The organism is Ferrovibrio terrae (genome assembly GCF_943371255.1).
Taxonomy (GTDB): domain Bacteria; phylum Pseudomonadota; class Alphaproteobacteria; order Ferrovibrionales; family Ferrovibrionaceae; genus Ferrovibrio; species Ferrovibrio terrae_B.
This window is the reverse complement of sequence record NZ_CALRUC010000002.1, coordinates 1-53084: the sequence shown is the minus strand read 5'-3', so window position 1 is coordinate 53084 and position 53084 is coordinate 1. Positions and strand designations below refer to the sequence as shown.

Sequence of the window (53084 nt, the reverse complement as noted above, 5' to 3'; positions counted from 1 at the left end):
TGCGCCGCGTGCGGCTGGGCGATCCGATGAAGGCCAAGCACCTGCAGCGCGCGCTGGAGGATCTGGCCGAAGAGGGCGTCACCCAGGTGTTCCGTCCGCGGATCGGCGCCGACTGGATCGTCGGCCTGGTCGGGCCGCTGCAGCTTGATGTGCTCGCCGCCCGACTGGGCGAGGAATACAACCTTGAGGTCGGGTTCGAGCAGGCGCCCTACGAGACCGCCCGCTGGGTCGATGCCGAGGACAAGCGCGATCTCGACCTGTTCGTGGAGCAGAACCGGGGCACCATCGCCGACGACCGCGAGGGCAATCCGGTCTTCATGGCCCGCAACACATGGGAACTCTCCTATATCGAGAAAAAATGGGATAAGATCCGTTTCCATGCCACGCGGGAACGCCATTAACCCTCTCGACCGACCCTCGCTGCCGAGGCGCCGCCTGCTCGGCCTGCTGGCCGCCGGCAGCCTGTTGCTGCCTGTGGCCGCGTATGCGCAGGAAAAAGAGAAGAAGAAGAAAAGCGATACCCCGGTCGAGAAGCCGCCGATCAACAACCCGATCCTGGTGGTCGATGCGGTGACGGCGCCGATTGCCGGCCCGCCGGGTTCCAAGGTCATCATGACGCTCAATGTCGACTGCGGCTCGGTGGAGAATGCGCGCAAGGTCGATGACCTGATGCCGCGCGTCTACAACGCCATCATCATCGAGCTGAACCGCGAACCGCTGGGAAAAGACGGCCGGCTGTTTGACCAGGATATCGAGCAGCTGAAGCGCCGCCTGGTCTACCAGATCAATCGCCAGCTGCAGGGGCCGCAGGTGGTGGGCGTTTATGTGCGCTCGCTGCAGGAAGTGCCACTGCGGCCGCCGCCCCGTTCATAGGCACGGCGTTCCTGAGCAGGCGCGGCGCGATCTTAATCGTCGCGGCCGAATAGGATCGACTTGGCGCGGATATCGTCGATGCTGCCCATCAGGTCTTCGATCTTGGCTTCGAGCAGATCGGCCGCCTGGCGTGCCAGGCTCAGTTCCTCTTCCACCGCCTGCAGCATGGCCTGACGCGCGGCGCCGATGATAGCGCCATTGGGATGGGCCGGGAAGCTGACGCATTTCGACACGAAACGCCGCACCGCCGAGGCTGATGGCAGTGTGCCGAGCACAAGCCTGGCCGGCAGCGCGATCACCAGCCAGCCGGTCTGCAGGGCGATGGCGGCGAAATCGCCATGCCGGAACCCCGCCCGCGGCGGCGCACCGGGTTCGGCACCGGGCAACTCGATCTGCGCGGCCTCCCAGCCAAAGGCCAGGAACTCCCCTTCGGCGGCGGCGGCCATATCCTGCTGTGACGGCTGGTCTGTATCGCTCACGCTAGGCTCCCCACGGCTGCAGCATTGGCGCGCAAATTCGCCGGCGACAGCGTGCCCACCACGATACTGCAAACACCAGGCAAAGTCGCGGCTGCCTTCAGCGCGGCGGCCGGGTCGGCGGCATGGCCGCTGGCCAGTGCCTTTTTCACCAGCACGCCTTTGCCCTGCCCGGCAGCGGCGGCGATCAGCGGCACTTCGGCGGTATAGCCCGGGTTATAGGTTGCCATCAGGATATCGATGTGAGGCAGCATCCTGTTGCCGCCGGCCACGGTCTTGCCGGAAAAGCCGCCAGCCCGGATCAGGCCCCTGGCCTTCAGCCCAGCCAGCATCTCGGCCGCCGGCAGGAAGCGCTCGCCGGCCTCGTCGATGCCATCGGAATGCAGCAGCACGGCATCGAGGTAATCGGTGCGCAGGAGCCGCAGGCTGTTTTCCACCGAAGCGCGGATGGCCGAGGCTGAGAAATCAAACCGCGAGGCGCCCTGTTCGAAATATTCGCCGGCCTTGCTGACGATCACCCAGTCGCTGCGCGGGCCGGGCAGCAACTGGCCGAGCCGCTGTTCGCTCAGGCCATAGGCTGGCGCGGTGTCGACCAGATTGATGCCAAGCTCGCGCGCGGTTTCGAGCAGGGCCGTCACCGCCGCATCATCGGGCAGGTCGAAGCCCTGCGGATATTTCACGCCTTCATTGCGGCCGAGCTTCACCGTGCCAAGCCCGAGCAGGCTGACCTGGATGCCGGTCGCGCCAAGCGATCTCATCTCCATGTCGCAACCTCCCAGGGCGCCGGCGCAATCTGCGGCGCGGCCCAGTCACCGAAGGCCGGCTGCACCCGGCCCGACGCCGGCGGCAAGGCGGCCAGCACCAGATCGGCCAGTTGCGGCGCCAGCGCCAGCTTGGTCGGCCAGGACAGCATGATGTTGCCGACGCGCTTGAGCACCGGACCTTCCGGCTTGCGGCCGTCATCGGTGGCGCCCTCGGCGCGATCGACGCGGAAACCTGCGAAGCGGCTGCGCGAAAAATCGAGCTTCGGCAGCAGGGTGGCGAATTCCTGTCGGGCGGCGGCGATCAGGTCTGCCTCGCTCTGGGCCACGCCGTTTTCCGCCAGCAGCCCGCCGACATACCAGACCAGCGCGCCATCATTCTTCCTATGCGTGGTGATGGTGACGCGCGGCTTGTCGCTGGTGTCGAAGCAATGGGCCCAGAGCAGACCGGGTGCGTTATCGACCAGCAGCATCTGCAGGGGCCGGCGCTGCGCCGACTGCGGCGGCAGGCCGAGCTGTGGCAGCAGCGCCTCGTTGCCGGCGCCGGCGGTGGAGACCAGTGTGCCGGCGGTGATGCGGCGGCCAGCGACCTGCAGCGCCACATGATTGTCCTGCGGCGCAATCGTTGCCTGCCCGGCCTTGATGCAGCCCTCGCCCAGTGCCGCCAGCGCGGCCAGCAGCGCGGGCACATCGAGCACGCATTCATCCAGCGCGTAGACTGCACCGACATGATCGGCATCCTGCAGCACTGCTGGCCACTGGTTTTGCGCCAGCGCATCGACCCGGCCACGCACCAGCTTGCTGCCGAAGAATCCGGCGATGCGGCTGGTCAGCGTGCGGCGCGCCCAGAACAGATGCCGCTCGGCGGCCAGTTTGGCCGCGCGCAGGTCGATCTCGCCACTGCCATCCAGACAGGCGCGCCAGCGTGCCGGCATGTCGGCCAGTGCGGCACTGTCGGCATTCAGCTTGAGGTCGATGGCGTATTTCAGGCCGCCATGGATGATGCCCTGCGAGGCAAGCGTCTGGCCGGCGCCGAGTGCATGATTTTCCAGCAGCAGGGCGCTGTAACCGGCGCGCCTGAGACGCGCCAGCAGCCAGAGGCCGGCAATGCCGCCGCCGAGGATCGCGACGTCGACATCAGGCTGGCTGGTCATGGCTTCAGCTTTGCAGCTTCTTGATGGTTGCCGTGGTGCTCTGGCCGGCGACATGGCGTGAGACCTTTACCTCGCCGCCATAGGCACGCACCACATCGGCACCCACCACCTGATCCACCGAATAGTCGCCGCCCTTGACCAGAAGGTCGGGCTTCAGCAGGCCCAGCAGCGGGATCGGCGTATCATCGGCAAACACGATTACCATATCCACCAGGCTCAGCGCCGCCAGAACCTGGGCGCGATGGCGTTCATCCTGCACCGGACGGGCGTCACCCTTCAGTTTCTTCACCGAGGCATCGGAATTGATCGCAACGATCAGCCGGTCGCATTGCGCGCGCACTTCCGACAGCAGCGCCAGATGGCCCGGATGCAGCAGGTCGAACACGCCATTGGTGAAACCGACGCGTTCGCCGCGGCTGCGCCACAGGGCCACGCGTTCGACTGCCTGCTGCGGCGCAGCGATCTTGATCTCGATGCCATGCGGATCAGGCATATGCAGGGCAAGGCGCAGCTCAGCGGGATGCACCACGGCGGTGCCGATCTTGGCGACGACAATGCCGGCGGCGGCATTGGCGAGCCGCGCCGCCTGCGGCAGCGAACGGCCGACGGCCAGGGCGGCGGCAATCGTTGCCACCACGGTATCGCCCGCGCCGGATACATCAAAGACTTCGCGCGCCTCGGCCTGTAAATGCAGCGGCGGCTCCTGCCCCTGCACCAGCGTCATGCCGGCCGCGCCACGCGTGACCAGCACATTGGCGATGCCGGCCTCGGTCACCAGCTTGCGGGCGGCGGCAACGGCGCTGGCATCATCGGCGCAGCTTTCTCCGGTTGCCAACGCGGCTTCGGCGCGATTGGGCGTCACCAGCGTGGCGCCCTTATAGCGGCGATAATCGCTGCCCTTGGGGTCCACCAGCACAGGCTTGCCGGCCTTGGTGGCGGCCTTGATCAGCTTGGCGATCACGCGGTCGCTGACGGCGCCCTTGGCGTAATCCGACAGCACCAGAACGGCATTGTCGGCCAGCGCCTCAAGCGCAGCCTTGATCAGGGCATCGACGGCATCGTCGGAAGGCTTGCCGCGGCTTTCGCGATCGACGCGCAGCAGTTGCTGCCGGCTGCCGATGAAACGGGTCTTCTCGATGGTGTGCCAGGTCTCGTCGACCACCAGCTGCGCCTCGATGCCGGGCTCCAGCGCCAGCACCTCGTTCAGCTGGTCGGCCGCCACGTCATCGCCGACCAGGCCGAACAGGGCGACCCGGGCGCCCAGCGCCGCCAGGTTGCGCGCCACGTTGCCGGCGCCGCCGGGCATGGCGATCTCGCGCTCGATCTGCATCACCGGAATCGGTGCTTCCGGCGAGATGCGCTCGACGCCGCCATAGACGAAGCGGTCGAGCATCACATCGCCCACCACCAGCACGCGGGCAGCAGCGAAATCGGCAGGATCGGCGGCGAAATCGGACATGGCTTTCGATACACCGGCGAGGGCCCAAATGCCAGCCCCGCCCTGTTTATCCCCCGGCGTTTCAGGTGTGCAGCAGGCGCCGTCCGGCCCCGTCCAGCACCAGGGCGGTCAGCCGGCCGGTGGTATAGGCCCCGGTATCGACACCGATGCGATTGGGTCGCCACTCCACCTCATGAACGATGGTATGGCCATGCACCACGATCATGCCGTGGTCGATTTCCGAATCGAGGAAGACACCGCGAATCCAGATCATATTTTCGCGACTCTGGCGATCCAGCGGCAGGCCCGGCTTGATGCCGGCATGTACGAACAGATAGTCGCCATACTGCACCTGGACCGGCAGACCGAGCAGGAACTGCTTGTGGTGGCGCGGCAGCACGCCCAGCAGGGCGCGCTGGGTCAGCAGAAATTCATCGAAGGAGCCGGGAATCTTGACCTTGTAGCTGCGCAAGGTGGCATCGCCGCCATTGGCCAGCCACAGCGCGGCACCATAGGGCGCCTCAAGGAATTCCAGCAGCATCGCTTCATGATTGCCGAGCAGCGTGACGATCTCGACGCCGGGAAAGCGCGGGCGGGTCAGTCGCTCGATCACCGCATGGGAATCCGGCCCGCGGTCGATATAGTCGCCCAGATAGACAATGACGGTTTTTTCAGGGGCGCCATATTCCGAAGAAGGCGCGAGATCGGTTTCGATCTTGGCATGCAGCTGGTCGAGCAGGTCGACCCGGCCATGAATATCGCCAATGGCGTAAACGCGGAGCCCCGGCGGCAGCCTCGCCTCTTCGATCAGCATGGCCCGATCAGCATGACGCCTACTGCGGCGAACGCTTGGCGAGGATGCGCTGCAGAGTGCGGCGATGCATCTTCAGCCGGCGCGCCGTCTCCGACACATTGCGGTCGCAAAGTTCGAAGACGCGCTGGATATGTTCCCAGCGCACGCGCTCGGCCGACATCGGCTCGTCCGGCGGTGCCGGATGTGCCGCATTGCCGACGCGCAGCGCGCGATCGACATCATCGGCATCGGCCGGTTTGGGCAGATAGTCGGCCGCCCCCGCCTTCACGGCAGCAACCGCGGTGGCGATATTGCCATAGCCGGTGAGCATCACCACGCGCGCATCCTGGCGCACCTGGCGGATCGCGGTGACAACATCCAGGCCATTGCCATCGCCCAATTTGAGGTCGACGACCGCATAGGCCGGTGGCTTGGCCCGCGCCATCTGGATGCCAATTGCGACAGACTCAGCGGTCTGCACCACATAACCACGCTTTTCCATCGCACGCGCCAGACGCATGCGCAGCGGTTCATCGTCATCGACGATCAGCAGGGACATATCGGTCATGGCGGCAGAATGTACCGCAGCGGGGGCACTGCGCAACCCCCGCACGGTTTCCGGTCTATTTTGCCGTCAGGTCGCGTGGCCAGCTGACCGCCACCTGGGTGCCGCTGCCACCCGGCCGGTTGGCAAAGGCGACCGATGCTCCGCTGCGGCGCAGCAGGTTCATGGCGATGAAGACGCCCAGGCCCATGCCGCCGCTGTCAGGCCGGCTGGTCACATAGGGCTCGCCCAAGGCCGAGAGGATATCCACGTTCAGGCCGGGGCCATCGTCAAGAATACGCAGACGGATGGTTTTGTCGTCCCAGTCCACCTCGATATCGACACTGGCGCGGGCGAACTCCATGGCGTTTTGCAGCAGGTTGCCCAGTCCATGCAGGATTTCGGGCCGGCGCGGCAAAACCGGCGGCGTGCCAGTGCCGATCAGCTGCACGGCAAAGGCAATGCCCTCGCGGCGCCAGGGCATTGCCACCACCTCCATCATGTTGGCAATACCGAGATCAGAGAAGGCTTCCGGGTCGGAGGTGGCCGAGGGACGGCGCGACAGACGCGCCAGAATGTCGCGGCAGCGTTCGACCTGGCTCTGCAGCAGCGCGATATCTTCCGCCAGCGGATTGTCAGCCGCCAGTTCACGTCCGATTTCCTTCACCACAACGGCAATGGTGCCCAGCGGCGAACCCAGTTCATGGGCCGCCGCGGCGGCCAGACCGCCCAGCGCCGAGACCTGCTGCTCGCGCGCCAGTGCCATCTGCGTGGCTGCCAGCGCATCCGACATGCGCCGGGCTTCCTCCGCCACCTGCCAGGCATAAGCGGCGATGAACAGCGTGCCCAGCACCAGGGCGATGAGATTGCCCCATTGCAGCAGCGGCGGCTGCAGCACTTCGGCATGGTCGCCCCAGGGCAGCGGCAGGTGGTAGATCGTCATCAGCGTGGTGAGCACGAAGGCCAGCAGCCCCAGCACCACCGTGGAACGCAGGGTGAGAATGGTGGCCGAGACCGTGACCGGCACCAGGATCAGCACGGTGAAGGGATTGTCGATGCCGCCGGTGAGGAACAGCAGGATGCAGAGCTGGATCTGGTCGAAGGCAAGATAACCCGCTGCCCCCTTCTCGCTCAGTCGCTTGGCGGTCGGGTAGATGATGAAGAGGACGATGTTGAGCAGTGCGGAAATGCCGACCACCGCCAGCGCCGGCAGCAGCGGCAGTTTGAAGTTCAGCCCGAAATGCACAAACAGGATGGCCAGCAGCTGGCCGATGATGGCGATCCAGCGCAACAGCACCAGGGTCTGCAGGCGCACGCGGCCGGCCGGATCATCGGCCGCGCTCAGATGCGGGCCGAGGCGGTCGCGCAGGCGGTCCAGCAGAGCGGCCATCAGCGCATGTCTTCGTGCCAGGTGCGGCCGTCGCGTTCGATCAGGCCAATCGCCGCCGATGGCCCCCAGCTGCCGGCCGTATAGGGCTTGGGCCGATCGCTTTGCGACTGCCAGCCGGCCAGGATCGGTTCGATCCAGCGCCAGGCCGCATCGACCTCGTCGCTGCGCATGAACAGCATCGGGTTGCCGCGCACCACATCCATCAACAGGCGTTCATAGGCATCGGGCTGCCGGCCCTGGAAGGTTTCGGCGAAGCTGAGATTGAGCGGCGCGGTGCGCAGCCGCATGCCGCCCGGCCCCGGCACCTTGCTCATCATATGCAGCGAGATGCCCTCGTCGGGCTGCAGGCGGATGACGAGACGATTGGGTACCACGTCGCGCGCCGCCGCAGGGAAGATCAGATGCGGCACCGGGCGGAACTGCACGACGATCTCCGAGCGCCGCACCGGCAGCCGCTTGCCGGTGCGCAGATAGAATGGCACGCCGGCCCAGCGCCAGGTCTCGACCTCGGCCTTGACCACGACAAAGGTTTCCGTGGTGCTGTCGTCGCGCCCGATTTCCTCGCCATAGCCGGGCACGGCGCCGCCATCGACAGCACCGGCCGCATACTGGCCGCGCACGGTCTTTTCACCGATGGTGCCATCGGTGAGCGGGCGCAGCGCTTCCAGCACCTTCAGTTTTTCATCACGCACCGCATCGGCGGCAAAGGCATTCGGCGGCTCCATCGCCACCAGGCAGAGCAACTGCAGCAGATGATTCTGCACCATGTCGCGCAGCGCGCCGGCATGGTCGTAATAGCCGGCGCGGCCCTCGACGCCGATCTTCTCGGCCACCGTCACCTGCACATGGTCGATCACGCCGCGATGCCAGACCGGCTCGAACAGCGCATTGGCAAAGCGCAGCGCCATCAGGTTCTGCACGGTTTCCTTGCCCAGATAGTGATCGATGCGGAAGACGCGGTCCTCGGAGAAGGCCGCCGCCACCGCGCCGTTGACCGCGCGCGCCGAGGCCAGATCATGGCCGATCGGCTTTTCCAGCACGACGCGGGCCTGCGGCCGGTTCAGGCCGGCTGCCGCCAGCTGGGTACAGATCGGGCCGAAGAAGCGCGGCGCCATGGCGAGATAGAACACCAGCACGCGCTCCGTGCCGCCATTTAGAGCTTTTGCCAGCGCGGCATAGTCGGCAGGGGTTTCCGCATCGAGGCTGAGATAGCGGAAACGGGACACGAAACGCTCGACGGCGGCCTCGCTGAAATCCTTGGCATCGAGATGACGATCCAGCGCGCCGCGTGCGAGGCTGCGGAATTCTTCGTCCGGCATTTCGCCGCGGGCGACGGCAAACAGCCGGACATCGTCATTGAGCTGGCCGGCGACATCGCGGTGATACAGCGCCGGCACCAGCTTGCGCAGCGACAGGTCGCCAGTGGCGCCGAAAATGACGAGATCGAAGGAAAAGCTGCCGCTGGGATGTGTCATGGGGTGAGCGTGACAAACTCGGCGCGGGCGATCAACCACTGATGGCCGGCATCACTCAACGAAATGCGGCTCGGGCTTTTCGTGCAGGGCTTCGTAATGCACCAGAACGGGTTCGACACCGAGCCGTTGCGGCTGGCCGGCGCGAAAAGCCCATTCGCCGCGATCACAGTTTTCAGCTGTGACATAACCGTTGATATAGAGCCGGCGGTCGGCAGCCGTGCTGTTGATCCCCGAACCATGCACCAGGAAGGGCGACCACAGCGCCAGATCGCCGGGCGCCAGTTCGAGATCGACTGCCGCGGCCGGATCGAGGCCGACCGCCTGCAGGGCCGCATCCTGCATCGTCTGCTGCAGGATCGGACCGTCGCCGCCGAGATCGAGGTTGCCGAGCAGATGGCTGCCCGGGATCACCTTCATGGCGCCGCTGGCCCTTGTATGCGCGTCGATGGCGATGCCGGTCTGCACATAAGAGCCGGCCAGATCGCGGAAGGCCTCGGCCGGCCGGCGGAAACGGCTGTCCTGGTGATAGGCGAATTCCACTTTCGCCGCGCCCGGCGGCTTCCAGTGCATCTGGTTGATGATCTGCTTGAGGTTGTCGCCGATCAGGGGTTTCAGCACGGCCACGAAACGGGGATCGAGCCGCACGCGGTCCAGCAGGGCATCGCGCCAGGACGGCCACTGCACCATGCGCAGGATGCGGCCCAGATGCGGGTCGTCGCCCAGCCGGAACAGCAGATTGCCATGGCGGAAACTGCGACCGAGCGCCAGGCCGGAGGCCTGCAGGCGGTCGAAGGCCCCGGCCATGGCGGCCACCTCGGCCGGGGAAAACAGTCCACGGATGATCGCATAGCCATCCCGCGCATAGGCCTGGCGCAGCAGGTCGGGCGCGGGCAGACGCGCTTCCCAATCATGGCCGGGCTGCGGTTGAGGGGCTGAATGTAGCGCGCCGCAAAATTTCGGATTCCGCGACATTTGATTTCGGACTCCATTTATCGCCCATTTCCGAGACATTTCCTCAGATTTACCCACAAGCCTCAAACGGCCTTTAACGGTTGCTCTATTGCGCCCCGGCTTCAAGCCGGGAATCAATGGAACAAATGCAGCCCGTTCGACGCTCTCCACCGCCCGACCTTACCACCCCGATCGGCGTCAGCCGCGGCGGCGTCAAACTCTTCGGCCGGTGCCGTTTCGGGCACCAGAGAGAGCTGCAGCCGCTGCGCCTGGCTGTCCTGCACGGCGACAAGACGCCGCTGGAGGAAATCGGCCCTCTGCTGCGTTGCCCTGCCTGCAACGCCAAGGGCCTCGATTTTGTCATCACCAGGCGCCCGGAAACGCCCGAGGAAACCTTCTACCGGAAGGACCGCAGGGCGCCCACGCTGGGCTATCACCACAGCCGGGGCGATAAGGCCTCGGTTCACTGCCTCGCGCCCCTGCCGCCGCACGGCAATCTGTGCCGTCACCGGGCCGAGCTTGACCTGCCCGCCCTGGTCGCTGCCGGCAAGGGCAATATGACCCTGATCGCCGCCGAGCGGGCAGCGCGCTGCCAGCAGTGCAGGCGGAAGGGTTTGGGCCGGATTCTGATCACACCCAACCGGCTGCCCGTGGCCGACGAATTTATCGATCAGTGACATCAATCTTCGCCGCTGATCCGCAGCTCGACCGAGAGCCGCCCGCGCTTGATCTTTAAGATCTCGGTTCTGGGCTTCACCTTTGCCTTCTCCATGGACGGCTTAAGAGCCGTCGCCCGATCCGGCTTGTCGCTGCCCGCCTGAAATCCTGCTTCCTTACCCATTAAACCGACCCCTTTTGCTTGCCTGACTCAACCCAACTTGTAAGACGGAATGACCTGGGCGCCGAACGTCACGGCGACCAGGAAGTTTCCCACCGGCACGCCGAGCCTGTAATAGCTCATCGAAGGCGCCGAAATATGCTGCACAACGTCCCTGCCATCCTGCAGCAGCTCATGCACCTGGCGGTGCAGGAATTGACCATACGCCCGGTCGCTGAGGTTCCGGACGTCACGCATCTTGATGCTAGGATCGAGCGCCCTGGCGGTCGGCATCTTCGAGCCGATCGCGCTCGTCCTCACGGCACCATCAGCTGCCACCATGATATGCACGTATGGCAGCAGGCCCTGCTCGGCTAAAAACTCCTCGATCGCACCGCCGGCCGACCGCAGGCCAGGCGCGCATTCCATCAGCCGCTGCGCTGGCCCATATTCAGAAACGCTCTGCAGCTGTTCGGCATAGGCAGTCCAGTTTCGCTGCTGCCGAACGTCATCGATCAGACCAGGCTGGCCGATCGCTGCGAAATAGTCGTCATAGGCTTCCAGATCTAAGTAGCTCATCGGGTTCTCGCCGGCCCGATGTGCCCGAAGCGTCGAAGGATGCTTCTTGATCGCCGCGGCGACATCCTTCTGATCCAGGCCCGCTAGGCTCACGCGATGGTCGAATGCAGCTTTGAATCGAGCCCCAAAATCCTTCAGGGCGTCCCTTTCATCGCTACTACCACTGCAACCTGTCGTCATGGCGCGGATATATCCTCTCGGTAGAGCGGAATTATCCTCGGTGGTGGTTCTCTGTCAACGACTCATGCTTAAGGCGAGCTGGCAAATCGAAAGCTAGACTTTACCTTCTACGATCGTGGATTTCTTGAGCGCGTAATGTGGCTGTTCATCCACACGATCAATGAGTGCCGCACGGTCAACATGCACCATGAAGAGGGTCTCCGGCGCTGCCGAATCGGCCCAGTAAGCCCAACGCACTGCAGTCGCAGAAGTGAACCCATAACCCTGCAGCCGCAGCGATCGCGCAACGTGCTGCGCTTTGACCAGGCCGAACAGATGATCGATGGGAAACAGCCGCATGAGATGTAGCATCGTCAGCTGCGCCGTGAGGCTCATGACGCCGCGGTCCCGATGCTCCTTGGCAACGAAGCCGCCACCCATGTAGCCCAGGTCGCCGCTGAGGTTGATTGCCGGCAGCGTCGTGACGACAGGCAATGTCGGGCGATGCTCACCGAAGAAGCGCCGGGATTTCAGCAGGCGATTCAGGCCGCCGGTGAGCGTCGGTGCTTTGAGATAACGGCCAGCCTCGATGGCGACGAGATTGCCGGCGCTATCTGTGACGCGAAGCCAGATGAATTTCTCGCGCACATCGACAAACGCCAGATCGAGCGGAGAGGTCAGGCTGTAACCCGGCACCGTGCCGACATAGTCGGCATAGGCTTTCGGGTCATCGTTCAAATGAGCCTTGAACCCGCCTTCGGCAAGCGCCGCAACAATCGCCGCGGCGTGCCGATCGATCTGGCGCGCGATGTTCATTCATTCCCCCGATTCGATGCCCGCATTATTGCCGGGTACATCGCGGTTTTCACCCTCACGATGCAGATCCATCCGCAAAGAGTTCAGCTTTGAGAGTACAGAACGCGAAAGCCGCAGCCACCGATGAAACTCCGTTACCGACGACTCGGTTGCGGTCCACCCAGTCGGCCAGCCCATCAGCATCTCGCCAAAGCGCGGGTTTAAGACTGGGATCGCTTCCGATGATGTGCGCCCAGGCTTCAAGAGCACCTGGACCAGGGGCATAGACAGGCAGCTCGCCGGACGTTGCGCGATAGCGCGCACGCCGACGGTTGCGACGATCATATCCCACCACAGACACCAGATCCGCGCGGCCATTGGCAGCGCGAATTGGTTTCCGTTCGGCGGATCGCAAAACTGCATCGTGGCGCCCACACGCACTTGAGGCCAATCGCCGGCATTGCTCGCGGTCGGCGTGGGCCAGTACGAAGAGTCGCCGCCGGAAATGTGCAGCACCCGCTTCTCGCGCAGAGAACAGGCCCGCCACAAACCGGTAGCCCATTTCTCGTAGGTCGTTTGCGACCACGGGAAATCCGACGCGGAGATGGTGCGGGACATTTTCGAGGAAGAGCCATTCCGGCTCAATCTCACGGACGATCCTGGCGACATGCGGCCAGAGGTGGCGCGGATCCGCCGTGCCGAGTTTCTTGCCGGCCGAGCTGAAAGGCTGGCACGGGTAACCCGCAGAGAGGATATCCACGACGCCGCGCCACGGACGGCCGTTGAAGCTGGTAACGTCACTCCAGACAGGCGCGTCAGATAGCGCCTTGTCTTCCATCCGTGCCACGAGAGCGGCTGCAGCGTAGGCTTCCCGCTCAACGTAACAAACAGTTCGATATTCGGGTTCGGCAATATGGATGCCAAGTTCGAGGCCGCCGCCGCCGGCACAGAGCGCAAGGCCGTTGAAGGGAGATAAAGCCACATTCACTTTACGCTCCCCGAGTCGTTTGCGTTGGTCATCATAGTTTCCTCTATGAATGACGCTCGCTGGCGTTCCGGTGATGGGCTCGCGGCCCTGATCTGATTGATGCTGCCGCACCGAGAACACTTCACTTCGATTCGTCCTGTGACAGCGCCTGGTGTCGATTTGAAAAGCAACCGCTCGCAGCGGCCGCAGCGAATAGACTCCACCTGTTGAGATCCCTATGACATTCCCGCCCCTGCAGGGGTGGCGGGATGGCCCAGATAGGCCGGTCTTGGTCGTGCGAGATCTCACCTCGCGGTTCGGGCTGTTAGCGCAGCCCGACCCCCGCCGGCCGACGCCAGCTGAGGAAATGTCTTGATGAAAATGGTCGATCACGAATCAAGCCTCTGCGTCGGCAGATCTTCGATAAACAGATTGATAAAACACGTATCAGACACTTCGATGATCAGGCGGTCGATTGTTCCGAAATAATCGGCAACCACCTCTTTCACTTCGCCATAGATCGCGTCGGTGATCCTGACGGTTTCACCGACGCGGATGGGCCGCTGCGGGATCAAGGCGCGAAGGCCGCCAGTGTAACCAGGGCGGCGTTCAACGCGGCAGTGATCGCCGCGGGATCGCCGCCGGCGGCCGCTGCGTTGATCGCGTTCTTGCCAGTCATGCGGACCGCTTCGATCTGGGCCGCAACAGTGCGCCAGCCGCTCTCCATCGTCTGCCACAGCGCAACCAGCTCAGCAGCAGATGGTGCGGTGAGACCGACTTCGGCCGCGATGAAGGGATAAGCGGAGAGGTCCGGCGGGGAACCCGCAGCAATCCACCGCGCGGCCTCTTCGATCTTGGTCTGATACACCATTGCCTGGCCGGCGCCTGGCGTAATGAAACGCATCCGGGCCTGCTCGGCCGCCAGATCCACCTGCATTGCGGCCGCAACAGCAAGACCGGCTAGGCGCGCCTCGATCTCTTCGCTCGGAATGTCTTCGACCACATAGGAGATCACTGCCCCGACCTGCTGCTCGCGCAGATATTGCGTGTTGCTGTCGTGGTCAGGCTTCTCCTCGCGAACCAGCGGAAGGACGCCGAGCGCGGCGGCTTCGACTTCCGGCGGATTGAGAAGCCAGCCCGCGCCGTATTGCGTGCCATTTGGACCGGTGAAGCCCTGGTCCGCGGCCACGTTGCCAACATTCGGAATATAAAACTCAGCCACCTGGCTCATTGCCATCTCCCTATCGTGCCATGCCCTGTGCCGCGCAGTCGCCTGTTGCAAAGGCAAACTCCGCGAAGCTCAGGACCACATAAACTCCGCCATTTGCGTTTGCATCGGCCTGTGCTGGCGATCCGCGCTGCTGGATGCCGTTCGCGGTAACTTCGACTGCGCGTGAGGGCGCCGGCCCGGCTGCACTGGCCGAATTGAACGACATGCAGTAGTCGCGCGGATTGTTGGAATTGAGTGCGGACGGCACCACGTAGGAGTCGCCAGCAGAGTCGGTGCGCTTCCAGAACGTTAGCGCCGACGAATGATTGAGCTGGCACATCGGCCCTGGCACAGAACCATGTCCCCAATAGAAACCGATCCCGATCAGCCCCGAAGTCTCGGCGAGAACGATATAGCGGTAGGTGCCACTGGGCTGGCCGCTATGAATCTGGAAGCTGTTGGAGGTGAATGCGCCGATCGAGCCGTCCGTGGTCTCGCCGGCTGACGTATTCAGATAGATCAGTTTCCCGGCAGTCAGGTCCGGGTGGTAGGTGTACCAGGCGCCACCGGCATCGGCGCGGCGCACAATGACAATCTTACGGCCGGTGCCCAGATTGTCGGTGATCGTGGTGGTCACGCCATTGACATGCACCGCCTCGCCCGAGACCACGCCATAGGTTGCACCGGTGCGAATGCTGCCGCCCCAGTAAGAACCGCCAGCGAGCGCCGGAAAGTTCTGCTTCGGGTTCGCGTTGTCAGAAGAGTCGAGAAACTTTGTCGGATCATCGCCGAAGCGGAAGCGCCAACCTTCTGCGCCGGTGCTGCGGATAATATCGATATATGAGTTGCCCCATGCTGCGCGCTTGGTGGCAAGCGCAGAGGAAATATTCGCGCCAGTGTCCACCGCCTGGACGAACGCGGCCGCGGGCCGCACGATCGTGGCTTTAGGCAGCGCAGGAACGCAGAGCGGAAGATATCCGGCTGGCCAGTATGCAGCTGTACGCTGGCCGAAATTCGTGCGCCAGGTCGGGCCACCAGCTGAGCCCGCAACAAACGGATACCAGGTGGAAACGGAAAGATCGAGGTCGGTGCGATAGACGCCACCGCCGCCGGAACCACTAAAGGTCGGATTGGTGCCAGCTATAGGATCTCCGCCGCCGATCCACGAGACGACGCCGGCGCGACGCCGGCCGAGCCAGACCTTGTTTTGCTGAACGCGAACGCAGACCAAGGCTTCATCGCCAACGGTATTCGGCGAATTGGCATCAGCACCGGCGCTACCGGGCAGCATCGTGCCATTGCCGCCATTGCCATACCAGACGTACTGCCAACCGTAAGGCCCGGTGTTGTACTGTGTGTTGCCGGCGGCTTGTGCCTGGGCGATACCGAAGATCGGCCACGAGCCGCTTTCATAGAGGCTCGACCAGAAGTACCAGCCGGTGCGCGGCAGCGCGATAGTGCCAAACGCGGTGTGAGAGGTTGTCGGGCTGACCCGCAAGCCGCCATCCGAAACTGTCTGGCCGGTATATCCGGCCTTGCCTCCCGGATTGTTCGGCGACCATGTGCAGAAGTTTCCGCGAAGATCTGTGCCGATCTTAAAGTTCGTCGGGCTGTCCTTTACGAAGTCCGTTGTAGCGATGCCGGCAGCGGTCGCATTGTTGGCCGCAACATGCGTGCCATCGATCGGCGCGCGGTCTTTCATGCCTTCTGCAGCGGTCGCAGGGGCGTCGCCGGCGTCGCCGACGAACGGGTAGTGTCGGCCATTCAGGCCATAGCCACCCATGAAGTGCCGAAGCGCAAAGGTTCCGCTCTTCGGGTCGAAGCGGCCGAAGTCTGTCGGATCCAGCGCGCCCTGCCCGTCAATGAACTTGAAATCACCGAAAATGAAGCTGCCGTAATTCGTCCGCTCCTTGCCGAGCTGGTGCAAGCCGGTGTTGTTCCAGCGCAGATCGGCATTCTGGGCGATGTAGGAAACCGACGCGAACTGGCTGATCCGCTGGCCCTGAGTAAACATGCGCTGGCGCTCAGCCGCGGTCGCGTGGGGTGTGTTGAGATTAAACAGGAAGTGCAGCCAGCCTGACGTGTCTGTGAACAGCGAGGTGGTCTGCAGCAGCGAGGTGGCGCTGCCCTGTGCATTAGTGATCCAGCGCAGCTGGCCACCGTTGATTGCGCCGAACGTGATGGTATCGTTGCCGGTGTTGTCGGCATCGAACAGCGGCATATAGCTGACAGGATTGACCAGCTTGCACACAATGCTGGCGGTCCACTGCTTGAGGTTTCCGGCAGCTCCGGGCGCCCACGAAATACTTGCCGAGTTGGCGGCATCCACGATCACCGAGCGCTTGGCCCGGTATTTCTGGCAACCGCCCATCAGCAGCGGATAAATGGTCTGGTGCATAGCGATTAGACGATGCTGATCATGCGGCCGGTTGCCTTGCTCGCAGGCAGGCCGGTGCCGATGAAGATGTTGAGCGCGTTCGCGGTGAGCAGTGGTGAGGGCAATTCATTGTCCTCGAACACCCAGTTGGCATTGAAGCCCCACGCACAGTTACCGCCGACAGGCTGCGTCACAATGATCATGAACGGGCGCCCGTTCACGACACTGCCAGGATTGCCCAGGGTGAAGCTGGTCGCCGGTGCGAAGGTGAAAAGGTTTGAGTCCGCGAAGTCGATCGCCACGGGCGACGCGGCAGTCAGCACCTTTGCCGTGCTGCCCTGTGCTTTGGAGAAGGACTGAACCTGGTTCAGGAAAGCGACATTCGCTAGCGAAGGCACGCCGGCGGTAATCAGCGCATTGATCGCCTGGACCACCTGGGCATTATTGGTCTTGTCCCGTGTGAGGCCAGCGGCCGCGACGACCGCTGCCAACTCCTGCGTCACCATATTCAGCCACCAGCTCTCTACTGGAGTGGCAGGGACATCAAGCCCGGCATTGCCGTGTGTGAAGAAGCCGGGCGTACCGACAGCAGGTACGGCGGGCGGCGTTTCGGCGGCCAAGCGATCGGGGAAAAACATGGCTTATTCTCCGTAACTGAACTTGACGAGAGTATGAGCCGGCGCATAACGCCGGATCGTGCATTCGAGTGGTTCATTGCCCCAGGTGCGGATCGGCTCGCCTGCACAAGAGATGCCGGCGCAAAACTCGCGGTAAGTGTCCAGCGGTGCTTTCACGTACCATACGAACCACCACGGTTCATCGCAGCATGGATCGCCGGCCAGGCTGCCGGCACGAAACGGGCGGAACTCCTGAATGGTGATCTCGTAGCCAAGGCGCGCGGCCAGATCGATGAAGTATTGCCGGTCTTGACCACCGGTGGCCGTCAGTTGCGCGACCAGGGCGGCCCGACGCTGCTGCACCGTCTGTTCCGTACCAAAGCATGGATCGGGCAGACCAGTGACGCGCTCCCAGTCGGGCAACAGCTCAAGCGTGGTGCGCGGATCCGCCTCTTCCAGCAGATCTGCGGCACGGTTATGCAGGCGTGCCCAGGTCTCGGCGAACACCTCAAGGATCGCCGTGATGATCGTGCCAGGTGAGCGCGACCAGGCGGCGCCTGGCGGAAGTAGGGCCTGTTGCTGGCGAAGGTATTGATCCGGGGTCGAGCGCATCAGACGAAACTCACAACGCCGAGGGTGCAGATATGCCCGGTGCCGTGGGCGACATCGGCAACCGGTGCAACCAGGCCGTGGTTGTACTCGCCGGCGGCAACGGAGATTGCCTCGCGGATATGCGAATACAGGATCGTGCCACCGGGCACCGCTTCACGTCGGATCAGGTCTTTCAACGAGGCTTTAATTGCCTCTCGTACAGCTGTCGTTGACGGGTTCAGGCCGGAGATCTGGAAATTGAGCGGCACGGCGATCGGCGCCACGACGAACACTTCACACGTAACCGGCCGAATGCTCAGCTGGTCGATATAAGCCTGCACCGCGGTGACATCAGCAGGCTGCGGAATGCCATCGTCATAAGCATCATCCATCATGAAGCGGACAGTCACCGTGCCAAGGCCCATTGCACGCGGCGCAACCCATACCCGCGTCACGCCAGCGACCTTCTTGGCCCAGTAGGGATAATCAAAATCGGCGCCGCCATGCGGTGGCAGCTGGATCCGCTGCAACAGACGCGCCAGAAGGCTCTGCGCGCTTTCGTCATCAGCGCCGCCGGTCAGGCCGCCGACTGCCACTGCGGCCGCAGACTGCACGCCGGCGATCGGAGTGATCAGATTGAGCACCACACCGGCGGCAGCGTTGCCCAGCAGGCCTGCCGATTCCGCTTCCACTGGAGCGGTTGCCGCGCCGTCCTCGATCGTCACCTCGGCCGTGGTGCGGTAAATCAGGCCATCATTCCGCAACAGCCTGGTGCCGGCAGCGATCACGGTGTCGGAGATTCCGGCAAGCGTTACATTGCCGGTCGCGAACGTGGCGGCGCGGGCCAGCACAGACCAGATGCTAGCATGTCGGGCGAGAATATCGAGATCCGACGTATCGGGCAGGATCTGCCGCGCCACCCATTCAATGAAGCCATAGAGCATGTGCGCCGTGCCGGCGATCACATAGGCAAGCACCGTCAGCGCCGAACGCCGCAACCGGCTGTCAGCGCCGGGCAGTCGGACATCGATATCCGACTGGACCCGCGCGACAAGATCGGTTAGCGATGGACGCTGAAACGCCATTGAACGGTTTCCTATTCTGCTTCGGCTGCTTGCCAGATCTGCTCGAAGCGATACCGCTCCGTTGTCCCGTCAGGGCGAGACACTGCGATCCCCAGGCCAAGGCGACCTTGCCCGATCCATTCGGCTACTACCGTGATGGCGCGCGCCACCCCGTCTCTGATCATCCATTGCAGGCTGCGTTCGGCATATGCCTTCGCGCGAAGCCGTGTCTTCTCAGTCTGCTTCTCACGCTGCAACAACCAGAGCAGCGAGCCGGTGCTTTCTTCGGGATCGTCACTGAGCGCATCGGCCCAATAACCGCGGCGCGAGGTTTCATCGTCCGGCAGCTCATCGGCAGCGCCGGCACGCGCATCACTGAACAGCGAAATGATGATGGACGACTTCGGACCAGGCTCAAGCGCAAGCAGGCCCGCGACCACGGCCAGATCACCGGTGAGCGTGACATCATCGAAGGTGACGCGGATATCCATCGTCTTACATCGGTTCGGTGGGAACATCGGTCGGCCCGGCGCCGCCGTTCTCTGGGTGTTTATGTGTGTTATGGCTTGCACGCATACCGGACATCGTCTTGCCGTCGCTGTCGCAGCGGTCCTTGATCTCGCCGGTGCCCTCGACCATTGCCGCCTCGAGACGGATCTTGGTGGCCTTGATCACAATCGTGCCATCGTCCTGCATGTAGATGAACTTGCCGAACATGTCGGCCATCATTGCTTCGCCGGTCTTGAGGTTCTTCGGCCGATAGTCGCGATGATCGACACCAACCGCGACGCCGGCGCCACGGTCGCCCCCCTGGAACACCACCGCGACATCCGCGCCAGGCGGCGGATTGGAATAGAAACCGTAATTCTGGATCCGGTCGGCCCAGAACAGCTCATCCTTCAGGCCCTCGATCTGTAGCCGCTGCAGCACGCCGGCATCGGACACTAGGCGGAGCACGGCGCGGCCGATCGCCAGCTTGACGCGATTGACAGTCGGCCTCATGGCAGCATCGAACAGGCGTTTACTCATCGTTTCAGCTGCCCCTCGGACGTGATCACCTGGGTGCCTTCGGGCAGGCCGGTATTCTTCTTGCCCTTCGGTATTTCCGGGATCAGGCGGAAGGCGTCCGGCCTGGTCATGCTGATCTCGGTGCGGCTGCCCTGGGCGCCGAAGGTGAAGCGCAGCGCCGTAATCAGCAGCGTGTCGTTGATATCGAGGCTGGGAATCTTCACCGGGCAAAGGCTGTTCAGCGGCCACAGCGCGCCATCCGCCTGACGCCAGCCCTGCACCAGAGTAGTAACTGTCACGGACCTGCCAGCACGCACGCCGGCCTCCCATTGGGCACGCTCACGAGCCGCCGCCGTGTCGGCAATGCCTTCTGCGACGATCAGCAGCGGCCGATGGCGGTTCACGCCGCGATCGCCGGACGAACCTTCAATGCCGGCTGTGTCGTCGGGATCTTCTGCCAGCGCACTGGTTGACTGTGCCTTCACCGTGTAGCTGCTGTAACGCTGCGACCAGTCATTCTCGGCCGAGCCACTCAGCAAATTGCCACCTTCGACAATTGCAGAGGCAGCGCGGCCGCTGCCGGCGCGCGTCAGAACCATGCCGCCCCGGCCGTCAGACATCGGCAGCAATGCACGCATACGGCAGGCGCGCTCGATCGCCTCGAACGAGGACTCACCCGGCTGCAGCTTGAAGGGATTGAAAGGAGCCCCAACCGGGATATCGGCCGAAACGGAAATACCAAAGGGCTGCGCCAGCGTCTTGGCAAGCGACAGGGCGTCAAGGCCGGAAAACTCGTCGGGCGTGTGGATTGCCGAGCAATCGACCAGGTCGCCGGTCTTGTCGCGGCCCTTGATGGTGACGCGGTGACTCTGCTTGTCGATCTGGCGCTGGGCCGAGTCGACGTTCCCCACTACTACGGTTTCGCCCGCCAGGCGCAGCTCACATTGATCGCCCGGATCAATCGGCCATCGCACCGCCTGGCCGTCCCACCGCTCGGACAGCTCCAGCTCGAAGCCGCCGGCGATGGCATCGATCTGGCGAATGCCGGTCACATCCTTCCAGCCTGAATAGGCCTTGCCGCCGACGATCAGCTCGGCAATGTCTGCATCAGCCATCGATCAGCACCTCAAGTGGGCGGCCGCCGGGCACAAAGCCCGGATGCCGGATCTTATTGCGCCTGGCGATACTGTCGGCCTTGGATACGTCCTCGAAGCTGTCATAGGCCACGACTAGCGCGGGTAACGTCATCGCCGGCGTGATGGTTGAAACACGGGCGAGATCCGTGGCGCGCTCACGAACGTCACCCGTCACGCCGGCGCGCAGATCGGTGAGCGTGCGGAACACGTCATCAGATCGCGTCGACTCCAGCTCGCGATCGATGCGCTCCGAATACTCATCGCGGACTGCAACGGCTTCGTCATAGCTCTCAAAGTCGTAAGTCGGGATCGAGCGGCCGGCCTCGATGATGGCAGCACGTTCAAACAGGCTGACCAGGGCGGACTGGTTAGACGCCTGGATCCGCCGCGTCTCGGTGGTGAGCGGCACAGGCGTAACCGATGATCCGTAGGACCAGACCGACCGGCTGCTCTGATAGCTTCCTGCGCCATAGCCGCCGATCTGACTCAGCGAGCCGAAGGCGGAAAACAGCTGGGTGCCGAGAGAAAACGGCTCATACAGCGATGTGCCGCGCAGCATCGACAGACCGCGCGAGAAGGCCGAGCGGCCGCCGATGCCGCTGCCAAGGTTCGACACACTCTGCACTGGCGAAGAAATATTCTGCATCAGATCCGCGCCGCCGCTCAAAACGTCGGTCAGCTCTTGCACCGTAAAACCGGGCTGACCGGACAGATTGAAGGCCTTGCTGAAATCTTCGATCGCCACGCCCTGGGCGTTGTCGGCCGCGCGAAACACCTGGCTGCCGCGCATCGGCTGGGCAACGGCCTGTGGTGCGGCGCCGGTTTCAAGGAACGTGAGCGACAATGAAACCAGCCGCCGCTTCGCCTTGTCGTGTCGGGTGCGGACGCCGATGCAGGCAACCTGCTTGACGCCATAGTAAGGATGCACCAGCTCGCCAAGGCCCTGTTCATCACAGGCGGCAAGAAGCTTGTCGCGCTGATCGGCATAGTCGTCGCCGACCAGGTAGGCATCGAGCGCGAACTGCGGATCCTTCTTGCCCAGATCCTCGAAGAACCCTTTGTCGCGGCCGGGGAACTCATGGTGTTCGCCGCGGCGGCCGAATTCGTCATCGGCAACGGCCACCTGAAATGGCACGCCGCGGAATGACGCCTGGCGATAGTCGCGAACTTCGGTCATGGGCCGGCCATCGCCCGGCCGAGATCCATGCTCACACGATCGGCGGTGGTTTCGCCCACGCGCACGCTCATGCCCTGCGGCAGGTTCTCGGCCTTGATCAGAACTTCGGTCTTGCTGTTGTTGTCGCCGGCGCCGGCATTGGCGCGCATCACATCGCCAGCGCCGGTCCGAACCGTGGCAGCGCCGGTGGCCGACTGAGGCATTGCCGATTGCGCTTCGGTGCGGTTGCTGGCTGCCAGCTCGGCAAAGGCCTTCAGCTTGACCGCCATTTCGCCGCCCAGCTGCTTGGGCAACAGGTCGGCGATCTGCGCGACGCCCTTGGCGATGCCCTCCACAAGCGACCAGAAGGCCTCCTTGATGATCGCCCAGGCCTGCTGCAGCTTTGCGGTGACGGTGTCCCAGTGCGTGTAGAGCAGCACGGCGGCCGTGACGATCGCTGCGATGCCGGCAACCACCCAGCCGATCGGTGTTGCCCACATCGCCATACCCAGGGAAACGAAAGCCTGGCCGAGCGTGAGCAGCGATACGATGAACGGGCCGGCCAGGATGAACGCCACACCCTTGAGCACATTGCCCCAGCCGCCGACAGCCTGGGCAAAGGTCTGCATCTGAGGCCAGGTCTCCCGGACCCAGGCGGCGAACTGGATGCCGGCATCCTTCACGGCAATCAGTGCGTCGCGCAGCTGGCCGCCCAGATCCTGGGCCAGCTGCTGCAGCTCGCCGCTGGCGGCCATGCTGTCGATGGTATCGAGCAGCTCTTTAAGCTGCGTTTTAAGCCAGTCGAATGCGCCGCCATCCATCAGCATGCGCGAGAACCTGGTCCACTGATCGGAAAGGTTCGACATCATGCCATCCCAGGTGCCCGACAGCTTGTCCATCGAGCCAGCATACTTATCGTTCCAGATCGACTTGAGCACCGATTCGATCAGGTTGCGGTTATTCGCCGCGACTGCCTTGCGCTGGGTCTTGCCGGCGGCGTCCGTGTATTCGTAGACAATCTGGCTGCCCACCTTGCTGGCCCGGATACCGAATTCCTTGAGGCGCTCGTTTTCACCGGTGACGGCATCGGCGATCGCTTCGACCGTCTGCATGAGCGGCTTGCCCATTGCAGCAGAGGTATCGCCCAGAGTCCGCAGCAGTCCGTTGGTCGGGTTCAGGCCATAGGAGCGCAGCTTCACATAAGCGTCAGTCACCTGGTTCAGCTCGTAAGGCGTGCTGGTAGCGAAGTCGGAGATCCAGCTCATGGCACCCTTCGCCTTATCGCTCGATCCTTCGACGGTGCCCAGGATCGTCTCGAAGCGCTCGAACTGCGCTGACACGTCAAGGAACTGCGTCTTGAACGCATAGATGCCGCCAGCACCGAGCAGGCCGAAGCCGGAAGCGAGCGACGACATGCGGCCGGCCAGCAGCATCGCCTCACCGCTAACGCCACGCATGGCGCCGGCGACGCCGCCGATCCCAGCCGTCAGCCGCGGGATGCCCGCGGCATCGTTGAAGCCGCGCAACGATGAACCGAGCCGGCGTACCGGTTCGGTTGCATTGTTCAGCTGGTCAGCGATCCGGCGCAGCGGCGCGGTCGCCTGGTCAACAGCCTTGATGATGATGGAGAGAGAGAAGCCGGTCACGGCTTACCCCTTGTTCTGTTTGCTGAGTCTGCTCGCGGCGCGCGAAACCCAGAACATGAGATCCGGGCCATCCATTTCCCAAAGCTCGGCCGGCGAGATGTTGAATGGCTCGCCGGCGAGCAGGTCGAATGCGTCTAACCAGTCTTCTGGCCAGGCGTGGTAAAACCCGCCGTGCGCTTGAGCACCTCCATCATGTCGATGGGGTCCAGCTCATCGATCACGGACGGCGCCTGGTCGCTGAGGCGCGCGGCCAGGTCCAGCAGGTCGCCGATCGGGATCGCACCGTCGCCGCCAACCTTCAGCTCGCGAAAGTCGCGGGCCTTGGCCTTGCGGAAGGTGAGCGCGGTGATCTCATCGGAACCGTGCTTGACGGGAACCTTGAGGGTGTAGCTGTTGGTCATCAGCGCACCTCCTCGGCATCCAGGCCCTCAAAGCGAACCTCGATATTCGCTTCCTTGGTTTCGCCCTTGCCTTCGGCCGCGTACCAGGCCTCGCGCAGGGAGATCACCTTGCCGTTGCCCAGCTCAAGGGTGATGGTGGCGCCATCGATCTCCGTGAACTTGCGGAGATCGAAGTCGGGGCTGTCGGTGATCTCGCCCTCGATGTAAGGCACCTGCACCTCTTCCGAGAAGCCATGCACCTTGTCGGCGCCGACGATTGCGGTACGCTTCGGTGCGCCAAGGTTGTACGAGAAACTGCCCTTGGCATCGTAGCGGACGCCATCCACTTTGAGATAGATGCGGCCGGCGCGGCGGTTCTTGGTCATGCTGCTCTCCTGCTGTCAGCGGTTCGTCAGTTGCGGAAGCCGATTTGCACGGCCAGCACATCCAGGCCGTTCACCAGGTTCGGCGGCATGTACATGTTCAGGCGGTTCGGGTTCTGGGCATCGATCTCCGCCTGGGCATCGCGCTTGAACTGCTCGAAGTCCTCGACCAGGCCCAGCTCCTCCATGCGGCGGAACCACATGTAGGACTCAGCCAAAGCCACATTCGGCGTGACGATCGCCTGGCCGGCGCCGTAAGCCGTGCCGTCCTTGGCGAGCTTGAAGTCTACGAACTTGCGCAGCATGAGGTTGCGCCAGTCCCACCGCAGATAGCAGTTGGTGAGCATGGTGCGGACATGCAGGTAACTCGTGTCGTCGGCGCCCACCTGGTTGGTCTTGTAGGTGGTGATCGGCAGAGAGATACGAACGATGCCGCCATCATCCACCGTGTAGGTGGAAATGCCGTCGAAGGTGAGCAGGTTGCGCTCGGCCAGCGTGAACTGGTCTTCCTGCTTGGGCGGCAGGATGCCGTTAAGCGGCAGGCCGCGATATGGCCGCGCCGGATCGATCTGGCCGCGCTGGGCAACGCGGGCCGCATATGCACCGGCCCATTCCCACGGCGGCGACGGCGAACCGTAAACGCCCAGGATCGAGCTGTGCGGCGAGTTACGGGTATCGCCGAGCGTGCCGCAGGCGGAATGCGTGCCCGATAACATCGTGAAGGCGACGCCATCGATCTGCCGGGTCGGACCGAAGCGATCCGCCAGCTCGGTTTCGATCGCCATCAGACTGGCCGGATCCGTATAGGGATGCGCGATCACCTGGTAATGCTCATCGCCGAGCACGGCAAAGGCCGGCAGCAGGTCGGGATTGCCAGTGCCACCGGAGAAGGCCGTCAGCTGGACGGTAAGACCGGCCGGCAGCACTTCGCCATCGTAGTAGTTGAGCCGCAGGTCGATGCTATTGCCCAGCGTGCCCTTGTGCCGCGCCGTCAGATTGATCTTCGCGGTATCGACGCCATCCACCGCCGCAGTGAACGGCAGATCCGGCGTGGCGGCGATCGCAGCAACCGCGGCCGTCGCCATCGCGGCGGCCGTCGCGCTCTGGGCTGCACCGATACGAACCTTGCGGCCGCCAGCCATCAGCTCAACAATACCTGCGGCCGTCGGTGAACCGGTGAACTTGAAAGCGCCCGTAGCAGTGACGCCGGCATTGAGATCATCGAGCGCAACGGCGATCACTTCCGTGAACTCGTTGTTGGCAAAGATCTTGGCAAGTGCCTGTGCCATCATCGAGCCGGCGCCGAAGTAGAATTCACCCTGCTTGGCTGACGTAACGCGGGTCCGCGTCAGCGCGGCAACCGCACCGGTGGCAAGGCGCTGCGCCAGAACAAGGATCTTGTAGGGCATGAGGCTCGCGCCCTCGACAGCTTTCGAGGGATCGAACTCGATATAGACGAACGGCTCGCGCGCGTTGCCAGGGATCTGGTTGAAGCTGATGGTCATGACTTACTTCCCCTTCTTCTTCACCGGCGTGATCTCGACTTCGCCGCGGCGCTCGCAGCGGCGCCAGTGGACGCTGTCGATAACTTCCTTGCCCTCTGCCGGCAGCTGCTGCAGCGGCATGCTGTCGGGATCCAGCACGCGGGCATCCGCGGGCTTGGGCTTCACTAAGATCTTGTTCGGTTCCATCACGCGCCTCCGGTTTGGATGTTGTCTTCTGCGTCGGTCTTGCCGTCCGGTCCTTGCTGTGTGCTCGGATCTGCCCAGTCCCATTTCACGTTGACCAGGTTGAGATCGCTCACGGCTTCGGCGCCGACGCCAACTTTTGAAAGCGTGGTCAATCGCAGTCGCGCCTCATGGCACAGCACGCCGCAGAACAGCACCGGGCCGAGCCGCTCAATCTGCAGGCCAGTCTCATCGTCGCGATCGGGATCGCCCAGCTGCCACACAGCACCGCTCAGCGTCTCGTCATTGCGGAAAACGGCGCGCAGCTGGTCAATCAGCAGATCGAAGGCCAGCTCGCTCTGTTCGCCATCGAGCAGTGACAGATAGCCGACGATCTTCCAGTCGGTGATCTCCATATTGGTATCGCCGCTGTCCTCGACTTCACGCATAGCGCCGCGGCTGACATACCAGCCATTCACACGGCCGCTTTCCTGATAGATCTCGGCCAGCTTCTTCTGGTCGGCGGTATAGCGCTCGAACGGATGCACCTTGCCGATGGCGCCAACCGTCTCCATAGCCTCCACGATGGCGTTGCGGATCGCGTTCGTGCTCATCGCCGGCGCCCCGCCTGGTCACGAACGCGCGCTCCGGCCTTCTCGAAGATCCGTTGCACCTGGCCGCGATTGCGCTCGAAGGCGCGTTTGAACATATGCGCGGGCTTGGTGCCGCGCCGCGAGATAGCCGAGGCGATGCGCCAGGCTGCGGCGGCGGCTTCGTCATAGGGCAGGCCCAGCTTGAGATGCGCCCAGTCTTCCAGCGGCTTCACAGGCGGACGGTGCGGCTTGCTGCCCAGCTCTACCGGGATTGCATGCGCGGCCGAGGTGCCGGCGCCGGCCTCGATGTTCAGCGCCGAGACCACAGGCTTGATCGCGATGATGGATCCGCGCAGCCCGCCGCCAGCGCCTACGCCGGTCGGTGTTTCTTCCTGCGTCTCGCGCTGCAGCAGCATCGAACCTTCCCAGCCGGCGCGCGTGAACTCCTTGCGCGCGATATCCGGCACAGCGACCAGCAGGCCCAGCAGCTGCGCCGCAGAAGGCTGCAGCGCCATTGCGATCTTGAAGTTGCTCATTCCTCGCCTCGCTGCAGCAGGCCGAGGCGACCGGTCGGACGCACGGTGGCGACGGCCGATGCCGGCGCCTGGCGCTTCGGGTCGATGCCGAGATGCGTGTAATACACCTGGCGCATTTCAGCGGCACGCTTGGCGTAATCGTTCGACTTGGCCTGGTGATCGACGCTGTCCGCCTGAATGGTGGCCTGGCGATCAGACGCCTTCGCGCTGGCCATGCCCTGCAGCACCAGGGCAGCAGCCCAGCACGCGACGGCCTCGCGATCATGAATCGGGATGGTGTCCTGATCTTCATTCAGGACATGCCGGCGGGTGAAGCGCATGCGCGCGGTGCCCACTGCACCAATCTCGCCCTGGGTGCGGATCTCCGGGCCGGCTGGCGTGGCGGTCACATACCAGCTCTCGCTGCTGAGTGTGCGAGGCGGGATCTGGCCGGCCGGTGCCTCGATCTGCGTGACCACACTGAAGTCGTTCTCGTAGGCTTCGGGAAGCGGCAGCAAGGTGCCCACGGCGATAACATCGGCAACGTCACGGAACGGCCGATCCAGCGAGTAACGCTGAACGGCGGCCGCGATGCCCTGGGCAAGATCGGCGGTGGAGATCTCTCCACCGCCGTCCTTCGCCAGCGCATTCACCATTGCCTGGATATCGCCGAGGGCCATTGTGCTGGATCCGCCTTACGCCACCACGGCTTTGTAGAAGCCGCGGTAGTCGGTGACGGTGCCGCCATAAATGTGGCGGATCTTCCAGGTCAGCTTGTCGTTGCTGAACATCGACCCGACAGTGGGATTGTCCTGGACGAAGATCTCGGGTTCCTCGTTACCGTCGAGGAAGCCGATCTCGATGCCGGGAATGTCGAGCGGATCCGCCGACAGCACCCAGTCGTTCGCGTCGGTCCAATACCAGACCGGCACCACGTTGAGCGACAGGCTCTGCAGGAAGGTCTGATCCTGGTTGGTGTTGCGGCGGAACAGATCCACCGCGCCTTCTTCCAGCTGGAACGGCACCAGGATATCGCGCGGACCGACCGACAGCGCTTCGAGGCTGCCGGCTTCCTTCTGGCTGAGCATGGCAAGGCGGCCTGCGGCCACCGGTGCCGTGCCCAGCGCGGTGGTACCGAGATTGCCGTGAGTTGCGTGGAACAGCGCGACGCCGTCATAGATCACCGGGTTGGTCCGCAGGAAGTCGAGCACGAACTTGCCCAGCGTGCGCTTGCCGGCGCGGCTGAGCTTGACCGGCACCTGGCGGATCACGCCGGCGTCATCGTTGCGGATCATTTCCAGCGTGATCGACTCAGTGCCGCCGCGCTTGGTCACCGCGTAGCTCGCCTTTTCGTCACCAGGCGAAGTCAGCGGATCATAGGAACCGCTTTCAGCGACAGCCGGCAGATCGCCATAACCGCCGTAACGGGTCCGTTCATTGGTGCGGAAGTCGTTGACATTGGCGACCGTGGCGACACGGCGCCAGATATCCATCGGCGTCTGGACGCGATAGTCGGCAATCAGGCGGCGGCGCAGGGCGTTGCCCAGCACGTTCGACAGCTGCGCGCCGGCGAGGGCTTCGGTATAGCGCGTCTGGTCGATATCTTCGAGCGCACCGGTCACACGCTTGTCGCCGGTGATCTCGACATAACACTCGCGGAACGACCGCGCGTATTTGTGATCCTTGTGCGCCGGATCGAAGAAGGCGTCGAGCATGTCGGCCACCTTCTGCGGCCGCGTTTCACCGGCCTTCACATCGAAGGCGCCGTCACCCAGGCCGCTGACATGGCCGGACTCGGTGAACTGCGCGAGATATTCGCGCTCGCCCTTGATGGCCTCATCGACCTGGGCTTCGGTGAACTTCACACCCTCGGCCGTGAACTGCTTGAGCAGCTTGTCCTTCGCGGCATCGGGCAGATTGCTCGCGGCGACGGTGCTGCGCGCATAGGAACGCGCCTCGGTGAGGCGGATGGCCTCGTTCAGCTGCTCCTGCGTCATGCCGGACTGCAGCGGCTGATCGATGCGCTGGGCCTCGTTGTACTTGGCCAGCACTTCATCGTCGGTGAGTTTGTCCTTATCGACGCCGGCCAGCAGCGCGGGCTTCTTGGCCTCGATAAAGGTGATCATATTGGAACGCAGCATGTCCTCGCCCTCCTCGGGGTCGTTTGCCTTGGCTTCGATAAGACGGATCACACCGCCGCCTGCGCCGGGTTCGACGATCAGGTCAACGGAGTGAACCTTGGTGAACCGCGTGGCTTCGCGGATCTTCTGGTTGCCGCGAACGGCGGCACGGGCGCCGCCCATCGCGTCAATGGAGAAACCGAACAGGTCGGTCATATTGCGGGCGTGCGCCTCGCGCAGCTTCACGCCGAGCGCGCCTTCAGGTTCGATCACCTGCAGCTCAGCGTGGATCTCGCCCTGGTCGGTTTTTTTGCCTTCCACGAAACGCGGCGCAGAGATCTTGCCGAACAGGTTCCGCACGTCTTTGCCCTTGCCGGCGAGATGCTCATCATCCGACTTGACGAAAACGCGGGCGCCCTCGAACAGCGGCACTGCTTCGCGCAGCACGCCGTCAGGGTAGTAATTGCTGTTGCCAGACAGGCCGGCACGGATCACGCGGATCAGATAGCGCGAACCCGGCACGGCATCGCCGCCGATGGCCTCGATGAAAACGCCGCGCGACGCCGGCTTCGCGGTGCCGACAGGCTGGAAGGATTCCTCGACCTGCATCGGCGGTTCGCCCAGGGCGACATCGCCGGCATCGCCGACCACATAGGAATAGCGCCAGTATTTGCCATCCACGCTGACGATGATGCTGTCGGGAAAGAGGGCGGGAACGAACGGCCAGACTTCGCGGCCGATATCGATCCTGAGTTTGAGCCGGACTGCAGCGCTCACACGCTCCAGCAGATCCTGATACGATCCCGCCGCCGCTTCACGCAGGGCAATCAGACCGACCAGGCCGGCGGCAGGGATCGCGGGCTTCACTTCTTTTCGCCCTTCAGCTCGCCGAACAGCTTTTCGCCGGCGATCGTCACGACGATCACGGCGTTGCCGTCTTCACGGAAGCTCAGCACTTCCGCCTCGGTGACCGGCGCCTTGTCCATCTCGCCGGTGGGTTTGCCGTCCTTGCCGAGCTGGGGCACCAGCCGGTGAACGAGCTTGGCGGCTTCAGCCGCCGACAGTTTCTTTTCGGCCATCGTTTCGGTCCTTGTTCCGAAGGTGGGTTGCGCGGGCCGGTGGCCTGCGTCATCATGCCGGCCGACCGTACCGACCACCCCTGGACCGAAGCAGGGTGGCGGGCGCCACCCCCACCCTGAAAACCTGCCGATTGACCCGAGACGCCCCTGCGCCCCTCGCCCAGGGCCACGAATGGCCCTGTCGGGCCGCCAGAGGCGTTTAAAAACGCGTTTAAAAGCTTCGGGCTAAAACCACCGCGGACAGGGGCTCACCACGCGCCAGCGGGCCTTAAAACCGCCCGCAAATCTGTTTGCCGGAAAACCGCCATTTCCTTTTTACCGCCCTCTCTGGGTTGTCCCGGCCGGCGGTGCCCCGGATACTCCCGGCCATCTCGACCGCGCCATAGGGGAAACCGACGATGCGCCGCCTGCCGTTCCTGCTCCTGCCGCTGATCCTGGCCGCCTGCGGGGAGGAGAAGCCCACCCTGCCGGCCGAACAGCAGGCGTTCTGCCGGACCATCAGCGAATACCGGGACCGCTACCGCGCGGCCACAGGCGACCAGAACCGCCTGGCGGGGCAACAGCAGCTCGACAGCCTGGTGCCCGCCGCCAAGGCAGCCTTTGCGGCCGCGGTGCCTGGCGGCCAGATCCGGGCCTGGCGCGTGACATTCACCAGGGCATACGAGACGGCCGAGCGCGCCAATGTCGTGGTGGTGTTCGACCTGGGCTGTGGCGCCAGGCTCAAGACCGATACCAAATCGATTACTGCCGCCGACGCCCTGGGGCGGACCATCATCGGCCTCAAGGCCGGCGGCGAGACGGTGCTGAATGGCCGCCTGCTGCCGCCCGACAACAACCGGCTGGCTTTCCGGGAATGGAGCATGTCCCTGGGCGGTACCTTCCTGGATCCCGAGTACGGCATCGCCATCGAATCCGTTGCCCAGAAATAGCCCCTTTAACCCCGGCTCAAACGGCCCTAAATTAGAGCTGCCTGCCGGCGTGATCTGAAACCGGCTTGATCCCGGTGGCCCGTCAGGGCGACCGGCCCACCTTCGGCCCGGAGCGATCCGGCCGCTGCATGTGGGTTTCGAGGGGAGTTGCGTCCCTCGCCGGCAGGCTACAGCTTCCCCAGCAAGATCTCGTAGGCGTTGCCATCGGCCAGGTCGGCTTTATCGACCAGGCTGCCGGTGACGATGATGTTACCGCGCTTGTGTGCCATCCGGCGATCCATGTCGCCCAGCTTCACCACCACACGCGCCAGCCGGGCCTGGCCGGAAACCTTGATCACAAACACCAGCGTCGGCTCTTTGGCGCGGCGATCGAGCATGATCGCACGCGGCTGCGCCAGCCGATCAGGCAGAGAGCGCAACAGATCCATCGGCAGCGCGTCGGCCTTCCGCTTCACATGCAGCTCACGTCGCATATGCAGCAGCTGGCGATCTCCGATCACGATATCGGTACCCATCGGCGCTATGCCGCGCGGCGCCAGTTTCTTTGTCACGCTCTCCGGCAACTGCGCCACCGTGCGGATCTCGCCGGTGGCGTGGCGCTTACGGTCGATGGTCTTGCCGGCCCAGTCGCTGTAGTCGGCCGCGCGCAGATCCGCCACGTCGCGCTTGTTGCGGTTCGCCATGCGCTCATCGGCGGTGAAGGGTTTTTCGCGCGGATGCTTCACCTCCCACGATGCCATGTAAGGCAGCGATGTGCAGCCGCAACGCGCGGTGTGCTTTATGGGTGCCTTCGGGTCACGCGGATACATAATCGCCGTGCCGCCAACCATGAACGGCTGGTCCACGGCCTGGATCTGGCCGTCCGCCAGGTCATGACTCGGCCGGCTGTTGCGCTTGCCTGATCGGCGCCATTGCTTCTGCAGCTCGGGCACTTCCTCGACGGCCTGTTCCTTGCGCTGCTGGCTTGCTGCTTCATAGGCCCGGCCCACTTCGGTCTGCACAATCCCGATCGCGCGGCCGCGGCCGCCTTCGATGTGCCGCGAGATCTCGTTGACTGCATCGCCCGGCGACTGAGCGCCGATGATCACGGCGCCGAGCTGGCCGTTGATCCGGTTGATCGTGGTGGCCGTCACGTCTTCCATGCGACCGGTCATAAAGGTTTTCATCGCCAGCAGCTGGTCACGATCAATCGCTGGCAGCTTACCAACAAGATCGATGCCGCCGGCGGCGAGAGGTTTGTCAACCAGGTCTATACCGGCCTGCCATGCGGCATCGGCACCTTTCGTCACGGCAGCGGTGGCGGCGGCGCCATGCTCATCGATCGCCTGGCGAATGGCCTGCTGCAGGCGCGGCAGATACCATTGCTTGTAATCGCTGGGCTGCCCAGCCATCTCAGCTCGGATCTTCTGGTCTGCAGCCCGCAGCTGCCGCGTCACTTCCTCGGCAGCGTCTTTCTGGATGGCGACACCACGCTTCACCTGGCGCTGGCGCTCGGCCTTAAAGGCCTTGCCTTTTTCCTTGTCGGTCATTCGTCGGCATCGTCGCCGGAATCATCCGGCGGCGGATCCGCAAACACATCGTTTTCCTCACGCGCGGTCCTGGCTTCGCGCGCATTCCGTAATTCCTCGGAAGGATCGATGCGAACGCCGAGCCGGCCGGCAATGGCGCCGATGATCGAAACGGCGGTTTCCTCGGTCATGAGATGGCGGTCGATGGCGGTGGCACAGGCGATCACCACCTGGGCCAGCGCAGCGGCGTAGGACGTGGTATCGCGCGCTGTCATTTCAGGGAACTCGATGCCAACCTGATAATCGTCCTCGGCCAGCTGCTGCGCGATATTGTCCGCATTGGCACCGTACAGACGCTGCAGGCGGCAGCGCACCACATAGGTGCAGATCTCGGTCAGGATGTTCTTCACCGCCGCCTGGCGCATGCTGAACGTCTTGAAGGTGGGTTCGCCCATCTCGCCGGCGGTTGCGCGGTTTACATCGCCGCCGCCACCAAACCAGTGTTCCGGGATGGCGCTGCCACCAAGCAGGTGATTGCGGAACAGCCGCGCCAGCTGCTGGTTGTCCGCAGCCTTGAGATCCGGTGTCTCGGCCTTCCACTCCTCACTGTCGTTGTGAACGCGGACGCTGTTCGGTTTCGGCGGCAGGATTTTCTTAGCGCGCTCCTCGACCTGGTCTTGCGTCGCGCCGTTCATCTTTACATCCCAGATGAACGAGTTGAGCAGATCCGACCTATCAATGGCGCGGAACAGGAATGTTTCGTAGGCGTCCGCCCAGTCGGCCTGCGCCAGAATGTCGGAGCGGCCGCGGCGGCCGGCCGACAGCTGGTTGATGGCAAAATAGAAACATTCACCATCGGCAAACTGCTGCCGGATGGTCTGCGTGTTCTTCGAGAAAACATTTTCGTCGCCATTAACGATCACGCGATATCGCCGGCGTCGTCCTTTACGGTCACGAGCAGTCACGATGCCAATCGGCTGCGCGCTATTGTCAGGATCCATGATCACCTGTTCGATCAGACTCGGATCCAGCACGCCGATGCGGACATGCCCGTTCATCTCGTTCACGAAGGCCGGGAAGCATTGCTCACCGAAAAGCGACAGCTCGCGCACCATCTGCTCGATGCGTTGGGCCATGCGATTGATCGGATCGCGCCAGAACAGCCGCAGCCAGTCCGATGCCTCTTCGTCAGCAACCTTCACCGTCACGCCTTCTGCAAGCAGATAGGCGACGGGCAGCTCGATGATCTGCCGGGCGATCAGGTTGCGCTCCCACAGGTGCACGGCGATTTCCTGCATGCGCCGCTGGGTGACCGGCGACAGGTCGCGGCGGGCGTCTTCCGTCAGCGGGCGCCAGTTGTCCTCATCGGCATCAATCGTCTTGCCGGCAGCTTCACGGAACTGCGTGGCAGGTTCGGGTGATTTGAACGCTGCTTTAAAGCGCTGAAAAATACTCATTACCGCGTTCTCCCGCTCAGCAGACCAAATACAGAGCTGCGCTCGCTCTCGTAATCGTCCGCCTGGTTGTCTTCGATAGTGACGCCAAAAGCCGGCTGCCCTTCGGTCTGCGTCGCCGCCCAGGCAAGCAAGCCAGCAATAGCAGAGTCACCATGCCGGCCTTCGCCATCGGAACCTTTTGTCCGCTTGTCGCTCATACTGGGCGCACCCTTGACCAACACCACTGAACGGTGGTCGGCGATCACGTCTTCACTCTTGGGAACGATGATCGATTGGTCTTCGTAAGCCTGACGGTATTTGGGGAACCATTCGGCATACCACTGCGGCGTAGCCATGACACAGTCGATCTGCTGCGGTCCGCGCAGCTGCAGCGCAGCCTCGGCATGGCTCTGGCCGTTACCACGAGCATCGAACTTCGCGTGATGGAACAGCGGCAGCTCTTCGAGCAAGAACTTGACCACCTGCCGCTGTACATCGAAAGGAATGCGCCGCATTTCGAGAATGAACGGCGTGCGCCACTTCAATGGTGCGATCTGCTGCAGAGGCCAAACAACGGAGAGATCGCCGTCTCGTCCGAAGTCCTGACCGAACACTGTACGCTTGCCCGGCATCGCGTCGATCAGCGGCTTGAGCACATCGGCGATCCATTTAGCCGCGATCGTCGCGCGGTCTTGATCGAGGACATACTCCGCCGGCTGACTGAACCGGATCACAGGGATGCCGTCCTCCTGGCAGAACTCGATCAGCATGCGCGTGAAGTAAGCACCAGATCCACGCTTGGCGATGCAGTCCAATTCCTCCTGGGCGTCATCGCTGGATGGATAGTCGGCATAGGTGGCGGCGCGGTAATCGTCTTCGTCAGACTGGGACCAGGGCTTCTTGAGCTTCACCAGGCAGACACGCTTATAGAAGCCTTGGCGCAACGCATCATCAAACGTAATGCGATGCAGAGACCACGGCAGCTTCTTCGCCTTCACGTCTTTCAACAGCTCGTTGAAATCGTTGTCCTCACCATTATGCGTCGAGACGACATCGATTCGGCCGCCCCACATCTTGAAGGCGAGAGCGCCCTTGACCACTTCCTTGAGGTTTTTATGGAAGGCGGCTTCGTCAATGCGTGCATGACCCTGGCGAGATCGCCAGTTGTGCGGATTAGAACTCAGCGCCTCGATCTTGTGCCCGCTGGCGAACTGCACTTTGTACGTGACGATATCGCGTCTCTCATCGCGGATAACGATCGTCTCTTTCCACACATCGATATTCGAGATCGCCATACCATAGGCGCGGGCAAAGAACGCGGCATCGCCGATAAACTCGGCAGCCATGAGCATGTTATAGCCCATGTAAAACTGGTCCATGCCACCGGCGTCCGGTGCGGCCGATGCCTCGATTGCAGCCTCAGCAGCCAGCGCGCCCCAGGAGTATCCGATACGGCGGCTTTTTTCGCAGATGCGAATTGGCGCCTGGTCGCGGTGCCATTCCGCCTGGTAGGGAAGCAGAATCTTCGGCACCTGCTCGGGAAGCAGAAGCCGACCAGAGCGGCCGGCTTGGATCTCTTCCACAATTTTTAGCGCAGCAACGCGCTCGCCGCCTTCAAGCGGCACCACGGATTCTACCGTCGCTTCGACCACGTCCACATCGGCAAGGACACTGTCATCCATTGCCAGCCTCGCCCTTGTCCACGTCTACGCCGAGGATCTCCGCGCGAATGAATGCAACCTGGTCTTTGTTGAGGCCAGCTTTCGGCGCCGCCGCCGCCAGCTTCTTCGCCTGATCTGTTTGCAGTTCGCGCCGCACCTTGATCTCGACCAGGGCGGCATCGGAGATTGCCTTGATGGCGGCCTGCAGGTCTTTCGTGGCCCGACTCAGGAACATCATGTCCTGCGGGGTTATCGCGATCTTGCCGCCGCGGGCCGCGTTGCTCAGCTTGAACAGCAGCGCCTGCATCAGCTCGATATTCAGCCGTGAGGTGCGGTCATCGCCGCCGCGCTCGATGATGGGCTTCATCAGTCCTTCGGCGGCTGCACGGATTTCAGCCAGCTCTTCGCCCAGCTCATCGTAATCCTTGACCCAGCGCCCAACGGTGCCGCGGGAAACCTCCACATCAAGCTCAAGCAGCTTTTCATGGATCGCGGTTATGGTGTGGCCGCGGTCGCGCAAGCCCTGCAGCAGTCGCCGTGTTTCTTCCGGCAGCGTGTCGATGATGCCCTTCTTTCCCATGCCGCTATCGCTCAGCCGCGGTCGGTAGGCGCGGGCTTCTGCACGCCGATCCGCATAATCTTGCCCTGCGAGACGGCGATACCGTCGGTCGTGGCGACGGCGACCAGGTAAGGCGCGAGATCCTCTTCGAGGGTCGCCAGGCCCTGCTCCGACAACCAGCGCATCTCGTTGCGTATCTGGGTTCGCGTGCTATCAACGCCTACGCGGTTTACAGCACCTTCGAGGATCGAGCAGTTGGCGCGATACCCCGGCGCCATCGCAAGCACGCGCAGGATGGCGAGGCGTCGATGCTCGCTGAAAGTCTGGTCGAGTTTCATTAGGACTGCCTCCGCAGATGGTCATCGATCACGGCCATATGCCCGCGCACCATGTCGAACAGTGCCCGGATACCTTCGTATTGCTCCTGGCTCACCCGCAGATCGCCGGCGAGCCGCTCCATGCCCACGCGCAGATCGGAAATCTCGCCGCTGGTGGGCAGCGCAGCGATCCGCAGCTCGATAGCGCCGAACCTTGCATCACCGTTGTTGAGTCGCTCGGCTTGTCCCTGCTGTCGCTCGCTCAGCGCCGTCAGCGCCGCCTTCAGCTGGATAACGGTTTCACCATGCTCTTCGCGCGGCACGAAATACTTGTTGAGCCAGAGGATGATTCCGCCCAGCACGATTGGCATGACTAAGTTGCCAATGGCGGCCCATTCCTTGATGTCTTCGAGCGTCACAGGCTTCTCCCGTCTCTCAATACCTGGCACTGCACACAGCGGACGGCGATGCGCCAGGCGCGCAGACGCTCGATCGGAATCGCATTGCCGCAATCCGCGCAGTCGCGCGGATCGGGATCGCTCTCGCAAACAAGCGGGCGCCGCACCTGCTTGAGCGCGGCGTCGGTGAATGTCTGTTCGCTGCGCTGGGCGTCGTCGGCAACGTCGGTCATGTCACAGCGACTGGATCTCGTCGCTCTTCTCGTGCATCGCGTCGAACAGCTCGGCCTCTTCCGCCGGCGTAGCGTCGCGCTGCTCTTTCACCAGCAGCTCCACCAGCGCAATTCTCTTCCTGGCGGCTTCGTTGCCTGCGGCCGCTGCGACAGCCAGGCGGATGATCAGCAACGTGATCGGGCTGTTGAGAATGCTCTGGATGTTCACGGGCTAATCCTCCGGCAGATAGTTGGCGGGCAGCTGGGCAAAGCCACGCGGCGGAGGAGTCGGCAGGATCCCGCTCACCGCGATCTCAGTCCAGAATGATTCGACGGCCGAGGCGGCGGCGCCCAGGGCGGCAGCGATCAACAGGTTGTCGCCGGTCTTGAGCGCATCGCGGGCATCATCCAGGGCAGCCACCGCCGCGCGGTCGAATGCCTTGAGGTACACGACAACAGCCGGCTTTGAAGCCTCGCTCTTCGCGTAAGCCAGCATGTAATCCTGGGCGGTGGTGTAATCGCTGGTGATGGCAATCAGCCGCTGGCCTGGCGTCTGGGCAATGGGCGTAGCCAGCAGCTGGGCACCGCAGCCCGCCAGAAGCAGCATCGACGGCAGCAGCAGCAGAGCCAGAACAGTGGCGGCCGGGGGTACGGCCGGCTTGCCCTTGATCTTGATGATGACGGCAGAACCACCTGCCATCAGCAGCGGAACCAGCGTGAGGATGGCTTCGGCATATTCGTTCGCCTGTTCCGGCGCCATATCGAAGCCGAGGAAGGTGGCCAGCGCCAGAAGGCCGTTATAGATCACCAGGCGCAGAGCCTTGGACTGCATCAACGTGTTGAGCATGACACCCCCTCAGGTTTTCGGTTTTGTGTACTTGGGATCGCCGGGCTCGACGCCGACATAGAAGCTATGCCCGTCGATGGCGCAGACCGGCGTGCGGCCGATCGCCCAGTCAGGCGTACGAGCGATTTTAGGATTGAAATAGTGGGTAGCGCCCGCGGTGGGATCGGGGAACAGGCCCTTCATCACAGCAAGGGTGGCGAGCATACACTCCTGGGCAGCTGCATCGCCCAGCGTTGCGATGGCAATGCGCTCTGCGTTGTGATCCATCCAGCAGGTGAACTGCCATTTCTTGATGCAGATAGCGACGAAGCCTTCCCCCCACCAGTCGGCCTTGCCATCCTTCCACAGATCGAGCGTGACACGGTTGCGGATCGTCCAGCAGGTGGCGATCTTGCAGTCGAAGCTCTGCCCGCTGCACTCGCCGTATAGCGTGCGCCAGGTCTTATCGATATCCGCCGCGGTGACCGGCAGGCTGGTATTGCGGAAATCGGCTGGAACGAGTATCTGCTTTGGCGCGTTCATGGCGCCGAGAATGGTTGATCGTCACCATTCTATTGAGTGTGGCACGCGCCACACGAAGCTTAAGCGAAAAGCTTGAGCTGCAGGCTGTCCATGCGCCTGCTGAACCAACGATGCACCGTGGTGCGATCTACGCGCAAGGTCCGGGCGATCTCTTCCACTGCCTGACCCTGTTCGGCCAGCCAGAAGGCCAGAGCCTTTTTGCCGATCGGGATCGAGATGGATTCTCCGCCATAGTGTTTCGCCAGTGCGCGGGCCGACTCATTGCCAAGCAGCTGCGCGATATCGCTGCCCAGGTATTTCTTCGGAATGTAAACGCGGCTTCCGCCGTATTTGAATGCCAGCCGCAATGCAGCTTCACGGCCGGCGATCTCCGCAATGTTCGCCAGCGCCGCCGGCAGCGCAGTGCCCTGGGCCGTCGTCATGCTGCTGATCCGAACTTGTCGGCCTGGTTGCCCCAGTGGAACCAGTGCGGCCGCAGCAGCAGCTGGCGCGCAAACAGCTCGCAGCAGAGCACCTTCGGGCAAAGCCGCTCGACCACATCGTAAGCTTGGTCTGGCTTCCGGCTGTGCTCGCGCACTTCCGCCTCGATCAGGTTGCGCTCAGACTTGCTGACCACTGACGGCGCACCGATCTTGCCGATCGGGAACGGCTCTGCGGCGCTCCGCATGACATATCCGGTTCCGAACGCCGTCTTGCCGTGAACGGTTTTCTTGTGCCAGGCGCCGCCGGTGACATACCGGAAGCCCCATGCGCTCATCGTGTCGATGGCCTGAGGCAGCATTGGGAAAGTAGCCCAGAGCCACAGCAGGCAATCCCGTGCCGCCAGCTGGGCGACAGGCAACGCTTTGATCTCATCCAGCGGCATGCAGGCATACTGCGCCTGCGGACTCTTCTCCTCGCCAGCGGCGCTTCTCAGATCGAAGCGCCACGGCGGATCCGCCATGATCACCCCATAGCTGAGGGGCCGCAGGCCAGTGAAGGGCCACGACTGGCCGGTGGTGTCAGTCGGCTGCATCTTCCGCCTCGGGTTCTGCTGCCGGCTCTGTGCCAGATACGACACGCACCGCCTCTTCGACGTTTCTGCGATACGCGCCGATCTCGCCGTTCTTCCAGGTGGAGTTGATGGCATGGCGCAAGGGGCCCGGCACCTCAAACCAGTGATCACGGCACATCAGGCGCGAAGCCGGGATCATGTGATTGCAGCCAGGGATGGCGCAGCTATGGTGCTTGCTCACAGCCATACCTCCGCGACCTCGGCGGCATCGTTCGGCAGTCGCGGGAACTGGCCGCGACCGGCCGGAATTGCGCGGCGCGCTTCCTCTATCGTCGCCGCAACAACCTTCTCGGTGGTGGGCTCGAAGGCAGGTTCATGGCGCGGCGGTCGCGTCGTCTGTTCATAGCGACGGGCGACGACACGGCCCGGATAATCGGACGGGCTGTCGAACACCACCCAGAGATCCTTGCGGTCATACTGCGCGGCGCGCGGATCCTGCGGCCGTTGTTCAGTCGAGATCGTCATGATGCTTTAGCCTTTCCCTTCGGGTTGCCGTCACAGCTGTCGCAGATGTTCGGCGCGGCGCGTTGACAGACGTTGCAGAGATGTGGGCCGACCCAGTAGCAACCGAGGCCGGTTGCCGGGTCGAGACATGCTTTGTCCCATGTGCAGCCACAGACGCTGCAGGCGCGGTAGGGATCGTCCTCACGAAGCGGCGGCATTCGTCGCCTCCGCCTGCTTAGCCAGGGCGCGTTCCTGCCAGTCCTTAAGGGCTTCGATCACGCGGTTACCCTCGGCTGGTGTCAGCCATTCGGGATCGTCCTTGTTCGTCATCCGCTTCACGAAGGCGAGCAGCGCTGTGCGATTTCGGCTGTCAGGTATGCCCTGCCGGCACATCTCGCCCCAGACAGCGAAGATCTTTCGCACGTATGCCTTGCCAGATGCTTCGCGGAAGCGCTTGCCGCCATTGATCCTGGTCAGCAGCGCGCCGAGCTGGGGCACGGCCAGATCCGTACTGCTGGCAACCTGAAACTCGTTTCGCAACATCGCGCGGTAGTCGTCCTCGCTGATGCCTTTCTTGTTTTTGGCGACATGGATCGCCGCGATCAGTTTCTTTCGATCAGCGGCCATGATTGATCTCGCAGGAGTTGTTGATGGTGATCAGTCCACGCCAGGCATTCGACGGGACACCAAACAAGAATGCCGAAATGCGGCACCCTGCCCAGATCCCCATCGTCGCGGCGCAAGGAAACAGGAACCAGCGCGCGACCGGATAGACGATCTCGGCAAAGAGATTGCGGACCGACTCATAGCGGTCGATGGCTTCGACCATAGCCAGGCAGGCGGCGATGATCAGCCCGGCCTTGCCCAGAACGACCAGGCCATGCCATACGCCACGCAGTTTCGCGCGACGATCGAGGAAGGCCTGGAACGGTGCTGCATCGCCCTTCATGCGCGCAGCTCCCGCGCGGTGGCCAGCTGCTGCGCGCGGCGGCCAGACTCCGCATGCTCGTTGAATGCGTCGGCCAGCGCGCGATGTGTCATGCCTTCCGCTTCGCAGTGATCCAGCACCGCAAACAGCAGGTTGATGCAGCTGTCGGGATCGGAGTGGCGGAGCACATCGGGCTTGCCGCGCAACAGGCGCAGCAGACCGGCCTGGGCATCGGCACGCATCTGCTCTTTCGGATCATCACCCTTGCGACGGAAGGCACTGAGGGCAAGAACGGCATTGATGATAACGCGGTCGGACATGATCAGCTCCGCGGTTCGGTGATGGGAAGCGCCGCAAGCTGCTGCTGCAGCTGACGATGGAAGCGGCCGTCGAACTGCGCAGCCGTAATGACCCACGCGAGCAGCTCGTTCGGCTCGACCGCGAGCCGCTGCGGACCAGTCGGGCCATCAACCTTGGCGACCAGGTGAAAGCTCGCCTGGTGAGGTTCACAGCGCGGGAAAGTCTCGTCACTCATCGCGGTGACCTTTCCGTGGTGGCGACAGCAGCAGCTGGCCACCCGCCGACGACAGCTGGTGACGCGAACGCCGCGGCCGCGGCACAGGCTCTGAGCTGATATCTGGCCGGCCCTGCTGCTGCTTGATTGTCTGCAGCTCCTGCAGAAGCATGCCCAGGCGGAACGGATCGGCGATTACCAGCTCGATCTTAACCACCGCATGCCCGTTCGCCTTGGTGGCGACCGTGTAGTTCTGCAGCCGGCCCGCTTCATCGCTCCAGTAAATTCCGCGATGCTCGCTCATCCGTTGCCCCCGACCAGAGGAACGAACTCGGCACGCGAGACGGTGGCACCGTTGCCATCCCGGCCGCGAAGAGCGGCACGCATCGTCCGGCTGAACTGCGCGTGAAACGCCGCGTGGGCCGCTTGCTGGGGAAAATTCGCCAGCACATTCGCTGTGAACACAGCTGCCACATGGCCGAAAACAGAAACCATCTGTTCTGCCGGACGCCCCTCGTTGAGCCACTTGGCAAGGCCCAGGTGCATAGTGATCAGGATCTCATCCAGATCGCTCTGCATGGTGACAAACTGGGCGCTGGTTTCGTCGCTCTCCCTGCGTGCGCCCTCGATGGCCCGCGCGGCATTGGCCCTGGCCTTCTCGCGCAGCTGCGCCGCCATCGTTTCGAGATCGTAGTGTACGGGTCGCTCCATGCTCGCCTCCTATGCCCGCTCGACCGCAGCAAGATCGATGGGCACCAGGCGCCAGCGCGACTGGGCATTCGCACGGCGGTGCATGCGGACATACATCTTCGACCCGACCACGCGCACGGCGTCGGCAATGGCACGCATGGCCTCGTTCCATTCGGGATCGGCGATTTCCAGCTTCCGCAGGGCAAACAGCGCCTGGCGGTTGACGTTCTGCTGTTTGTCAACGTTGAAGGCGTTGTTCACCACAGCGATATATTTTGGATCGGATCCACCGCTCCAGCGGGTCAGGCACGCATCGACCAGTTGCTTGGCAACCTGCAGCTCGGCGCCGAATGCGATGTGTTCGGCCACCTGCACCTGCACCTTGAGCGTGCCATCGTAGCTGGTGAAGGTCATGTTTCCCTTCTTGCCGCGCGGCTTGGCGTTGTACTTCTCGGCCAGCAGCTCAAGAAAGGCGTCGATATCGTCGATGGTGTGGCCGAAGAAGCGCGCGATCTGGTCTGATAGATCCTGGCCAAAGCCGTGGATCTTGCGGACGAGCTGATCTTCCAGTTTGTCGATAGGGCGGACGTTGCCCTCGGGCACATGCGCGCCGCGGCTATCGAGCATGAAGCCGGCGGGCACTTCGATCTTGCTATGTTCAGTCATGTCACGCACTCCGGGCAGTGAATGGATTGGGAAAGGTGTGGTAGATGCCGCAGCCGACGACGCCGGCGAATGGCACCGCGATCGAGCCGACCAGGCCGATCAGCAGCATCAGCAGCAGAATGACTGCGACGCGGCCGCGGCGGCGGTGCCGCCGCGTCTGACGACGCGACGACACCTGGACGCTGGACAGTTGCAGAGGAGCGCTCATCGTCACGCATCCGTGGAGAGTGTGACGCCGGCCTCACCGAGCGGAGTGACGGCCTGCCAGCCTGCCTGGCGCAGCTGCTGCTCGATGCTCATGCGCGCGACGCGTGGCACTACGCCGCCCGCCGTGTCAGGACGCGGGCCGCAGTTAGGCAGATCCAGCAGACGCTCCATCGAGCGCGAGCGGAATGCCATGTTGCGGAATGCAAGCGAGAACATCGCCAGCGCCTGGCGGTCCATCTCGATCGGCGCCCCGTCGCGGGCCGCTTTCGAGAACCAGTCCGCAACATCGACCAGCTCTTCGTGTAAGGGTGCCGAGTAGAGCGGCGCCCCGTTGTCGTTGGCATCCGCCTGGAACGGCAGCAGGCGGCAGTGCTTGTCGATGGCATCGGCCATCCCCTGCAGCAGCTTCGCGGTGCCGGCGACGGCCTCGGCAGTCGGCAGTCGGCCCTGTGCCAGGTAATCGGCAAAGGCCTCCTGCAGCAGAACTATGGTTCTACGCAGCATTGTCCGCCCCTTTCTCCTGGCCGACCCGGCTATGGGCGCAGCCATTGCGGCAGGCCTTGTAGACGCGAATGCGGATCGGGCTGGTGAAGCTGCGCGGCCGGCGTTGCTCGGTCGCGCAGACTGACTTGGAGATCTCCATGCCGAAGCCGGGGCACTGCACCGTCATCGCCATGAACTTGCCTTCAACCGCGTCCTGAACGGCCTTTAAATCGCCCTTGTAGGTGCCTTTCAGCACCTGGTTGACGACAGAGGCCGAATAGCCGATCGCCTGGCCCGCAACTTTCTGGCTGGTGCTCGCTGCGGCCTGTCGCAGCGTGGCGACCCAGTCGGACTCCTGCTGCTGGCTCATGCACCCTCCTTGAGAAGCTCGATGAACTTCTTGCCGTTCGGGTCATAGGAACGGCCATCGGCACAGACCTGCGGCGCGATGGGGCCGAGATCCTTGGCGATCCGATAGGTGTTGAAGACGCCGATCTCGCGACCGCGGCGCTTGATCGTCTGGCGTAGAACGCCGGTCTTGCAGAGCGAGCGAATGTACAGGCCGACCACGCGGGTATCGGCCTCTACGGCATCGGCAATATCCTGCAGCGTGAACACGCGTCGGATACGGATCACCTTCCAGGCATCACCCCGGATGGACTCCCGGCGGCAGATCGGCCGCCGGGTCTTGAATGGCTTGCGCTTGGTCATGCCGCCACCGTCAGGCTGCCGGACGCGGGGGCATCGTCGGCCTTGGCGATACCGCGTGCAGTCGATTGCGCGAAGAAGAAGGGCTTGTCGCCCCATTCCTTCGTGCCGATCACCGGCAGCTGCAGGGTCTTGGCGCGCTGCTCGATGCTGGCAAGGCCGACCTTGAAGGAGCGGATTGAGCCCTGGCTGGCCTTGAACAGCTTGTCGATCAGATCCTCGGCCAGCTGCACCTCGCACAGCTGCTTGGCCACCTGGGTGGCATCAGCGTGGTTGAGGGGCTGGAAGATGATCTCGGCGCCGACGCGCTGGGCCACCTGGGGCCGCCGGCGCAGCGATTTGACCAGGCCTTCCATGCCGATCAGCACGATCGGCACGCCGCACATGTCATGCACATCGCGCAACGTCTCGATGTTTTTCGGATCGCCGGCGATGTGGTCTGCCTCATCTACGATGATGGGGCGCGGCCGCTCCTCCAGTGAGCGCATGATGTTCTGCACCATCTGCCACTTGCGGGTGCAGTTATCGTTGATCTGCAGCTCGGCGCAGATCGCCGCTAGCATGGCGGTCGGTGTCCAAACAGCCAGGGCGCGCACATAAACGGCCTGCTGCTTGGTGGTGAGGATCTCGGCGGCCGTAGTCTTGCCAAGGCCGGCCGGACCATGCCAGATGCAGATTCGCTGCTCGGTGCCGGGCTGTGTCAAAGCCGTGGCTGCCTGCAGGGTCCGCTTGACGTTGTTGACAAGAACGATTTCGTGCTTCATTTTCTCTCTCGTTTTCTGGTGTGAGTAGCGGCGGCCCGATGGCATTCGGTGCCGCCGTTTCGTTTTTCGGTGGGCTGCTAGCCCGCCTTTCGCAGCACCGCCTCCTCTCCGAAGTCTTCGATCATCGCCAGATAGGCCTGGCATTCGGGGTCAAGGTGGTAGGTGCGATGCCAGCCGCGCTCCTGTTCGCTGATGGCTTCGCCGGACTTGATGGCCTGGTCGAGCTGGTGCCAGCGCGCGAACCGCGCATCCGCTTCGGCCACATCGGCATCCTGCTTCGGCGCCGGCGCCGCGAGGATCTCGTCTGTCGCCGCGTCAAGCTCGGCCTGCTGTTCAGTTGTCATCTCAGCGACGCGGCGCATATGCGGCAGCTGGATTACGACGCTGTCGGGCAGCTGCTCGCCAGAAGCGATGGCAGCAGCCAGTCGCTGCTGCGAATACCGCTTCTTGATATCGGCAATTTCGCGATGTGCGGTGCGGTCGATGGCGCGCTGCGCCGCTTTCGATGCCGCTGCGATCTGCTGTCGCTCGATGCCGAACAGCTCCTCGGCAATGGCTGCGCCGATATACGCGCCGTCAGATGGGTCGAAGCAGTGGATCGTGCCCATGTCGGTCGGATCCAGCCGCACTAGAACCGTGTAACCGATATGCGGGCCGATCCAGCTGGCGATAAACGTGGTGCCTACGGCTTCGATGCCGTTCTTCTGCACGATGCGCTGCCCGCCTCCGTTCGGCAGATCCATGAGCAGCAGATCGAGACGGCGTTCCTCGGGAATGCCGCGTATGCCTATGCCAAGCTCTGCGCTCAGCTCGTTCGGCGTGCGGTCACCCAGCGCCGAGTGCGGCCGGTTGTGGTAGGCGTCTAACCAGCTGTCGATATTGGCCTGCAGCTCGGCCGCGGTGAGATCCACCGAGAAGGCGACTTCGTCAGCGGTGCCCAGACGATTGGCAAAGGTGCGGCGGGCGCGGATAGCCTGGGCATGCGCGACACTATGGCCCGAGAAACCCGGCAACCGCGCGAACAGATCGCGCGTCAACGTGCCGAAGAAGCGTTCGATATGCGGCTTCTTTTCCGGCGAGAACGGCGTGCACACCCGATGCTCGATCGACAGCGCGGCGACGGCGGCAACGAAGGAATGACCGATGTAATCCTTGCCGTTGTCGGTGCGGATCGCTTCGGGCATGCCGTGGCGCAAAGCGGAGTGACGGATCAGGCCCATATGCGCCTGCTGCGTCGGCGTCCGTGTCACGCGTGCAGCTGCGCGGCGCGTGGCAATGTCGATTGCACCAGTCAGGCACCAGCGACCGTCCTTGAGCAGGATATCTGCCGGCGTCGCGTCCATTTCCCACAGCTGGTTTGCGCGATTGATTCCGGCGCTGGCGCTGCCGATGGCAGATAGATACTTGCTCTTTGCCTTGTCGGGATTTTCGATCTGCAGGGATACGCGCGGATTGTTCGTCTTCCAGGCGGTGAGCCAGCGCTGCAGTACGCGCAGCGATGGCAGTCGCACATTCGGCAGATGCTTCTGTAGCTCGTTCAGATAGACCGATGCCGGCAGATCCGGCCGCTCGGCATACATGCCGATCAGCAGCTCGCGCAGCGTGGCGTTCTTGTCGATCGCGCCATCTTCTTTCCGGCCGCGATAGTTGCCCGCGAGACGTTCCGCGCCCTGCTGGTCGCGTTTCTTCATCCAGTCGAACAGGCTGCTGCGGCTGATCTCGGGCAGCTCCTCGCGTACCAGGTCGGGCACCGAGATCATGTTCGAGTGGTAAATCTCGATGAAGCCGGCGATCGCCTTCGAGAGCGTGAGCCCGCCCGCCTGGCGGTATTGCTCCAGCGCGGCCAGCACCAGAAGCCGGGCTTCGGCGCGGCGGCGCGCGGGGCTGTTTACCGGCAGGCCGGCCAGGTTCTTCACTGCGTTGCCAGCAGCCGCTGCAGCCGGCACAGATACCGGTGCCGGCAGCTGCGGCCGCGTGGCCTGCAGGGCAAGGCGCGCGATGTGCTGGCGCGCAGCTTCGGGCAGTGCCGACAAATGGTATTCCCAGGCGCCACCCTGGCCGGCGCGGATCTGCTTGCGCCATTCGTGGCGCTTTGCCTTGGCGTTGATCGCCTGCGGTGTCGTCGGCAGTGCCTTGGAGCCCAGCTCGATCAGCTCAGAGGCTGTCCACCATTCGGCACCGTTCGGCGCCGAGAGTTTTTCTGTGATCTTCCCCCCGGCAACCGTCATGCGGCGCCACCGGTGAAAAAGTGGCCGGCGGCAGCAGGTGTCAGCGGCGCCGCCGGCCTAGTCACATTGGAGGAGAAATGATACACGACCGCCGACGCTTGAACGCCGCAGACGCATCGGCCCGGCGGCCAGCGATGCGAAGCGGTGATGGTGATATGGTTCACTTGTCGCCACCCGGTGGCAGGTGGCCTGCCATGCGAACTGCTAGGCGGAACTCGTTCTCGGTGGCCGAGACTTCGGAGCGCTGGTTCTGCATCTGCTGAGCCAGCTGGCCGGCGCGGATCCAGCCCTCGCAATGCTTAGGCACCACGATCAGGCCGTACATCTCTGCCAGGCTGTTCAGCAGGCGATGGGCCTCGCCCGTTGAATGGGCCAGGGCGAGGAATTTGGTGACCGGAATTTCGTGATCTTTGGTCGCCTCGGAAACGTACTTGTCGAGGGTGGTTTTGCTGACCGGCTGGCCGAGGTAATTTCCCATCTCCTCGGCGATTACTTTGCGGTCCTTGGCGCAGGCGTCGATGGCGGCCTTCATGGCCCGCGAAATTCTTCCGCCCAGGGTGGCGGCGGCGGTGAGCGCCGGGGCAAAGATTTGGACCGGTTCCAGCAGCTGCGGCAGCAGGGTGGTTTGGCGGTGGTCGCGGAGGGGTTTCCGGGGCGCCATGTCAAGCTGCCTCGGCCGATTGACCATGCGCCCCAGAGGCGTATCGGCTATCTTGTCTGGAGCGGACTGGAGTCACGCGGCGGCCGTTGCGGTCGAAGCGCTCCGGGAACACCACTTCCACCGGCATTTCGATCGCCTCGGCGAGCGCTGCCTGGAGCGGTGCGCTGGGGGCGCCGGCAGCAGTCTTGCTGACGGTGACCCGGGCCACGCCTCGCTGCCGTGCAATGGCAGCGAAGGAGAGGCCGCGCAATTCGAGTTGGAGCTTTATGAAAATCCGGCGTTCGACCGGATTTTTCGGGACTACGAGGGTGGGTACGGTGGTGGGTTTCATGGAAGCCAGAATTATCTACGTTCGTGGAAGTCGTCAACCACGTTTAGAAACTTTCAGCGTCGCTGAATGTCATGGTTTGTAGAAAATGAAATTACATTTGTGGATCAACCACATAGCGAACGCTGAATATGTCGCCGAAAACTGAGCAATCGCGTTCAGAGTCGCCCTCCGACCTTGAAAAGCTGGGCGAACGCATGCGAATCGCCCGCGGAGGGACGCCGCGTGATTCGTTTGCCCCTACAGTTGGTGTCTCTAAACAGGCCCTGGGACTATATGAGCGGGGAGAGCGTGAGCCTGGCGCCCTAGTGGTGCGCGAGATCGCGGCCAAAACCGGCGTTGACCTGGTCTGGCTGGTCACCGGCGCAGGCGAGGCATGGCCGCAAACGCCCGGCCAGGTGCCCTATGACAAGGAGAAGATGGGTCTGGCGACCGATATCGCCATTGCACTCAGCGAGGCCGGCAAACTACCGGCGGGGCAATCGGTTTCTGGTTATGCCACCGATATCTATGAGTATTTTACCAGCCGGCCGGGGCTGGTTGGCGGCTGAGGCCCGAGTCGGGGCTCAAATGCCGTTTACGGGCCGTTTGAAGCTGCCGGGACGGCGGGCCGCCCAGGCTTCACCGTCCGAAACTGCCCGTCGCGGTTTTCCGCAGAATACGCGGTCCGGCCAGCGCCAACCGGTTTCGGACGCACAACGAAACCGCCAATTTTTCCCCGGAAATCCGGCAGATATCTCACCACGTCTCACTATATCCGGGGAAATCTCACTGTTTGATACCCCCCGTCTCCCTACATCATGGTCAGGCTGCGGTTGGGGGGCTGAAACAGCGGCAGAAGACGCGGACATCTGTGGATAACTCCGATTCGGCCTCGTAGAGCTAAGGGCTTAGCACGGCTGATTCCAGAGATTCTTGTGGATAATGGAAGAGTCCGATTGACCGAGGCCGGATTTTGGCGCCTTTACTGCATTTAGCGGCTAAAGCCAATATGGGGGCTAGATATGGTGTGGACTGACGAGAAAGTGAAACTCCTGGTGCAATACTGGGAATCCGGCCAGTCGATCACGCAGATCGGCAAGCAGCTGGGCATGACCCGCAACGCCGTGGTCGGCAAGGCGCACCGCATCGGCCTGGCCAAGCGGGCCTCGCCGATCATGCGGAGCGAAAAGCCGGCCCAGCCGCGTCCCGCGACCAGCCATGGCGGTGGCGGCTCCAGCGGTGGGGGCGGACATACGGCTGCAGCGCCCGCCCCTGCCCGAGCCCCCGTTCAGGTGCGCGAAGACGCAGCCACCCCGGCCACTGGCCATCATCATCACGCCTCGCAGGCCCAGCTGACGGCCGCCATGCTGGCGGCGCTGACGCCGTCGACCGGCCCGCGCTGCAAGTGGCCGATCGGCGATCCCAAGAGCGCTGAATTCGATTTCTGCAGCCATGTCGCGCTGCCGAGCAAGCCGTATTGCGCCCAGCATTGCGCGGCGGCTTACACGAACTGGAACCCGGAGAGCGCCGTCGAGGCAGTCAAGGCGATCAACGCCGCCTGATTGTTTCGATAGGTCCGGTTTCCGCAAAAAGCCCGGCAGGTTTCCCTGCCGGGCTTTTTCGTTTCACGACTGCCGAAACAACTTACGAGGCAGCCTTCATCTGCATCGGCTCCATGCAGTTGATCATCCAGGGCGTGCCAAACTGGTCGGTCACGGTGCCGAAAGCCTTGGCCCAGAAGGTCTGCTGCAGCGGCATGGTCACGTTGCCGCCCTTCGACAGCGCGGTGAAAATCCGCTCGGCCTCGGGGACGCTGGTGACATTCAGCGTGACCGAGATGCCCTGCATCGTCTGCTGCATGCTCGGCGGCGAGTCCGACGCCATCAGCGTGACATTCCCAAGCTGCATGCTGGCATGCATGATCAGATTTTCGGCGCCGGTCATGTCGGGTGCGCAGCCGCCTTCCGGCGGCTTCTGGCCTTCGGGCATCGGCGGCGCATCGCTGTATTTCATCATCGCTTCGACCTTGCCGCCGAGATGCTTCTCGTAATAGCGGAAGGCCGCCTCACACTGGCCGTTGAACATCAGATAGGGATTGATCTGCACGGTACGCTCCTCCTCTGGGGTGGAATTCAAGACAGGTCACCAGGTGGCCGCGTTCCCAAACGGTCGAGCCCGGCATCGGTGCTGGTCGAGATCATCGGCTTTATCCCAGCCAATTTTTGACAGCGGACCAACAAGACTGGATTTATTTAACCAATAGGATATATAACTGTCAAGGAATATTCGAAACGGAGACAGTGAGACACCATGCTGAAGGGCAAAACAGCGGTCATTTACGGCGGTGGCGCCATTGGCGGCGCCGTCGCCCGCGCCTTTGCCCGGGATGGTGCAGCTGTATTTCTCGCCGGCCGCAACCCGGCAAAGCTGACAGCCGTGGTCACCGATATCCGCAACGCCGGCGGCAAGGCGGAAGCCGCCGAGGTCGATGCGCTGGACGAAGCCGCCGTGACCACCCATGCCGATACCGTGGCGACCCGCACGGGCGGCATCGACATCACGATGAACGCCATCGGTGTCGCGCATGTGCAGGGCGTGCCGCTCGCTGAACTGAAACTGGAAGACTATTTCCTCCCCGTCTCGGTCTATACCCGCACCAACTTCATCACCGCCAAGGCAACCGCGCGCCATTTGCGGCGCGGCGGCGCGATGTTCCTGCTCGCTACCCCGGCAGCGCGCATGCCGGGCCCCGGCTTCATGGGACATAACTCGGCCTGCGCCGCCATCGAAGGCATGACGAGGCATCTGGCCGGCGAACTGGGCGGCAGCGGCATCCGCGTACTGTGCCTGAAAAGCCATGCGATCCCCGAAGCTGCGAAAGCCGGCTCGCACAGCGCCGGAGTTTTCGCTGAGGTGGCAACGCGCATGGGCACCGATGTCGACAGCATGCTGGCCGGCGCGGCACAGACCACCCTGCTGCAGCAGCTGCCGACATTGGAACAAATCGCCGAGACAGCCGCTTTTCTGGCATCCGACCGCGCCGGCGCCATCACCGGGGCCATTGTCAACCTGACCTGCGGCATGCAGGTCGACTGATCTGAAGGAGCATCCGATGACCGCCCAGCCAGACATCGTATCGCGCAGCACATGGCTTGCCGCCCGCCGCGCCCTGCTGCTGAAGGAAAAGGCGCTGACCCGCCAGCGCGATGCCCTGGCCGCCGAACGCCGCCGCCTGCCGATGGTCGCCATCGACAAGAATTACAGCTTCGACACGCCGCAGGGCCACAAAAGCCTGCTCGACCTGTTCGAGAACCGGAGCCAGCTGGTGATCTATCACTTCATGTTCGATCCGGATGATCCGCCGCCGGGCCGAACCCATCCCTACAGCGAAGGCTGTCCCGGCTGCTCACATCTCACAGATAACCTGCCGCATCTGGCGCATCTGCATGCCCGTGACACCACGCTTGTACTGGTCTCGCGCGCGCCGCTCGCCAAGATCATGCCGTTCAAGCGGCGCATGGGCTGGACCCTGCCCTGGGTGTCGTCCTTTGGCAGCAACTTCAACACCGATTTCGATGTCACCATCGATCCTGCCGTCGCATCGCCGCATTACAATTACCAGGATGCCGCAGCACTGCAGGCCAAGGGACGGCTTGAACATGTGAAAGGCGAACTTCCCGGCCTCAGCGTATTCCTGCGCGATGGTGAGAAGATTTATCACAGCTATTCCACCTTCGGCCGTGGCCTGGATGGACTGCTCAACACCTATAATATCCTCGACCTGACGCCCTATGGCCGTCAGGAAGAGTGGGAGGACTCGCCGGCCGGCTGGCCCCGGAGCAAGGACTTCTGGCTGCGCCATCACGACAAATACGACGGACAATCGCAGGCAGCGGCCAGCTGTTGCCAGGATTAACCAGAGCGCCAAGCTTAACCAGAGAGAGAAGGAAGACTGCGATGAGTTATGTGGATGGTTTCCTGTTGCCGGTGCCGAAAAAGAATCTGGCCGCCTATAAAAAGATGGCCGCCAAGGCCGGCAAGATCTGGCGCGAACATGGCGCGCTGGATTATCGCGAATGCGCTGCCGACGACATGAAGACCGCCTTCGGCATGCCTTACCCGAAACTGATGAAGCTGAAGAAAGGTGAAGTGCCGGTCTTCTCCTGGATCATGTTCAAGTCGCGCAAACATCGCGACGCCGTGAATGCCAAGGTGATGAAAGACCCGCGCATCCAGGCGATGTGCCCGGACCCCAAGGACATGCCCTTCGACGTGAAGCGCATGTGCTATGGCGGCTTCAAGACGCTCGTCAGCGCCTAAGCCT

The 53084-nt window shown here is 63.2% G+C and carries 72 protein-coding genes (1 of these 72 running past the window's edge); 9 read left to right on the top strand and 63 right to left on the bottom strand.

Annotated elements, in window-relative coordinates; all coding sequences use genetic code 11:
* Nucleotides 1-401 carry the final stretch of a peptide chain release factor 3 gene (locus AAG799_RS00990; RefSeq protein ID WP_341893914.1) on the top strand. It extends 1207 nt beyond the left edge of the window, so only the last 401 of its 1608 coding nucleotides appear in the window; its start codon lies beyond the left edge, outside the window; its stop codon occupies nt 399-401.
* The gene (locus tag AAG799_RS00985) at nt 379-873 is read left to right on the top strand and encodes a hypothetical protein (protein WP_341893913.1); all 495 of its coding nucleotides are present in this window, start codon (nt 379-381) and stop codon (nt 871-873) included. The genes AAG799_RS00990 and AAG799_RS00985 overlap by 23 nt, the downstream gene beginning before the upstream one ends.
* Before the next feature lie 32 nt (nt 874-905).
* Here AAG799_RS00985 and AAG799_RS00980 read toward each other — a convergent pair whose 3' ends face one another.
* The 9 genes from AAG799_RS00980 to AAG799_RS00940 form a co-directional block, all read right to left on the bottom strand.
* Nucleotides 906-1352 (bottom strand): hypothetical protein, encoded by a 447-nt coding sequence (locus tag AAG799_RS00980; protein ID WP_341893912.1) that lies wholly within the window; start codon nt 1350-1352, stop codon nt 906-908.
* The gene (locus AAG799_RS00975; RefSeq protein WP_341893911.1) at nt 1349-2113 is read right to left on the bottom strand and encodes an aldo/keto reductase; all 765 of its coding nucleotides are present in this window, start codon (nt 2111-2113) and stop codon (nt 1349-1351) included. The genes AAG799_RS00980 and AAG799_RS00975 overlap by 4 nt, the downstream gene beginning before the upstream one ends.
* On the bottom strand, nt 2104-3264 hold the full coding sequence (locus tag AAG799_RS00970; protein ID WP_341893910.1) for an FAD-dependent oxidoreductase: 1161 nt from the start codon (nt 3262-3264) through the stop codon (nt 2104-2106). The genes AAG799_RS00975 and AAG799_RS00970 overlap by 10 nt, the downstream gene beginning before the upstream one ends.
* Nucleotides 3265-3268: 4 nt before the next feature.
* The gene (hldE, locus tag AAG799_RS00965; RefSeq protein WP_341893909.1) at nt 3269-4723 is read right to left on the bottom strand and encodes a bifunctional D-glycero-beta-D-manno-heptose-7-phosphate kinase/D-glycero-beta-D-manno-heptose 1-phosphate adenylyltransferase HldE; all 1455 of its coding nucleotides are present in this window, start codon (nt 4721-4723) and stop codon (nt 3269-3271) included.
* Nucleotides 4724-4784: 61 nt separating this feature from the next.
* Nucleotides 4785-5516 (bottom strand): metallophosphoesterase family protein, encoded by a 732-nt coding sequence (locus AAG799_RS00960; protein ID WP_341893908.1) that lies wholly within the window; start codon nt 5514-5516, stop codon nt 4785-4787.
* 19 nt (nt 5517-5535) lie between these two features.
* On the bottom strand, nt 5536-6063 hold the full coding sequence (locus AAG799_RS00955) for an ActR/PrrA/RegA family redox response regulator transcription factor (RefSeq protein ID WP_341893907.1): 528 nt from the start codon (nt 6061-6063) through the stop codon (nt 5536-5538).
* Between the two features lie 55 nt (nt 6064-6118).
* A complete protein-coding gene (locus tag AAG799_RS00950; protein WP_341893906.1) occupies nt 6119-7429 on the bottom strand; it encodes an ActS/PrrB/RegB family redox-sensitive histidine kinase in 1311 nt (436 codons plus the stop codon).
* Complete coding sequence (gene zwf, locus AAG799_RS00945; RefSeq protein WP_341893905.1) at nt 7429-8904, bottom strand: glucose-6-phosphate dehydrogenase; 1476 nt, start codon at nt 8902-8904, stop codon at nt 7429-7431. The genes AAG799_RS00950 and zwf overlap by 1 nt, the downstream gene beginning before the upstream one ends.
* A 51-nt stretch (nt 8905-8955) precedes the next feature.
* Nucleotides 8956-9876, bottom strand: coding sequence for a phytanoyl-CoA dioxygenase family protein (locus AAG799_RS00940; protein ID WP_341893904.1), 921 nt, complete (start codon nt 9874-9876; stop codon nt 8956-8958).
* A 116-nt stretch (nt 9877-9992) separates the two neighbouring features.
* Between AAG799_RS00940 and AAG799_RS00935 the strand changes: the two genes are divergently transcribed.
* Nucleotides 9993-10532, top strand: coding sequence for a hypothetical protein (locus AAG799_RS00935; protein ID WP_341893903.1), 540 nt, complete (start codon nt 9993-9995; stop codon nt 10530-10532).
* A 2-nt stretch (nt 10533-10534) separates the two neighbouring features.
* Here AAG799_RS00935 and AAG799_RS00930 read toward each other — a convergent pair whose 3' ends face one another.
* The 24 genes from AAG799_RS00930 to AAG799_RS00815 form a co-directional block, all read right to left on the bottom strand.
* Entirely contained in the window at nt 10535-10696 is a 162-nt protein-coding gene (locus tag AAG799_RS00930; protein WP_341893902.1) for a hypothetical protein, read from the bottom strand.
* 27 nt (nt 10697-10723) lie between these two features.
* Entirely contained in the window at nt 10724-11431 is a 708-nt protein-coding gene (locus AAG799_RS00925; protein ID WP_341893901.1) for a hypothetical protein, read from the bottom strand.
* Between the two features lie 93 nt (nt 11432-11524).
* Nucleotides 11525-12226, bottom strand: a complete 702-nt coding sequence (locus AAG799_RS00920) for a hypothetical protein (protein ID WP_341893900.1) — start codon at nt 12224-12226, stop codon at nt 11525-11527.
* A gap of 55 nt (nt 12227-12281) precedes the next feature.
* Entirely contained in the window at nt 12282-13304 is a 1023-nt protein-coding gene (locus AAG799_RS00915) for a DNA cytosine methyltransferase (protein WP_341893899.1), read from the bottom strand.
* Between the two features lie 257 nt (nt 13305-13561).
* Nucleotides 13562-13747, bottom strand: a complete 186-nt coding sequence (locus tag AAG799_RS00910) for a hypothetical protein (protein ID WP_341893898.1) — start codon at nt 13745-13747, stop codon at nt 13562-13564.
* Entirely contained in the window at nt 13744-14403 is a 660-nt protein-coding gene (locus tag AAG799_RS00905) for a hypothetical protein (protein WP_341893897.1), read from the bottom strand. The genes AAG799_RS00910 and AAG799_RS00905 overlap by 4 nt, the downstream gene beginning before the upstream one ends.
* A 10-nt stretch (nt 14404-14413) precedes the next feature.
* Nucleotides 14414-16780, bottom strand: coding sequence for a hypothetical protein (locus AAG799_RS00900; RefSeq protein ID WP_341893896.1), 2367 nt, complete (start codon nt 16778-16780; stop codon nt 14414-14416).
* Nucleotides 16781-16785: 5 nt separating this feature from the next.
* Complete coding sequence (locus tag AAG799_RS00895; RefSeq protein WP_341893895.1) at nt 16786-17397, bottom strand: hypothetical protein; 612 nt, start codon at nt 17395-17397, stop codon at nt 16786-16788.
* Nucleotides 17398-17400: 3 nt separating this feature from the next.
* A complete protein-coding gene (locus AAG799_RS00890; RefSeq protein ID WP_341893894.1) occupies nt 17401-17988 on the bottom strand; it encodes a putative phage tail protein in 588 nt (195 codons plus the stop codon).
* Complete coding sequence (locus tag AAG799_RS00885) at nt 17988-19052, bottom strand: baseplate J/gp47 family protein (protein WP_341893893.1); 1065 nt, start codon at nt 19050-19052, stop codon at nt 17988-17990. The genes AAG799_RS00890 and AAG799_RS00885 overlap by 1 nt, the downstream gene beginning before the upstream one ends.
* 11 nt (nt 19053-19063) lie before the next feature.
* Nucleotides 19064-19522 carry a phage GP46 family protein gene (locus tag AAG799_RS00880; RefSeq protein WP_341893892.1) on the bottom strand — a complete coding sequence of 153 codons (459 nt, stop codon included), beginning with the start codon at nt 19520-19522 and terminating at the stop codon, nt 19064-19066.
* Nucleotides 19523-19526: 4 nt separating this feature from the next.
* The gene (locus AAG799_RS00875; protein ID WP_341893891.1) at nt 19527-20060 is read right to left on the bottom strand and encodes a phage baseplate assembly protein V; all 534 of its coding nucleotides are present in this window, start codon (nt 20058-20060) and stop codon (nt 19527-19529) included.
* Nucleotides 20057-21154 (bottom strand): phage baseplate assembly protein, encoded by a 1098-nt coding sequence (locus AAG799_RS00870; RefSeq protein WP_341893889.1) that lies wholly within the window; start codon nt 21152-21154, stop codon nt 20057-20059. Before AAG799_RS00870 ends, AAG799_RS00875 begins: the two co-directional genes overlap by 4 nt.
* Complete coding sequence (locus AAG799_RS00865) at nt 21147-22352, bottom strand: DNA circularization N-terminal domain-containing protein (protein WP_341893888.1); 1206 nt, start codon at nt 22350-22352, stop codon at nt 21147-21149. The genes AAG799_RS00870 and AAG799_RS00865 overlap by 8 nt, the downstream gene beginning before the upstream one ends.
* A complete protein-coding gene (locus tag AAG799_RS00860; protein ID WP_341893887.1) occupies nt 22349-23977 on the bottom strand; it encodes a tape measure protein in 1629 nt (542 codons plus the stop codon). The genes AAG799_RS00865 and AAG799_RS00860 overlap by 4 nt, the downstream gene beginning before the upstream one ends.
* A 134-nt stretch (nt 23978-24111) precedes the next feature.
* On the bottom strand, nt 24112-24378 hold the full coding sequence (locus tag AAG799_RS00855; protein WP_341893885.1) for a phage tail assembly protein: 267 nt from the start codon (nt 24376-24378) through the stop codon (nt 24112-24114).
* Nucleotides 24378-24743 (bottom strand): phage tail tube protein, encoded by a 366-nt coding sequence (locus AAG799_RS00850; RefSeq protein ID WP_341893884.1) that lies wholly within the window; start codon nt 24741-24743, stop codon nt 24378-24380. The genes AAG799_RS00855 and AAG799_RS00850 overlap by 1 nt, the downstream gene beginning before the upstream one ends.
* Before the next feature lie 26 nt (nt 24744-24769).
* Entirely contained in the window at nt 24770-26245 is a 1476-nt protein-coding gene (locus tag AAG799_RS00845; protein ID WP_341893883.1) for a phage tail sheath subtilisin-like domain-containing protein, read from the bottom strand.
* Nucleotides 26246-26248: 3 nt separating this feature from the next.
* Nucleotides 26249-26431, bottom strand: a complete 183-nt coding sequence (locus AAG799_RS00840; protein WP_341893882.1) for a DUF2635 domain-containing protein — start codon at nt 26429-26431, stop codon at nt 26249-26251.
* Nucleotides 26431-27021, bottom strand: coding sequence for a hypothetical protein (locus AAG799_RS00835; protein WP_341893881.1), 591 nt, complete (start codon nt 27019-27021; stop codon nt 26431-26433). The genes AAG799_RS00840 and AAG799_RS00835 overlap by 1 nt, the downstream gene beginning before the upstream one ends.
* Entirely contained in the window at nt 27018-27536 is a 519-nt protein-coding gene (locus AAG799_RS00830) for a hypothetical protein (protein WP_341893880.1), read from the bottom strand. Before AAG799_RS00830 ends, AAG799_RS00835 begins: the two co-directional genes overlap by 4 nt.
* Nucleotides 27533-28195: a hypothetical protein gene (locus tag AAG799_RS00825; RefSeq protein ID WP_341893879.1), complete on the bottom strand. Its 663-nt coding sequence runs from the start codon at nt 28193-28195 to the stop codon at nt 27533-27535. Before AAG799_RS00825 ends, AAG799_RS00830 begins: the two co-directional genes overlap by 4 nt.
* Before the next feature lie 15 nt (nt 28196-28210).
* The gene (locus AAG799_RS00820) at nt 28211-30502 is read right to left on the bottom strand and encodes a hypothetical protein (protein WP_341893878.1); all 2292 of its coding nucleotides are present in this window, start codon (nt 30500-30502) and stop codon (nt 28211-28213) included.
* The gene (locus tag AAG799_RS00815) at nt 30499-30714 is read right to left on the bottom strand and encodes a hypothetical protein (protein ID WP_341893877.1); all 216 of its coding nucleotides are present in this window, start codon (nt 30712-30714) and stop codon (nt 30499-30501) included. The genes AAG799_RS00820 and AAG799_RS00815 overlap by 4 nt, the downstream gene beginning before the upstream one ends.
* Before the next feature lie 398 nt (nt 30715-31112).
* Here AAG799_RS00815 and AAG799_RS00810 point away from each other — a divergent pair, with 398 nt between their 5' ends.
* On the top strand, nt 31113-31643 hold the full coding sequence (locus AAG799_RS00810; RefSeq protein WP_341893876.1) for a hypothetical protein: 531 nt from the start codon (nt 31113-31115) through the stop codon (nt 31641-31643).
* A 167-nt stretch (nt 31644-31810) separates the two neighbouring features.
* Here the strand turns inward: AAG799_RS00810 and AAG799_RS00805 are convergent, their stop codons facing one another.
* The 29 genes from AAG799_RS00805 to AAG799_RS00665 all read right to left on the bottom strand — a co-directional run bounded on the left by AAG799_RS00805 (nt 31811) and on the right by AAG799_RS00665 (nt 48781).
* Nucleotides 31811-33172 (bottom strand): hypothetical protein, encoded by a 1362-nt coding sequence (locus AAG799_RS00805; protein WP_341893875.1) that lies wholly within the window; start codon nt 33170-33172, stop codon nt 31811-31813.
* Nucleotides 33169-34608: a hypothetical protein gene (locus tag AAG799_RS00800; protein ID WP_341893874.1), complete on the bottom strand. Its 1440-nt coding sequence runs from the start codon at nt 34606-34608 to the stop codon at nt 33169-33171. The genes AAG799_RS00805 and AAG799_RS00800 overlap by 4 nt, the downstream gene beginning before the upstream one ends.
* Nucleotides 34608-36269: a terminase family protein gene (locus tag AAG799_RS00795; protein ID WP_341893873.1), complete on the bottom strand. Its 1662-nt coding sequence runs from the start codon at nt 36267-36269 to the stop codon at nt 34608-34610. The genes AAG799_RS00800 and AAG799_RS00795 overlap by 1 nt, the downstream gene beginning before the upstream one ends.
* Nucleotides 36262-36828, bottom strand: a complete 567-nt coding sequence (locus AAG799_RS00790; protein ID WP_341893872.1) for a phage protein Gp27 family protein — start codon at nt 36826-36828, stop codon at nt 36262-36264. Before AAG799_RS00790 ends, AAG799_RS00795 begins: the two co-directional genes overlap by 8 nt.
* A gap of 11 nt (nt 36829-36839) precedes the next feature.
* Entirely contained in the window at nt 36840-37145 is a 306-nt protein-coding gene (locus AAG799_RS00785; protein ID WP_341893871.1) for a hypothetical protein, read from the bottom strand.
* The gene (locus AAG799_RS00780; protein ID WP_341893870.1) at nt 37145-37543 is read right to left on the bottom strand and encodes a hypothetical protein; all 399 of its coding nucleotides are present in this window, start codon (nt 37541-37543) and stop codon (nt 37145-37147) included. Before AAG799_RS00780 ends, AAG799_RS00785 begins: the two co-directional genes overlap by 1 nt.
* The gene (locus tag AAG799_RS00775; RefSeq protein WP_341893869.1) at nt 37540-37755 is read right to left on the bottom strand and encodes a TraR/DksA C4-type zinc finger protein; all 216 of its coding nucleotides are present in this window, start codon (nt 37753-37755) and stop codon (nt 37540-37542) included. Before AAG799_RS00775 ends, AAG799_RS00780 begins: the two co-directional genes overlap by 4 nt.
* Nucleotide 37756: 1 nt before the next feature.
* Nucleotides 37757-37963, bottom strand: coding sequence for a hypothetical protein (locus tag AAG799_RS00770; RefSeq protein ID WP_341893868.1), 207 nt, complete (start codon nt 37961-37963; stop codon nt 37757-37759).
* A gap of 3 nt (nt 37964-37966) precedes the next feature.
* Nucleotides 37967-38581, bottom strand: a complete 615-nt coding sequence (locus AAG799_RS00765; protein WP_341893867.1) for a hypothetical protein — start codon at nt 38579-38581, stop codon at nt 37967-37969.
* A 9-nt stretch (nt 38582-38590) separates the two neighbouring features.
* Complete coding sequence (locus tag AAG799_RS00760) at nt 38591-39103, bottom strand: cell wall hydrolase (protein ID WP_341893866.1); 513 nt, start codon at nt 39101-39103, stop codon at nt 38591-38593.
* A 59-nt stretch (nt 39104-39162) separates the two neighbouring features.
* The gene (locus AAG799_RS00755; RefSeq protein ID WP_341893865.1) at nt 39163-39525 is read right to left on the bottom strand and encodes a helix-turn-helix domain-containing protein; all 363 of its coding nucleotides are present in this window, start codon (nt 39523-39525) and stop codon (nt 39163-39165) included.
* Nucleotides 39522-40118, bottom strand: a complete 597-nt coding sequence (locus tag AAG799_RS00750) for an MT-A70 family methyltransferase (protein WP_341893864.1) — start codon at nt 40116-40118, stop codon at nt 39522-39524. The genes AAG799_RS00755 and AAG799_RS00750 overlap by 4 nt, the downstream gene beginning before the upstream one ends.
* Entirely contained in the window at nt 40105-40338 is a 234-nt protein-coding gene (locus tag AAG799_RS00745) for a hypothetical protein (RefSeq protein ID WP_341893863.1), read from the bottom strand. Before AAG799_RS00745 ends, AAG799_RS00750 begins: the two co-directional genes overlap by 14 nt.
* Nucleotides 40335-40622: a hypothetical protein gene (locus AAG799_RS00740; protein ID WP_341893862.1), complete on the bottom strand. Its 288-nt coding sequence runs from the start codon at nt 40620-40622 to the stop codon at nt 40335-40337. Before AAG799_RS00740 ends, AAG799_RS00745 begins: the two co-directional genes overlap by 4 nt.
* Before the next feature lie 180 nt (nt 40623-40802).
* Entirely contained in the window at nt 40803-41228 is a 426-nt protein-coding gene (locus AAG799_RS00735) for a regulatory protein GemA (RefSeq protein WP_341893861.1), read from the bottom strand.
* Nucleotides 41218-41550, bottom strand: coding sequence for a hypothetical protein (locus tag AAG799_RS00730; protein WP_341893860.1), 333 nt, complete (start codon nt 41548-41550; stop codon nt 41218-41220). The genes AAG799_RS00735 and AAG799_RS00730 overlap by 11 nt, the downstream gene beginning before the upstream one ends.
* On the bottom strand, nt 41547-41849 hold the full coding sequence (locus AAG799_RS00725; RefSeq protein ID WP_341893859.1) for a hypothetical protein: 303 nt from the start codon (nt 41847-41849) through the stop codon (nt 41547-41549). Before AAG799_RS00725 ends, AAG799_RS00730 begins: the two co-directional genes overlap by 4 nt.
* A gap of 2 nt (nt 41850-41851) precedes the next feature.
* Nucleotides 41852-42064, bottom strand: coding sequence for a hypothetical protein (locus AAG799_RS00720; protein WP_341893858.1), 213 nt, complete (start codon nt 42062-42064; stop codon nt 41852-41854).
* Nucleotides 42057-42347, bottom strand: coding sequence for a hypothetical protein (locus AAG799_RS00715; protein WP_341893857.1), 291 nt, complete (start codon nt 42345-42347; stop codon nt 42057-42059). Before AAG799_RS00715 ends, AAG799_RS00720 begins: the two co-directional genes overlap by 8 nt.
* A complete protein-coding gene (locus tag AAG799_RS00710) occupies nt 42344-42754 on the bottom strand; it encodes a hypothetical protein (RefSeq protein ID WP_341893856.1) in 411 nt (136 codons plus the stop codon). The genes AAG799_RS00715 and AAG799_RS00710 overlap by 4 nt, the downstream gene beginning before the upstream one ends.
* 9 nt (nt 42755-42763) lie before the next feature.
* A complete protein-coding gene (locus tag AAG799_RS00705) occupies nt 42764-43399 on the bottom strand; it encodes a DUF3164 family protein (protein ID WP_341893855.1) in 636 nt (211 codons plus the stop codon).
* 1 nt (nt 43400) lies between these two features.
* Nucleotides 43401-43607 (bottom strand): hypothetical protein, encoded by a 207-nt coding sequence (locus tag AAG799_RS00700; RefSeq protein ID WP_341893854.1) that lies wholly within the window; start codon nt 43605-43607, stop codon nt 43401-43403.
* 2 nt (nt 43608-43609) lie between these two features.
* Nucleotides 43610-44110, bottom strand: coding sequence for a hypothetical protein (locus AAG799_RS00695; RefSeq protein ID WP_341893853.1), 501 nt, complete (start codon nt 44108-44110; stop codon nt 43610-43612).
* Nucleotides 44100-44459: a transcriptional regulator gene (locus AAG799_RS00690; protein ID WP_341893852.1), complete on the bottom strand. Its 360-nt coding sequence runs from the start codon at nt 44457-44459 to the stop codon at nt 44100-44102. Before AAG799_RS00690 ends, AAG799_RS00695 begins: the two co-directional genes overlap by 11 nt.
* Nucleotides 44456-44800 carry a hypothetical protein gene (locus tag AAG799_RS00685; RefSeq protein ID WP_341893851.1) on the bottom strand — a complete coding sequence of 115 codons (345 nt, stop codon included), beginning with the start codon at nt 44798-44800 and terminating at the stop codon, nt 44456-44458. Before AAG799_RS00685 ends, AAG799_RS00690 begins: the two co-directional genes overlap by 4 nt.
* Nucleotides 44797-45561: an ATP-binding protein gene (locus AAG799_RS00680; protein WP_341893850.1), complete on the bottom strand. Its 765-nt coding sequence runs from the start codon at nt 45559-45561 to the stop codon at nt 44797-44799. Before AAG799_RS00680 ends, AAG799_RS00685 begins: the two co-directional genes overlap by 4 nt.
* A 77-nt stretch (nt 45562-45638) precedes the next feature.
* Nucleotides 45639-47789, bottom strand: coding sequence for a DDE-type integrase/transposase/recombinase (locus AAG799_RS00675; protein ID WP_341893849.1), 2151 nt, complete (start codon nt 47787-47789; stop codon nt 45639-45641).
* A 160-nt stretch (nt 47790-47949) separates the two neighbouring features.
* Nucleotides 47950-48450 (bottom strand): hypothetical protein, encoded by a 501-nt coding sequence (locus AAG799_RS00670; RefSeq protein ID WP_341893848.1) that lies wholly within the window; start codon nt 48448-48450, stop codon nt 47950-47952.
* A 1-nt stretch (nt 48451) separates the two neighbouring features.
* Entirely contained in the window at nt 48452-48781 is a 330-nt protein-coding gene (locus AAG799_RS00665; RefSeq protein ID WP_341893847.1) for a helix-turn-helix domain-containing protein, read from the bottom strand.
* Nucleotides 48782-48909: 128 nt separating this feature from the next.
* Between AAG799_RS00665 and AAG799_RS00660 the strand changes: the two genes are divergently transcribed.
* On the top strand, nt 48910-49329 hold the full coding sequence (locus AAG799_RS00660; protein ID WP_341893846.1) for a helix-turn-helix transcriptional regulator: 420 nt from the start codon (nt 48910-48912) through the stop codon (nt 49327-49329).
* 453 nt (nt 49330-49782) lie between these two features.
* Nucleotides 49783-50322 (top strand): GcrA family cell cycle regulator, encoded by a 540-nt coding sequence (locus AAG799_RS00655; RefSeq protein WP_341893844.1) that lies wholly within the window; start codon nt 49783-49785, stop codon nt 50320-50322.
* Between the two features lie 82 nt (nt 50323-50404).
* Here AAG799_RS00655 and AAG799_RS00650 read toward each other — a convergent pair whose 3' ends face one another.
* Nucleotides 50405-50896: a VOC family protein gene (locus tag AAG799_RS00650; protein ID WP_341893843.1), complete on the bottom strand. Its 492-nt coding sequence runs from the start codon at nt 50894-50896 to the stop codon at nt 50405-50407.
* A 174-nt stretch (nt 50897-51070) separates the two neighbouring features.
* Between AAG799_RS00650 and AAG799_RS00645 the strand changes: the two genes are divergently transcribed.
* The 3 genes from AAG799_RS00645 to AAG799_RS00635 are packed head-to-tail and all read left to right on the top strand — an operon-like array spanning nt 51071 to nt 53080.
* Nucleotides 51071-51856, top strand: a complete 786-nt coding sequence (locus AAG799_RS00645; RefSeq protein ID WP_341893842.1) for an SDR family oxidoreductase — start codon at nt 51071-51073, stop codon at nt 51854-51856.
* A 16-nt stretch (nt 51857-51872) separates the two neighbouring features.
* A complete protein-coding gene (locus AAG799_RS00640; RefSeq protein ID WP_341893841.1) occupies nt 51873-52676 on the top strand; it encodes a DUF899 domain-containing protein in 804 nt (267 codons plus the stop codon).
* A 41-nt stretch (nt 52677-52717) separates the two neighbouring features.
* On the top strand, nt 52718-53080 hold the full coding sequence (locus tag AAG799_RS00635) for a DUF1428 domain-containing protein (RefSeq protein WP_341893839.1): 363 nt from the start codon (nt 52718-52720) through the stop codon (nt 53078-53080).
* Nucleotides 53081-53084 lie beyond the last annotated feature (4 nt).

Coding starts and splice junctions, on each gene's coding strand:
- AAG799_RS00635 (WP_341893839.1), top strand. CDS start 52,718: ATGAGTTATGTGGATGGTTTCCTGTTGCCGGTGCCGAAAAAGAATCTG.
- AAG799_RS00695 (WP_341893853.1), bottom strand. CDS start 44,110: ATGCTGCGTAGAACCATAGTTCTGCTGCAGGAGGCCTTTGCCGATTAC.
- AAG799_RS00905 (WP_341893897.1), bottom strand. CDS start 14,403: ATGAGCCAGGTGGCTGAGTTTTATATTCCGAATGTTGGCAACGTGGCC.
- AAG799_RS00680 (WP_341893850.1), bottom strand. CDS start 45,561: ATGAAGCACGAAATCGTTCTTGTCAACAACGTCAAGCGGACCCTGCAG.
- AAG799_RS00665 (WP_341893847.1), bottom strand. CDS start 48,781: ATGAAACCCACCACCGTACCCACCCTCGTAGTCCCGAAAAATCCGGTC.
- AAG799_RS00805 (WP_341893875.1), bottom strand. CDS start 33,172: ATGACCGACAAGGAAAAAGGCAAGGCCTTTAAGGCCGAGCGCCAGCGC.
- AAG799_RS00735 (WP_341893861.1), bottom strand. CDS start 41,228: ATGGCCGCTGATCGAAAGAAACTGATCGCGGCGATCCATGTCGCCAAA.
- AAG799_RS00765 (WP_341893867.1), bottom strand. CDS start 38,581: ATGCTCAACACGTTGATGCAGTCCAAGGCTCTGCGCCTGGTGATCTAT.
- AAG799_RS00715 (WP_341893857.1), bottom strand. CDS start 42,347: ATGAGCGAGCATCGCGGAATTTACTGGAGCGATGAAGCGGGCCGGCTG.
- AAG799_RS00670 (WP_341893848.1), bottom strand. CDS start 48,450: ATGGCGCCCCGGAAACCCCTCCGCGACCACCGCCAAACCACCCTGCTG.
- AAG799_RS00985 (WP_341893913.1), top strand. CDS start 379: ATGCCACGCGGGAACGCCATTAACCCTCTCGACCGACCCTCGCTGCCG.
- AAG799_RS00775 (WP_341893869.1), bottom strand. CDS start 37,755: ATGACCGACGTTGCCGACGACGCCCAGCGCAGCGAACAGACATTCACC.
- AAG799_RS00890 (WP_341893894.1), bottom strand. CDS start 17,988: ATGCGCTCGACCCCGGATCAATACCTTCGCCAGCAACAGGCCCTACTT.
- AAG799_RS00740 (WP_341893862.1), bottom strand. CDS start 40,622: ATGACGATCTCGACTGAACAACGGCCGCAGGATCCGCGCGCCGCGCAG.
- AAG799_RS00800 (WP_341893874.1), bottom strand. CDS start 34,608: ATGAGTATTTTTCAGCGCTTTAAAGCAGCGTTCAAATCACCCGAACCT.
- AAG799_RS00660 (WP_341893846.1), top strand. CDS start 48,910: ATGTCGCCGAAAACTGAGCAATCGCGTTCAGAGTCGCCCTCCGACCTT.
- AAG799_RS00950 (WP_341893906.1), bottom strand. CDS start 7,429: ATGGCCGCTCTGCTGGACCGCCTGCGCGACCGCCTCGGCCCGCATCTG.
- AAG799_RS00845 (WP_341893883.1), bottom strand. CDS start 26,245: ATGACCATCAGCTTCAACCAGATCCCTGGCAACGCGCGCGAGCCGTTC.
- zwf (WP_341893905.1), bottom strand. CDS start 8,904: ATGACACATCCCAGCGGCAGCTTTTCCTTCGATCTCGTCATTTTCGGC.
- hldE (WP_341893909.1), bottom strand. CDS start 4,723: ATGTCCGATTTCGCCGCCGATCCTGCCGATTTCGCTGCTGCCCGCGTG.
- AAG799_RS00865 (WP_341893888.1), bottom strand. CDS start 22,352: ATGACCGAAGTTCGCGACTATCGCCAGGCGTCATTCCGCGGCGTGCCA.
- AAG799_RS00855 (WP_341893885.1), bottom strand. CDS start 24,378: ATGACCAACAGCTACACCCTCAAGGTTCCCGTCAAGCACGGTTCCGAT.
- AAG799_RS00795 (WP_341893873.1), bottom strand. CDS start 36,269: ATGGATGACAGTGTCCTTGCCGATGTGGACGTGGTCGAAGCGACGGTA.
- AAG799_RS00700 (WP_341893854.1), bottom strand. CDS start 43,607: ATGAGCGCTCCTCTGCAACTGTCCAGCGTCCAGGTGTCGTCGCGTCGT.
- AAG799_RS00790 (WP_341893872.1), bottom strand. CDS start 36,828: ATGGGAAAGAAGGGCATCATCGACACGCTGCCGGAAGAAACACGGCGA.
- AAG799_RS00810 (WP_341893876.1), top strand. CDS start 31,113: ATGCGCCGCCTGCCGTTCCTGCTCCTGCCGCTGATCCTGGCCGCCTGC.
- AAG799_RS00640 (WP_341893841.1), top strand. CDS start 51,873: ATGACCGCCCAGCCAGACATCGTATCGCGCAGCACATGGCTTGCCGCC.
- AAG799_RS00730 (WP_341893860.1), bottom strand. CDS start 41,550: ATGAAGGGCGATGCAGCACCGTTCCAGGCCTTCCTCGATCGTCGCGCG.
- AAG799_RS00720 (WP_341893858.1), bottom strand. CDS start 42,064: ATGAGTGACGAGACTTTCCCGCGCTGTGAACCTCACCAGGCGAGCTTT.
- AAG799_RS00675 (WP_341893849.1), bottom strand. CDS start 47,789: ATGACGGTTGCCGGGGGGAAGATCACAGAAAAACTCTCGGCGCCGAAC.
- AAG799_RS00690 (WP_341893852.1), bottom strand. CDS start 44,459: ATGAGCCAGCAGCAGGAGTCCGACTGGGTCGCCACGCTGCGACAGGCC.
- AAG799_RS00970 (WP_341893910.1), bottom strand. CDS start 3,264: ATGACCAGCCAGCCTGATGTCGACGTCGCGATCCTCGGCGGCGGCATT.
- AAG799_RS00895 (WP_341893895.1), bottom strand. CDS start 17,397: ATGTTTTTCCCCGATCGCTTGGCCGCCGAAACGCCGCCCGCCGTACCT.
- AAG799_RS00960 (WP_341893908.1), bottom strand. CDS start 5,516: ATGCTGATCGAAGAGGCGAGGCTGCCGCCGGGGCTCCGCGTTTACGCC.
- AAG799_RS00750 (WP_341893864.1), bottom strand. CDS start 40,118: ATGCAGCCGACTGACACCACCGGCCAGTCGTGGCCCTTCACTGGCCTG.
- AAG799_RS00705 (WP_341893855.1), bottom strand. CDS start 43,399: ATGACTGAACATAGCAAGATCGAAGTGCCCGCCGGCTTCATGCTCGAT.
- AAG799_RS00885 (WP_341893893.1), bottom strand. CDS start 19,052: ATGGCGTTTCAGCGTCCATCGCTAACCGATCTTGTCGCGCGGGTCCAG.
- AAG799_RS00830 (WP_341893880.1), bottom strand. CDS start 27,536: ATGAGCAACTTCAAGATCGCAATGGCGCTGCAGCCTTCTGCGGCGCAG.
- AAG799_RS00710 (WP_341893856.1), bottom strand. CDS start 42,754: ATGGAGCGACCCGTACACTACGATCTCGAAACGATGGCGGCGCAGCTG.
- AAG799_RS00930 (WP_341893902.1), bottom strand. CDS start 10,696: ATGGGTAAGGAAGCAGGATTTCAGGCGGGCAGCGACAAGCCGGATCGG.
- AAG799_RS00920 (WP_341893900.1), bottom strand. CDS start 12,226: ATGAACATCGCGCGCCAGATCGATCGGCACGCCGCGGCGATTGTTGCG.
- AAG799_RS00975 (WP_341893911.1), bottom strand. CDS start 2,113: ATGGAGATGAGATCGCTTGGCGCGACCGGCATCCAGGTCAGCCTGCTC.
- AAG799_RS00850 (WP_341893884.1), bottom strand. CDS start 24,743: ATGACCAAGAACCGCCGCGCCGGCCGCATCTATCTCAAAGTGGATGGC.
- AAG799_RS00815 (WP_341893877.1), bottom strand. CDS start 30,714: ATGGCCGAAAAGAAACTGTCGGCGGCTGAAGCCGCCAAGCTCGTTCAC.
- AAG799_RS00785 (WP_341893871.1), bottom strand. CDS start 37,145: ATGAAACTCGACCAGACTTTCAGCGAGCATCGACGCCTCGCCATCCTG.
- AAG799_RS00935 (WP_341893903.1), top strand. CDS start 9,993: ATGGAACAAATGCAGCCCGTTCGACGCTCTCCACCGCCCGACCTTACC.
- AAG799_RS00725 (WP_341893859.1), bottom strand. CDS start 41,849: ATGTCCGACCGCGTTATCATCAATGCCGTTCTTGCCCTCAGTGCCTTC.
- AAG799_RS00825 (WP_341893879.1), bottom strand. CDS start 28,195: ATGGCCCTCGGCGATATCCAGGCAATGGTGAATGCGCTGGCGAAGGAC.
- AAG799_RS00760 (WP_341893866.1), bottom strand. CDS start 39,103: ATGAACGCGCCAAAGCAGATACTCGTTCCAGCCGATTTCCGCAATACC.
- AAG799_RS00840 (WP_341893882.1), bottom strand. CDS start 26,431: ATGGAACCGAACAAGATCTTAGTGAAGCCCAAGCCCGCGGATGCCCGC.
- AAG799_RS00940 (WP_341893904.1), bottom strand. CDS start 9,876: ATGTCGCGGAATCCGAAATTTTGCGGCGCGCTACATTCAGCCCCTCAA.
- AAG799_RS00870 (WP_341893889.1), bottom strand. CDS start 21,154: ATGGCTGATGCAGACATTGCCGAGCTGATCGTCGGCGGCAAGGCCTAT.
- AAG799_RS00835 (WP_341893881.1), bottom strand. CDS start 27,021: ATGAGCACGAACGCGATCCGCAACGCCATCGTGGAGGCTATGGAGACG.
- AAG799_RS00655 (WP_341893844.1), top strand. CDS start 49,783: ATGGTGTGGACTGACGAGAAAGTGAAACTCCTGGTGCAATACTGGGAA.
- AAG799_RS00925 (WP_341893901.1), bottom strand. CDS start 11,431: ATGACGACAGGTTGCAGTGGTAGTAGCGATGAAAGGGACGCCCTGAAG.
- AAG799_RS00645 (WP_341893842.1), top strand. CDS start 51,071: ATGCTGAAGGGCAAAACAGCGGTCATTTACGGCGGTGGCGCCATTGGC.
- AAG799_RS00875 (WP_341893891.1), bottom strand. CDS start 20,060: ATGAGTAAACGCCTGTTCGATGCTGCCATGAGGCCGACTGTCAATCGC.
- AAG799_RS00685 (WP_341893851.1), bottom strand. CDS start 44,800: ATGACCAAGCGCAAGCCATTCAAGACCCGGCGGCCGATCTGCCGCCGG.
- AAG799_RS00900 (WP_341893896.1), bottom strand. CDS start 16,780: ATGCACCAGACCATTTATCCGCTGCTGATGGGCGGTTGCCAGAAATAC.
- AAG799_RS00955 (WP_341893907.1), bottom strand. CDS start 6,063: ATGACCGATATGTCCCTGCTGATCGTCGATGACGATGAACCGCTGCGC.
- AAG799_RS00755 (WP_341893865.1), bottom strand. CDS start 39,525: ATGACGACGGCCCAGGGCACTGCGCTGCCGGCGGCGCTGGCGAACATT.
- AAG799_RS00880 (WP_341893892.1), bottom strand. CDS start 19,522: ATGGATATCCGCGTCACCTTCGATGATGTCACGCTCACCGGTGATCTG.